This window comes from Halobacteriovorax sp. RT-2-3, from assembly GCF_047085075.1.
Lineage (GTDB): Bacteria > Bdellovibrionota > Bacteriovoracia > Bacteriovoracales > Bacteriovoracaceae > Halobacteriovorax_A.
Window position 1 is genome coordinate 665,994 of the sequence record NZ_JBKIYF010000003.1, and the last position, 57,671, is coordinate 723,664.

A 57,671-nucleotide genomic window follows, 5' to 3' on the forward strand; every position below is an offset into this window, starting at 1 on the left:
CTTCCATGCCATAAAACCAAATACAATTGTGAAGTTAATTGCAGGAACAAGTAGGTCAGATAAGTGACCACCGTGGTATTCACCACCAGCTGCAAATACGATATTACTAAAAACTAGAGCTAATAATAATTTCATTTATTATCCTTATAATTTTAATGACTACTGTACAATTTTATCAACTAGAAGTGATGAAAGTTCATCAGCATCTTTCATGATTGCAACTTTCTTCTCTTCTAACTCTTGAGAGTATTTTGCCTTTTCAGAATTAGCTTCAGCTTCAAGCTTATTAGCAAGTTCTTTAACTTTAACAGCTTCACGCTTAGTAACTTCTTCTTTTCTATTTTGAATTAAATTAAAAGCTTCAGATTGTGCGCCTTCAATTTTAGACTTGTATTCTTTCTCTAATTCAGTTGCAAGACGAGTTTTTTCATCAGCACCTGATTCCATTTTAGTAGTTTTTGCTTCACGGTTTTCAAGAACTTCTTGAAGTTTAGACCAGATTAAGTTTCTTGTTACAAAATAAAGAACTGTAACGATGGCCAATTGAATGAAAAATGTAGAGTTGATACCTAGAGAGTTTAATACTGTATTGATAGTATCCATTAGTGACTACCCCAAATTGTGTAATAAGATTGGTTAAAAGTTCACTAATAATTAAACTTTATCTGGCCTATCGTCAAGCTAAACAGCTTTTTTCTGAATGTTTGTTAACATTTAATTAAGTTGTAAATAATCAAATTTATTTAATTATTTCTCGTCATGCATCTTCGTTGTACCATGGAAAATAACGCCGTCTTCCACAATAAGCGAAGGTGTAGTGATAGTCCCCTCGAAGCGAGCAGGCTTGATAATTTCGACGCGAGAAGTCGCTTTGATGTCGCCCTTAACGATTCCACTAATCATAATTACGTCAGCAATAATGTCTGCATTAATTACAGCGGCCTCGGAAATAATTACCGTGTCATTTGAAAAAATAGTTCCGTTCACAATTCCCGCAATACGCCCTACACCGTTCAGTGTAATATTTCCTTCGAGCTTACAACCATCTTCGATAATCGCTGCCATTGTTCCTTGTGTCATAAATCTACCCTTTCCGTGGCTGGTTCTATAGGACCATATTTGATTTGAAAAATGGTTCTATAGGACCGGCCATAAAGACTGGTCCCATAGGACCAATAAAAACATTATCTATTTAAAAGTAAGTATTCAAAAATATCATTAAATTCGGCTTCATTAGAGAATTTCAGTACAACTTCTCCACCACCGTTTTTATTTGTTTTAATCCCGAAATGATAACCAGTTTTTTGTTCTAACTTTTCTCTATATTGAGACATTTTTCCATTAAAAAAGTCGAAGTTATCATCTTCTTTGCCAACTTTTGTTGGTCTCTTAGCTGCTTTAATTAATTTTTCAGTTTCACGAACAGATAGATTATCAAGAGCTGCTTTATTTGCAATACGAATACAATCTTCTCTCTCTTTGATACTAGCAAGAATTTTTGCATGACCAAATGAAAGCTGATCCTTTTGGATTAATTCTACTACATCACGTGGAAGCTTAAGAATACGAAGGAAGTTAGCAATTGTAGATCTTTCCTTACCAACTTTTTTTGCAACTTCTTCTTGAGTTAAGTTGAAGTCTTCCATTAGTGCAAAGTAAGCAAGAGCTTCTTCTACACAGTTAAGATCTGATCTTTGTACGTTTTCAATGATCGACATAACCATTTTTTCACGATCAGTTGCTCTCTTTATTACGACAGGAACTTGAGTAAGACCTGCTAGTTTAGAAGCACGAAGTCTTCTTTCACCTGCAACAAGTTCATATCCATTATCGGCCTTAACAACGATTAGTGGTTGAATAACACCATTTTCTTTAATTGAGTTTGAAAGCTCGTGAAGCTCTTCTTCTTTAAAGATTTTTCTTGGTTGGTTTGGGTTTGCATGAATTACAGTAATATCAAGCATTGAAGGATTCGTTTCTACTTGTACAGCAGGAGTTGTATTAAGTGCTGGTTTAGCTGCTGCCGGATTATCTGCTGCAACTTTTTGTAGATCAGAAAAAGCTGCTTGAGCTTTTGATACTTGAGAAGAATTTTGTGTTCCTCCAAGTAAAGATCCCATTCCTTTTCCTAATGCCATTTTCTTAGCCATTCTCTCTTCCCCTTACCTATTGAATGTTACCAGCTAAAGTATTATCGATTTCATTAACCGATGGAACTTGTGGTAGCTCATTTTGAATTTCTACTGATTGTGCACGATCTTTAATAATAAGTTCCTTAGCTAGTGATAAGTAAGCTTCAGAACCTTTTGATTCAATATCGTAAAGGATAATTGGTTTACCAAAAGATGGACACTCGGCGAGTTTTACATTTCTAGGTATTACCGATTGAAATACTTTTTCGCCAAAGTGCCTTCTAATCTCTTCTGCAACTTGCTTGTGAAGAGACGCTCTTCCATCAAACATAGTAAGGACGATTCCGTCCATTTCTAATGTAGGATTTAAATTCGCTTTAATTAATTTTACAGTGTTTACTAGTTGGGCCAGACCTTCCATTGCAAGGTATTCAGTTTGCATCGGTACGATAAAGCTATGAGCAGCATTTAATGCGTTCACAGTTAAAAGACCAAGAGAAGGTGGACAATCAATTAGAATATAATCGTAAGCGTCCATAACAGGCATGAATGCAGTCTTTAATTTCGACTCTCTTGCAAATTCACTTACTAGTTCAATCTCTGCTCCCGATAAATTGTTATCAGAAGGACAGATATGTAGATTAGGTAATTCTGTTTCGTAAATACATTCACGAATATCTGTTTTACCAATCATTGCATGATAGATATTGCTTCCATTATGCTGCGCTGAATCAAGTCCTAAACTCACACTACCATTACCCTGAGGGTCTAAGTCAATTACCAGAGTTTTTTTCTCGGCTACTGCAAGGCAGGCAGCAAGGTTAATTGTAGTTGTTGTTTTACCAACACCACCCTTCTGATTCATGAGTGCAATAATTTTAGCCATTTATGTCTCCCAAAAGATATAGTTGTTACTATATTTTTAAAGAAATGAAGACAAAGTGACAAGTTGTTTATTTTTATTTTTTCTAAAACTAGTGATTTCTGTTCCACGTAGAACATTCTTATTACGAAGAGCAATCATCATACGCCCCTCAGTATTAGGAATATCGATCAATGTTTCTTCTACTATCTCCCACTTGTTACCAAGCCAGTCCAGGTCTTCTAATTCGTAGAAGTTTGGACCCTTGTAAAAGATCACATTTACAGTCTTATCTGTAATAATAAGAGGAAGAAGGTTTTGTATTGTTGAAACAGCTTTGAATGTTATCGTACAGTCACGATCAAAATACACATGCTCAAATCTTTGGTGGTATGTCTTTACATTATCAAGACCAATTGCTGCTGCAATTTGATTAACAACTTTGGACTTCTTACCTCTTGCTTCAAAACCAATATATTTCTTATCAGGATTCAAGCTTGCTAATGGTAATAAAGGAAATCCTCCACCGAAACCAATATCTACATGTATCTTAGTTTGATCATAGATCTTTTTTAAAGAAGGAATGTCTTCAATAGGTTTAACACTGTCTACATATTGCTTATCGAAGAACTCTTCTGCTGTATTAATTCTTGTAAGGTTAATTCCAGCAAACGGCCCATTGATTTGCTCAAGGTAGCGTTCACAAAATACTGTATCTTTCATCATAATATATTTCCTGCTACATATGCTAAGGTAGCTGGCCTAATTCCTACTATTCTTTGTAACTGCCCAAAACTTTCAGGCTTTATTTCTGTAATACGTTGTCTGCACTCAAATGAGATATTCTCACTAGCTACTAGCTTTTGCCAATCCACAGGCTTCTTACTAAGTCTGTTGATTTTAGCATTTTCAACTAGAGCACGATCAATATAGCCTTCGTACTTTAGTGAGATAGCTACTGTACGAATAACATTTAAATCAAACTGAAGATTATTCTCAGCTAACTCTGCCACTAAGACATCCACTGGATTCAAGTGTGCTCTCTTAGACAATTCGGCCAAGGTAATATTTGAACTTAGTGGTCCATAGCCCTTCGACTCAAAGTATTCCTTATTCTTTGGATTAGCTTTATATGTATAATTCTTAGCGATATGCCAGATAATATTAAAGCCCTGCTCATAGCTGTCTTGATAGCGATCGATATCTGCATACAAACCTAATTCTTGGCGATATTTCTTCATACGTAGAATAGTATTATCCTCACGTACATAAAGACGGTTTTCGTTACGTGCAGTAAATAATCGATAAGGCTCATCTCTCTTATTCGAGACAAGATCTTCTACCATTACACCAATATATGAATCATCGCGATCCAATATAAACTTATCTGCGCCAATAGCAGATCGAGCTGCATTTATACCAGCTATTAAACCTTGTCCTGCAGCTTCTTCATAACCCGAAGTACCGTTTACCTGACCAGCAAAATATAATCCAGGCATTTCCTTCGATTGCAATGTTCTGTCCAAGCATGTTGTATCGACAACATCGTATTCGACAGCGTAACCGTATACTGCAATCTCTGCCTTTTCTAATCCTTCAATAGTACGGATAAAGTCTAGCTGTATCTCACGTGGGAGTGATGTAGAGATACCATTTGGATAAAATGTATCTAGCTCCAGTGATTCTGGTTCAACAAATACGTGGTGCACGTCCTTATCTTCATAGCGATAAGCTTTATCTTCAATAGATGGACAATATCTAGGCCCAACACCCTTAATCTGTCCGTTAAATATAGGGCTTCTCTCTTTATTGTCACGAATAATCCCAAGAGTCTTTTCATTGGTCTTAGTAAGGTGACATGAAACCTGATCCACAAATCGTTCAGTTAATCCGTGATTAAAATGGAAGTTTACTGCTGTAGGATCACTTTCCTGCTCCACCATTTTAGAAAAATCGATGGTATCTCTCTTTAAACGAGCAGGAGTTCCTGTTTTAAATCTAGTTTTAAGTGCTGTTACACCTACAAAGATATTCTCGAGAGAATCAGCTTTAAGACAATCTACACGACCACCGTCAGATTGTTCCTCTCCAGTGTGCATCTTACCTGCTAAAAAAGTACCAGTAGTAACTACAATCTTCTTTGAGAGATACTCGCCTTCAGTTGTCTTAATGAGAAAAGATTCCTGATCTTTACTTACTCTTTCCACCATTTCACGAATAACAGTAATATTATCGTTGGCAGCTACTTCCGCCTCTGCATTTCTAGCATATACTTCTTTATCAATCTGTACACGAGTTGACTGTACAGCATAACCTTTAGATTCATTAAGAGTTCGATATTGAATAGCGCTTCTGTCAGCAAGCTTCCCCATGATGCCACCTAAGGCATCTATCTCTCTTACAACCTGACCCTTGCCCACTCCACCAACTGCTGGATTACATGGAGCTGATGCTATACTTACACCAGGCATAGTAACGATTGCTACCTTTAGGTCAAACTGAGCGGCGGCCCAAGCAGCCTCTAGTCCTGCATGTCCCCCACCAATAATTGTTACATCAAACATATGTTTCTCATTTTGTTCCACGTGGAACTTTCTGCGATTAATGTTCCATGTGGAACAATTGTGCGCAATTCTAATAATAATGTTCTACGTGGAACATTTAAGCTAATTTTTCAGAAAAATCAATGGTTTATATATTATTTACCTATGCAGAAGTTGGTAAAGATATGTGTAAGTGTATCGTCAGGGCTAATGATTCCGATTAGTTCTGCAGTTTTCTTTTCTAGGATAGAAACTTCGGATGAAATGATAGCTATATCATCTAAGTATTTGATATTATTAGCAAAATCAGTAAATTTCCCATAAATATCATTGATTACGACACGATGTCTTTCAATAGAAATCGGGTCACTTTTACGTAATTTCATATACTTAGATAAAATATCCTGAGTAATTAAGTCAGTTATATGAACTGGTTCTATAGGACCAGTTTTTATTTGTGGTTCTATAGGACCATTTTCTAGACTTGCCCCCATAGGACCAAGTTTTGATTCTTGTGGTTCTATAGAACCACTTTCTGAATCTGGTCCGATAGGACCACTTATTTCAACAAGACTTCCCTCACCTTTTGAAGTGTCTGCACTATAGTATTTAATAGCTTTTGGAAGATTCTCTTGTAATTCTTTTAAGTTAATCTCACCATTAAATTCATCAAAATGAGTAAAGATTAAAGCATCAAAAAGTGTCTCTTTAATATCGTGGTATTGGTATTTTTCAACTTCATTAATATTGATCAGAAGAATTTTATAGAATGCACCTTCTATTAAATTGCGACTTCTTTTGATCCCTTCTTCTTCAATTACATCTGTCGTATTACGTAGACCTGCTGTATCAACGAGTTTAAAGGTTTCATTACCTAGACTAATATATTCTGAAATATAATCACGAGTTGTTCCTGCTATGTCTGAAACTATTGAGCGTGATTCATTTAAGAATAAATTAAAGAGAGAACTCTTACCTGCATTAGGTTCACCACAAAGAACAATATCTGGAGACATTAAGCTCTTAGCATTAACACTTGCACTTTTATAAAGTGAAGTTATATGGCCACTGATATCTGCAACAGCATCATCAAGTAATTTCTGAGACTGCTCCTCCCCTACATCTTCTGCAAAATCAATATTGATTTCAACAGCAGCTTTTAGTTTTAAAAACTTGTCGTAGAGATCAGTGTATTTTTGATAAAGGCTACCATTTAATAGTTTAAGTCCTTCATCAAGCATTAGAGAAGAAGAAGCATTTAAAAGTGCATCAAGTCCTTCGACCTGTGCAAGGGAAAGCTTCTTATTCTTTAGTGCTCGATAAGTGAATTCACCATTCTTTGCTAAACGAAACATACCGGAGTTAATGAATGCATTCATTATACGCTTTAAATTAAGCGTATTACCGTGTGCCGCAATCTCTAATATATTTTCACCATTGTAACTATGCGGGCCCTCAAAATACGTAATAACGACTTCATCTAGGAAGTTTCCATCCTGGTCGTATAACTTTGTAAAAGTGGCCTTGCGAATTTCGAGATTTGATAAATCTTTTTTGAAAAATGGTCCTATAGAACCAATGTCGGAAAAACCAGATAAACGGATAACCCCTATGGCCGTATTCTCATTTAGGCCAGTCGAGCAAGCGACAATAGGAAGGTCATCCGTTTCGTATATCATGGTTTATTAAGCTTCTGCTGTTTTATAAACGTAAAGTTGTTGTGCAATTCCCAGGATGTTTGAAACTGTAAAATACAGATTTAAACCTGCTGGAAGATCTTTCATAATAAAAATGAAAACGATCGGCATAATATACATAATCTTCTGTTGATTAGGATCAGCAGATGTCGAAGGATTTAGCTTAGTTTGCACTAGCATTGTAATCCCCATAATTGCTGGAAGAATATAGTATGGATCTTTTGCACTAAGGTCAGTTAACCAAAAGTAAAATGGAGAACCAACTAGCTCAACAGAGTTTGAAATAGCTTGGTAGAAAGCAATAAAGATTGGAATTTGAAGAACCATTGGAAGACATCCACCTAAAGGTGAAGCACCTGATCTTTTAAATAATTCCATTGTTTCTTTTTGTTGCTTCATTGGATCGTCAGCATACTTTTCTTTTAGCTTTGCAATCTCTGGTTGAAGAACTTGCATCTTCTTCATTGATCTAAAAGACTTAGCTTGTAATGGATAAGTTGCAAGACGAATTACAATTGTTAAAAGAATAATTGCAACACCGTAGTTACCTACATATGTGTAGAGAACTTGCATTGCTTTTAGAATTGGAACTGCAAAAATTCCAAAGATACCAAAGTCGATTGATAGATCTAATTGATTATCAAATCCTAATAGGTAATCATAATTTTTAAGAGCATAAAGAATATAACCATTATAGTTTTTCTTACCATTAACAGCTTGAAAGAAGATCTCTCCGCCTTCAGTGGCCATATAATTGATTGTTTGCTTATCATTAAAAACGTTGAAGAAAACGTGATGATTGAAATCAAGAGCAACCCATTTTAAGTTCCCCTCACCTTTCTCATCTGATTCTAAGTTATAACGATCAGTATCCATACCTTGAACAACATACTGACGATAAGTTCTGTTATCAGATTGCTTTTCAGTAGCTGCCATATTGTATGAAAGTCTAAAATCCTGAGCACCATTTAATTCATAAGTTAAACGGCCATCATTTTCTAATTTTAAACGAATCGAAATTTGCTTATTAAGATCATTACCTACTACTTCGTTTTCAACTGTTTGTTCATCGAATACAAAGTTAAAGTTTTGTAGATTATTATTAGTATCGATTAACTTGAAATTAAAAAAGTTATCCTTGTCTGAAAGCTCTTTTAAAGTCATTGAAGTTTTATTACCAGCTGCTTCACTAAAAGAAAGATCACTATTAACTGTATAGAAAAATGATCCTGCTTTAAGAGTAACAGACGTCAGGTTTGTTGCTTTATTCGAGTGTGTTGCAATTGGCTTCGTTTCAGATGAATTAGAAGATGCGTTTTGTGTTTGTACTTGTTCTTGTTTTACTGGTTGTTGTACAGGTTGGTTTGAACTGAAAAGTGCTTGCCATGTGAAAACAATAACACCAGTAAGAACAAACGCTAAAACAGTGCGTTTTTGATCATTATTCATTCTTTAATACTCCTAAAGTGTATTTTCTTAAGTCCTTAAGTATGGAGATTTTTAACACGCTATAAAGGAGTTGTTAATCTTTTATTGAATTTTTGCAAAGGCGTTCACAAGGGAATTTCGAAGATCTTCTTTTGGATTTTGTGAACTTTTAAAAAGTCGATTAGAAACCACAATCATAAAATCCTTACCGTTGTTACGGTACGAACTTGTACGAAAGAATTCTCTAATAATTCTCTTACAAAGATTACGCTTATTAGCTTTACCGACTTTTTTAGTTACAGAAAAACCTACTCTTGAAACTTCAGAGTTAAGACGTGATGGCTTGTAATAAATACGAAGCCAACGATCAGTGATTACTTGAGAATTTTTTCTTAAATAAGAAAAATCTTCAGTTGATAGCAGTCTTGAACTTTTATCAAAAGTGCTATCAACTGATGTCATTATTTCTTACCGTGAGAAACTGTAAGTTGCTTACGTCCCTTAGCTCTACGAGCTTTGATAACGTTGCGACCACCAGCTGTTTCCATTCTTTTAAGGAAACCGTGTACTCTCATTCTTTTCTTTCTTTTTGGCTGCCAAGTTCTTTTAGACATCTTCAACCTACCTAACTATAACTGTTTAACTAAAAATTAATATTGTAAGGGCTAGTATTATACCATTTCGCATCACTGGTCAATGGCCCTGTACATAGTGCAGGCCAAAATATTTGATTTATTTGGCCATGCGTAAAAAACCCATTTTTTTATTGGCCTAGGATTTTGGGCCATGATACAAATTCTCCCCACAACACGTAATTAAAGAAAAATTGACGAGTAAACCACTCAAGGGAATGGATCATGCAGGGAAATTTTCCTTTTAATGAATTTTTGAAGAATTCTAACCCAACAACAAATAAAATCAATAACATAGAAGATCTTGCCAATAAGAATATTATCGAAGATCCCTTCAATATTAAGCAAAATTTAAATCAACCTTATAATAGCTCTAGCCTATCGGACGATTTCTTTAGCGCTGATGAGCTGGATATGATGAATAATGAGATTCATAACTCATTAAAATCATTAGTAAATCCACAAAAATATGCTTCTTTTTTCCAAGGAGACTTTTTTCGTCTTAAGAATATTGACGGTGAAAGAGCGATATTTTCGACAACGACTAACTTTATTAAGTCATTTATCGAGAAAAATTTAAACCAAATCAGCCAAAGTATTGTAAATACGTTAGGTAAATCGTATCAAATCGAGATTATTGCTAATAATAACAATAACTTATCTCAACCTAGCCTATCTCAACACTTAAATAATGGTCCTATAGAACCAAGTCATACGAAACCTAGGTCAGCAAATGAAATCTCATTTTCGCTCGATCTAGAGCCTGTACAAGAAGACCTACTTTCACAAGTTGAGTCTAAGTATATTGATCACGTAAGTGATGACTACAATAACATCGTCATTGATAAGTCTAAAACGTTTAAAAATTATGTTATTGGACCATCAAATAATATGGCCTACGCTGCTTCAGTAGCGATTGCTAAAAGTCCTGGTAAAGCTGGTAAATATCCGTCGCTTTATATTCATTCTAATTCAGGACTTGGTAAGACTCACCTCTTACATGCGATGGCCAACGGTATTCACAATCAATACCCTCACTATGTTATCTGCTTAATTACAGCACGTGATTTCATGAAGGAAATGATTGAATCAATTCGCAATAAACAGCTTCCAGAGTTTCGTCAAAAATATTCTGATAAAGTTGATGTTCTAATGATTGATGATGTTCATGAACTTAAAGGTAAAGAAGGAACGCAAAGAGAATTCTTCCATATCTTTAATGAGCTATATCAAAAAGGAAAACAGCTAATCTTCACTTCTGATAAAACTCCACAAGAGATCAATGGACTTGAAGAAAGAATTAAGACTCGCCTTCAATGGGGTCTTGTCGTTGATATTCAAAAACCAGATATTGAAACTCGTGTTGCAATCATTAATGCTAAGGCTGATGATCTCGACCTATTCCTTTCTGAAGACATTGTGAACCTGATTGCATGTAATGTTAAAAACTCGATTAGAGAGCTTGAGGGTGCTCTAATTAAGCTTTCAGCCTACTCTGATATCATGAAGGTTGATATCGAATTAGAAATGGTTAAAGAGGTTCTAGGACTCAGAGATTACGAAGACGAAAAGAAAATTACAATTGAAGGAATTGCTAAGCAGACTTCACAATACTTTAAAATTCCAGTTGCTGATCTTAAGTCTAAATCACGTGTAAAAGATATCGCTAATGCACGCTTTGTTGCCATGTACTTATGTCGTAAACTTGCAAGCTTAACACATGAAGAAATTGGACAGTTCTTTGGTGGACGTGATCACAGCTCTGTTGTTCACGCTGAACAAAAGATTTCAAAACAATTGTCTCAAGATCCAATGCTTTCTAAGACAATTATGACGATTGAAAATTCGTTATAATCCCCTACTAAATTACTGACTAGTCAACTGACTAACCAATACATAGGCCGTGTTATTCACGGCCTTTCTTATATATTTTCACATCCTCAATATTGGCCGGCCATTTGGCCAGTCGGCCGTGGATTATTGAGTGGCCAATCCCCTAGACTATCCACTAAAAATTTGTGGAATGTTAATAATCTGACTAGTCATTAGGCCGACAAATTCACACCAGTATTTGACTAGTCACTTTTGGTCCTACGAAATGTTAGTTATTCACGGCCAACGACGGCCAATCCACGGCCAAGAAAATTAATTGTGAATTAATAAATACTGTAATAATAGATACTTATACATTATTTCTAAACTTATTCACGGCCGTTAATAATATTATCGACACAAATTAAGGCCGTGGATAAAAAAGTTATCAACATGTTTGTAAATTGTGAGTAAATGACTGGCCAATTTAACAAAATTTAAAGAAATTTTCTTGGCCAAAAAATTATCCACAATAGGCCGTGAGCAAAAAACTAATAACACCACATATTTGTTACGTTTTAAGTAATATACGAATAAATGCAAGGCACAAAAAAAAGTAGTCAACGATTGCTAACAATGGCCAAATTGAGAAAAGACGCTGTTAAAAGGGGAGTTGCCACTTATGAACTTATCCACAGGATTATATATAATATATATATAAATATATATAATAAGAAGAACACTTAAATGCTCTAGACAGCCTTGCTAACTAGTGTTTTCCATTATACAACAATACAAATAATTTTCTGATAGGAATAAAGATGAAGCTTAGGGTTGATACAGATAACTTAAGAGATGCATTAAATAAAATTTTAACTGTAATTGATAAGAAGAATTCAAGACCAATATTAACATATACGTTACTAACTGTTAGCAATGATAAAATATATCTTTCAGCAACAGATCTTGAGGTATCAGCAAAGTATTCAATTAATGCATCAACTGAAGGAACAGCTTCATTTTGTATAAACGCTAAGAATCTATTTGATATATTAAAAGAACTTCCTAACACAGATATCAACATCGAGTTAGAAGATGGTGAAAATCTACTAAAAATAAATTGTGAAGAAATTCATTATTCACTTTTAATTTACGAAGCAGATGAATTTCCAAAGCTTCACTTTGGAAGCGAAAATACTTTCACACTAAATTCAGATGATCTTTTAAATCTAATTACTAAAACTTCATATGCAATCTCAAATGATGAAACAAGACTTCACTTTAACGGAATCTATTTCCAAGAAGTAGAAGGGAAGCTAAGAGCTGTTTCAACTGATGGACATCGTTTATCTCTAATCGAAAATGATATTGCTGAACAAAATAATGAAGCTCTAATTAATGGAATTATTATTCCTAAGAAGGGTGTAGCAGAACTTAGAAAAATCGCTGAAACATATCCAGGTGCAAATCTGTTTATTTCTGTTGATGACTCATATTTATATGTAACAGCTAATGAGCAATACCAATTAGGTATTCGTTTAATTGCTAGAGAGTATCCTAAGTATCAAGCTGTAATTCCAGCTAAGACTACTTACTCACTAACAGCTGATAAAGAAGTAATTCAAAACGCTATTAGACGTATTAAAATTATGTCTAATGAGAAATCAAATGCAGTAAAGCTTAAGCTAACTGAAAACCATATGACGATCTCTGCAAACCATCCTTCACTTGGTGATGCTAAAGAGACGATTCCAGTTGATTACGAAGGTAAGGAAATTGAAATCGGTTTTAACGCTCGTTTCTTATTAGATTCAATTGCAATTTTAAATACTGAAAATGTAACTTTCGAATTTAACAATGAATTTTCAGCGGTAATCGTTAGATCAAATGATATCCAAAATTATCTTGGAATTATCATGCCACTTAGAATCTAGTACTGAGACGCTTTGAAACTTGTAAAACTTCAGGTAACAAATTTTCGAAATCTAGAACCAGATATAATTTCTTTCAATGGAAATATTAATTGTATCCTAGGTGAAAACGGAAATGGAAAAACAAATATATTAGAAGCTCTACACGTTCTAGTGACGAGAAAATCTTTTCGTAAAAATACAACTTTTCCACAGCTATTAAGTATTGATGGGGATAACCCTGAGATATTATTTTCATCTCTATTTCTCGATGATGGCGATAACGTAACTTTCAGTGGAAAGATGAATCCTCAAGGATCTACCTGGGCACTTAATGGGAAGAATACGAAAAAGAAACTCGATGCAAAGTTAGTTTTTATCAATCCATTTGATTCTTATTCATTTTCAAATATTCCAAGTTTTAGAAGAAAGTGGTTTGATGATCATTTATCAATGCTTAGTCGCGATTATAAGAAAGTATTAAATCAGTACAATTCCGCGCTTAAGTTTAGAAATATTCTTTTATCTAAGAAACCATCACAATTTCGTGAGCAGTTAAATGTAATTGATCGCCAGATGGCAGATTATGCTTATGAGCTAGTTGCCATGAGAAATCAATTCGTAACTGAACTAATTCCGTTTTGTGAAAATACATATCGTGACATCTTTTCAGAAGATCATTCACTTAAAATTGAAGTTGATTCTCGTTTTCATGGATTTTCACCAGAGATGATCTTTGATTATATGCAACAAAGGCTAGAAAAGGACCTAATTGTAGGTCATACGACTTATCAAGTTCACAAAGATGACTACGTGCTTCTTTTTGATGGGATGAATGCTTACGAATTTTGTTCTTTAGGCCAACAAAAAATGTCTTATTTGAGCCTCTTATTTGCCTATATAGAGCTATTTAGGTATAACTTTAACACCTATCCAATTGTACTTATCGACGACGTCTCAGGGGAATTAGACAAGGCGAGATGGGGTAGGCTGGTTAAATTTTTGGAACAACGAGAGTTCCAAGTTTTAATCACGACGGCAAATGAAAAATTTAAGGAAGAATTAGAAAAAATTAATGGCGCAAATAAGATCTATATTTCGAACGGTTCCGTTAACTAGTCTTCCAAAAAATTATATTTTTAAAACAACACACTGACACAAGAAATTGGAAGAGAGGTTCCTTTTGGAAAATCAAGAAAATCAAGCAGGAAGTATTGGTAAGGTCGGACAGGAATATGGTGCAAGCCAGATTAGTGTTCTTGAAGGACTAGAGGCCGTAAGAAAAAGACCAGGGATGTATATTGGTGATACTGCCAATCGTGGTCTACATCACTGTGTATATGAAATTGTAGATAACGCAGTCGATGAAGCACTTGCAGGTTATTGTAGCGAAATTAAAGTTATTATTCACGTTGATAACTCTGTAACAGTTATCGATGATGGGCGAGGGATCCCAGTTGATATTCACCCGAAAGAAGGTGTATCGGCAGCGGAACTTGTATATACAAAACTTCACGCAGGTGGAAAGTTTAACGAAGAAGGTGGAGCTTATAAAGTTTCAGGTGGTCTACACGGTGTAGGTGCTTCTGTTGTAAACGCACTATCTAAGTGGGTTAAAGTTGAAATTAAAAAGCATGGAAAGATTCACCAAGTTGAATTTAACCATGGTGTAACTAAAGAGCCACTTAAAGTTGTTGGTGAATTAGAAGACAAAACTCAAACAGGTACTTCTGTTACTTTCAAACCAGATAATGAAATTTTTGAAGTTCACGAATTTAATTACGATACATTAACAAATCGTTTTAGAGAGATGGCCTTCCTTAACAAAGGTCTTAAGATCGTTGTTAAAGATGAGAGAACAGATAAGAATGAAACTTTCCACTATGAGGGTGGTCTTATTCAGTTCGTAGAATATCTAAACAGAGCTAAAACAGTAGTACACAAAGATCCAATCTATATTGCAGAATCAAGAGAAGATTACGAAGTAGAAATCTCAATGCAATGGACTGATTCATACTCAGAAGTTCTTTCTGGTTATGCCAACGCAATTACAACTCCAGGTGGGGGGACTCACATTTCTGGTTTTAAAACTGCACTAACTCGTGTTCTAAATGCATATGCAAAAGATAATAACCTGCTTAAAGGAATTAAAACGAATTTAACAGGTGATGATATGAGAGAAGGTTTAACAGCGATTATTTCTGTTAAGCTTCCTGAGCTTCAATTCGAAGGTCAAACAAAAGATAAGCTAGGTAACTCTGAAGTAGAAGGTATCGTTAACTCTCTAGTAGGGGATGCACTTAAGAGATATTTAGAAGAAAATCCACAAACTGCAAAAACAATTATTAGAAAGTCTGTTGATGCAGCTGCAGCTCGTGAAGCCGCAAGACGTGCTCGTGAATTAACTAGAAGAAAGTCAGTTCTAGATATGGGTGGTCTTCCAGGTAAAATGGCAGACTGTCAGGAAAAAGATCCAGCTCTTTCTGAAATCTACATCGTTGAGGGTGACTCTGCCGGTGGTTCTGCAAAGCAGGGACGTGATCGTAAGTATCAAGCAGTTCTTCCTCTTAAAGGGAAGATCCTTAACGTTGAAAAAGCTCGTTATGACAAAATGCTTGGTAACGCCGAAATTAAGATGATCGTTCAAGCGATGGGTACAGGTATTGGTAAAGGTAACTTTGATATTTCAAAACTTCGTTACCACAAACTAGTTATCATGACAGATGCCGACGTCGATGGTTCTCACATTAGAACACTTATTTTAACTCTTCTTTATCGTCAGTTCCCTGAGCTGATTGAGCAAGGTTATGTTTATATCGCTCAACCACCTTTATATAAATACAAGAAAGGTAAGAAAGAGATTTATCTAAAAGACGAAAAAGCACTTGAGACATTCCTTGTTGCAAACGCAATTGAAGGAACTTCAATTAACTTCAATGGTGAAATGATTGAAGAAGAGACAGCTAAAGGTCTTATTAATAAATTCACTCAATACGACAAAACTCTTAAGTCTTACGATATTCACTTCGATACGTTCTTACTAAGACACTTAATTGAAGAAATTGGTATCACTGCAGCTGATCTTAAAGATCGCTCAAAACTTGATGGTATTGTTGCAAAACTAGATGAACACTTTAAAACTCAAGAGTCTGAAACATTAAGAAATTACTCATTCTCAATTGAAGAAGACAAAGAGCATGCATCAAATCTTATTCGTATCAATGTTAAAACAACAGCACGTACGAAGAAATTTAAACTTAGCTCATACTTCCTAGAGTCTTCAGAATACGCAGATCTTATGAACCTTTACGATGGTATCAATAAATTTAAAATTGGTAAGTTCATTGTTAAAGGTGAAAAAGGTGATGCAAAAGAATTCGAATCACTAAGAGGTTTTGCTTCTTATATTATCGATGATGCTAAACAAGGCGCGTACATCCAACGTTATAAGGGTCTTGGAGAAATGAACCCTGAACAACTTTGGGAAACAACAATGAATCCAGAAAATAGAACTCTTCTTCAAGTAAAGATTGAAGATACTATTGAAGCAGATTCAGTATTCTCTGTTCTAATGGGTGACCAAGTAGAACCAAGAAGACAATTTGTTGAAGAAAACGCACTTAATGTAAGAAATCTGGACGTATAGGACTAATTTATGACTGATGAAACAAATATCACAAATGAAAATGATAATGGTGATGGTGGAAACCATAACCACGGGAATATTCAACAAATTGGTATTCGCGATGAAATGAAAAACTGTTACCTCGATTACGCAATGTCGGTAATCGTAGGTCGTGCACTTCCAGATGTACGTGATGGGATGAAACCTGTTCACCGTCGTTGTCTGTATGCAATGCACTCTCTAGGTAACTACCATAATAAACCATTCCTAAAGTCTGCCCGTGTTGTTGGTGACGTTATTGGTAAGTATCACCCACACGGTGACTCTGCGGTTTATAATACAATCGTTCGTATGGCCCAAGATTTCTCAATGAGATATCCAATGGTTCAAGGTCAAGGTAACTTCGGTTCAATTGACGGTGATAACGCTGCGGCCATGAGGTATACAGAGATCAGAATGCAAAAGCTTTCTGAAGAGATGCTAAAAGACTTAGATAAAGAAACAGTTGATTGGCAACCTAACTACGACGACTCACTTAAAGAGCCAACAGTTCTTCCAACAAAAATCCCTAACTTATTAGTTAACGGTTCAGCTGGTATTGCTGTAGGTATGGCAACAAATATTCCTCCACATAACTTAACAGAAGTTATGACGGCGCTTACTGAGCTTGTAGATAATCGTGAAATGTCGATTGAAGACATTATGAAGATTATCCCAGGTCCAGACTTTCCAACTGCTGGAACAATTCACGGAACTGAAGGTATTCGCTCTGCTTATAAAACAGGTAAGGGTGTTATCCAGATGCGTGCAAAGATGGATGTGGAAATTCACGGTAAGAAACAAGATCGTGAAAGAATTGTTATTACTGAACTTCCATATCAAGTTAACAAAGCTAAGCTAATTGAAAAGATTGCTGAACTTGTAAACTCTAAATCACTTGTTGGTATTTCAGACCTTCGTGATGAATCATCTCGTGAAGGGATTCGTGTTGTAATCGACCTTAAAAAAGGTGAGATCGCAACTGTAATCATGAATAAGCTTTATAAGCAAACTGCACTACAATCATCATTTGGTATTATTTTCTTATCAATTGTTAACTCATCACCAAAAGTTCTAAACATCAAAGAACAATTAGAGTGTTTCATTGATCACAGAAGAGAAATTATTATTCGTCGTACAGTATACGAACTTAAGAAAGCACGTGAGCGCGCGCATATCTTAGAAGGTTTGAAAGTAGCTGTTGAAAATATTGATGAAGTAGTTGAGATGATCAAGAAATCTGACGGGCCAACTGATGCTCGTGAGAAATTAATGAGTACATTCTCATTAAGCGAGATTCAAGCTCAAGCAATTCTAGACATGAGACTACAACGTCTAACAGGTCTAGAAAGAGATAAGATTATTGCTGACTACGAAGCAATTATGAAAGAGATTGATCGCTTAGAAGGAATCCTTGGTTCTGAAGATAAAATCAAAGCAATCATTAAAGAAGAATTCACTGAAGTTATTGAAAAATACGGTGATGAGAGAAGAACAGAAATCGTTGCAAAAGCAGACGAAATTCAAATTGAAGATCTTGTAGCAAGTGAAGAGATGATTGTTACAATCACTCACAAAGGTTACGTAAAGCGTATGCCACTTGACACTTACAAAGCGCAAAAGCGTGGTGGTAAAGGTGTTAAGGGTGCTGCAAACGATGATGACTTCTTCACAAATATCTTTACGGCAAATACTCACGATAAGCTTCTATTCTTTACAAGCCGTGGGCAAGTATTCTCAAAGAAAGTTTACGAAATTCCTGAAGGAACTAGAACTTCTAAGGGACGTAATATTGCAAACCTTATCCAAATCCCAAGTGGTGATCGTGTAACAGAAATTATCTGTGTTCCACACGATATGGATCTTAATGAGAAGTACTTAATCTTTGCAACTAACAAAGGTCTAGTTAAGAAGACAGCTCTTGAAGAATATTCAAACGTTAAGCAATCGGGACTAATTGCAATTAAACTGCAAGATGGTGACCATATTGTTAACGTAAGAATTAATGATGGATCAAAAGATATCCTTCTATGTTCTTCAGCTGGTAAGATCATCCGTTTCGATACTAATGATGCAAGGCCAATGGGACGTGTATCTCAAGGTGTTAAGGGTATCAACATCAATACTGATGAAGAAAAAATTATCGGTATGGAATTAATTGATGACCAAATGGAAATCCTATCTGTAACTGAGCATGGGTACGGTAAACGTACTGAATCTTCACAATACCGTAAGCAAACTCGTGGTGGGAAAGGTATTCTTGCAATGAGACTTACAGATAAGAATGGTGAGATTGTTCAAATTAAACCTGTTACTGACAAAGATGATCTAATGATCATTACTGACCGCGGGCAAGTTGTTCGTACGAAAGTAAGTGGTGTTTCTCTAATGGGACGCGCGACTCAAGGTGTACGTCTAATTAAGCCTAAAGAAGGTGAGAAGGTTGTTTCAATTGCAAAAATTATTGAAGCAGATGATGAAGATGGATCAACTTCTGAAGAATAAATTCATAAGGGCCAGTTTTTTACTGGCCCTCATTTTACTTACGTCTTGTGATTTCACGCCAAGAATTCACAAAGATATCCTAATTGCGCAAAATCATATCTCTAATCAAGAGTACGCTCAGGCAGTGAAGCAGTATCATAAGATTTTAGAGATGGCGCCAAATGATGAAATTAAAATCAAAATCAATTATCAGATTGCTGAACTCTACGCAGTCTCTCTTGGACAATATAATCGTGGAATTGCCTTTTACGAAAAAATTCCTAAACTTACGACAGATCCTGTTTGGCTTGTAAAAACACAAGAACGAATTGGCGAGATCGCTTTTCTTTATATTAATGATTATGCGAAGGCTGCTGAAGTTTATAACAAGCTTTCGGCCTTTAGACCTAAACTTTCAAATCACGATCTATATGAATTTCGTCTTGCTCGTTCTTATATCAAACTTAAGGAATATGATAAGGCGACTGAGCACTTAGTTTCTATGCATAATAATGGAAACCATAAGTACTTCGTTGATAGCTTCTTTCAATCTGGAATCATGTATTTTGAATCGCAAGATTGGAACCGCGCTGTTCAATACTTTCGTGAATACATCAAGCGTGAAGATCGCCGCGACCTAAAAGTTCGCGCCATCTTTCTTATGGCCAATTGCTATGAGACATTGGAGCGTCTTCAAACAGCCTACGATCTCTACTATTCAATCTTAGGTGAGTATCCAAATAACAAGGTTATTCAAGATCGACTAAACTCTGTATATGAGCGTCGTGTTGCGAGGAAGCGTTAGATGGCCCTTTATGACCCAAAATGGATAAAGCCAATGGCACTTGCCATGTCACTACCTTCAACGGCATTAGTTGTGGCCTGGGGACTTTGGGAGCTCGTTAAAAAAGGTGTCATCACTCAAGGTTGGGCCGTAGGAATTTTTCTAGCGGTAATTGGAAATATTTTAATTTCGATGGTTGTCTATGCTCTTCGTAAGAAGTAGATAATTCTCATGATTAAAGATCTATCTAATAAAATTAGTTTCCCTCGCTTTTTTATGTTGTCACTTCCTATGGCTGCAGTGTGTCTATATTTATTGACTCCAGGCATGGAATGGACAGCGTTCGCTATTTGTTATGTAGCAACTGTCTTATATTTAGTGATGTTCTGGATGGCCGTAGATGAGCTGATAAAGCCACATCGCATCGATGGTTATAAGGCCAATGGAAAGTATCTAGCGTTTTTATTTATAGGTAAGCTTGTTATTTTAATCGGGGCCCTATTATTTGGTGTACAAATTCTTCAAAGTAAGATAATTATACCGGTAATAAATTATTTCTTAAATATATTTGTGCTGGGCGCCAGCATCAAAAAGGACTAATAATGAAAAAAATAGCCCTTCTTTTAACTACTTTATTAGCGACAAATACATACGCAGCAGGTGGATTTCTGTGGCTTGGTGAACTTTCTCATGTTTTTCACCTAGGTTACGTTGATCACATCTTCACTAAGTCTTTTGTTGCAATCATCATTTTACTTGTAGCTCTTCTTTACAGAATGCGCGTTTCTAAAATGACTCTTGAAGAGACAGTAGTTCCAGATAGAGGAATTTCACTAAGAAACATCGTTGAGATGTACGGATCATTTATCATGACTCAATGTCGTGCCGTAATTGGTGAAGAAGATGCACCAAAATATTTCAAGTTCATTTCGTTCCTATTTATTACAATTTTCCTAGCGAACGTAATTGGTCTTGTTCCAGGTTTCTTACCACCAACTGAATACATCAACACAACTCTTGCTCTTGGTGTACTTTCATTTGTTTACTACAACATCAAAGGTTGTAAAGAACTTGGTACAATGAACTACCTTGCACACTTTGCAGGTCCACTTTGGTACATGGCAATCTTAATTTTCCCAATTGAGATTCTTTCAAACTTTATTCGTCCTCTATCTCTAGCACTACGTCTTAGAGGTAACATGATGGGTGACCACCACGTATTAACAACTTTCCTTAACCTTGAAATTCTTGGTGTGAACGTTGGTATGTTTGGTGCTGCAATTCCATTCTACTTACTTGGACTTCTAGTTTGTTTTATTCAAGCTTACGTATTTACAATGTTATCAATGGTTTATATTAGTCTTGCAACTGCTCACCACGATCATGATGAGCACCACGCACACTAATAAAAACTTAAACTTAATAATTTAACAGTTACTTGATCAAAGTAACGAACGTTTTAGGAGACTATTATGGAAAACACTCAAGCAATTAAGTACATCGCGTATTTCTTAGCAATGGCTATCGCTGCATACGGTGGTACTGCTGCACAATCAAAAGCTGCTTCTGTAGCTCTAGAAGGTATCGCAAGAAACCCATCTGCTGCTGACAAGATTCAAACTCCAATGATTCTAGGTCTTGCACTTATGGAATCACTTGTAATTTTCGTACTTATCTCAGTATTCCTTGCTGGTTAATTCGAAAATCTAAAATTGATTTTAAAAGGAAGGCAGTCGTAAGACTGCCTTTTTTGTTTTATGATAGTTGAATGTATACATTAGAAAATAATCAACTTCGAATTCAAGTCGCCTCTATGGGGGCAGAGTTAAAAAGTCTTTATTCAAAAACAAAACTAAAAGAATATCTATGGCAAGGCGATCCTAAGTGGTGGGGGAGATCTGCGCCTCATTTATTTCCTCGTATTGGTTACGAGACGAATGAGTATATAGAAAAACATAATATTGTTAAGCATGGTTATGCTCGTGATACAGAATTTGTCTTAATTGAACAAAGCTCTAATTCTCTTTTATTTAAGATGAAAGATGAATTAATTGTGAAGTATGAGCTTATCGATAATATTCTAGAAGTTTGTTATGAGGTTTTGGTAGATTTTCCATTTATGCTTGGGGGGCACCCTGCTTTTAATATAGATTCTTTTCCTGTCGATTTACGCTTCTCAAATAAGTGTGATTATTACAAGTTACTTGATGGTGTCATTGATAAATCTAATTTATATAAAACCGATTCGGAAGTATTAATCATTGATGAGAATACATTTACGGATGATGCTCTTGTGTTTAATAATTCGCTTAAGAAAAGTCAGGTTTGTTTAGAGCGTGATCTTGTTCTAACCTATGATAGTGAATTACTTGGTGTTTGGGCACCTGAGGGGGCGCCTTTTGTGTGTCTTGAACCGTGGTGGATAAGTCCTACTAGTATAAGAAATTTCAATTATTCCATTAGATTGTTATATTAAAATATTTTTTACTCATTCTATTAAATGTAATTAAATTAAAAAATGTGAAAAGCACGATAAACATCGACGTAATGACGATTTTTCCAGTAATTCTATGTAGAGCGATTGCGATTATGATACAGGCTGTATTAATTGCAAATAGAATTAATGCAGCTTGAATATGGCTTAACCCTTTTTTCAGTAATATGTGATGTAGATGATTTTGATCTGGTGTAAAAGGACTTTTCTTGTTTAGAATTCGGATAAACATTACTCTTAATGTATCTAGTAGTGGAATGAAAACTACGGCAACTGCGATCGATGGTGCAGATCTAAATTCGAGTATTAAATTAGTACTTTTATGATTTAAATTTATGAACCTTATTAAAAGATAAGAAATTGTAAGGCCAATAAGAAGTGAGCCAGTGTCGCCCATAAAGATCTTAGCTGGTGTTTTATTAAATTTTAAAAATGCTAATAATGAGCCGATTAGTGAAAGAGTAATACCTAATTCTACTTCAAAACCATTGATTCCAAACCAGGTGGCCAGAAATAAACACGCCGATAGAGAAATAAGTCCTGCGAGCCAATTAATACCATCTATTAAATTGAAAGCGTTAATAAGCCCAACAAATGTTAAAGTTGTGATTATATTTGATTCAATTTCATTTAATGCACCCATTCCAAGGACATTGTAGAAGTTATCAATCTTTACGCCCGAATAGAAAAATATGATTTGTGCACAAATAATTTGTACTAGTAATTTCTTTCTTGCAGACAATACAAATATGTCATCTTTTAAGCCGAGGAAGAAAATAATAAACTGTGTGGCTAATAAATATTGAATTGTCCCAAATTCACTATTTGGAGTTAGTAGAAGAGAAGAGAAGCAAATACCCATGAAAAGGGCAATTCCACCTAGCGATGGAATAGGTGTTTCATGACAAGTTCTATGATTTTTCTCTGCATATAGTCGCGTGAATTCTGCAAACTTAATAAGAATTGGGATTGTTATATATGTAATAACAAAAGAACTTACAATAATTAATATGCTAGTAATAATCATTGTTTGATTCTAGCAATCTTTTAAAAATGAAACAATATCTAGCATGCTAATATTTAGACGTTATTTCTATAAAAATTGATTGCTCTGTCTAGACCATGATTCAAATCAATTTTGTGATGCCATCCCATAGAGTGTAAGAGAGAAACATCTAAAAGTTTTCTCATTGTTCCATCTGGCTTACTTGGATCAAAAGATATTTCTCCTTTGTATCCCATTTTATCAGCAATAATTTTTGCCAATTCACCAATCTCTATGTCTTGACCTGTACCAATATTAATAAGCGAGGGTAATTGCTCATCTTTTTGCATTAGGTAAATACATGCATTGGCCATGTCATCAACATGAAGAAATTCACGTTTTGGTTTACCAGTTCCCCATACTTTAAATTCAGAATCATTATCCTTAATTGCTTGTTCCATTCTTGCAATTAAGCCAGGGATGACATGTGAATTTTCAATGTGAAAGTTATCATTTTCACCATAAAGATTTGTTGGCATAACTGAAGAATAATTCAAACCATATTGATCTTTAAAAGCTTCTGCAGTTTTGAGGCCTGCAATTTTTGCAATTGCATATGGCTCATTTGTTGGCTCAAGCGGACCAGTTAATAAGTATTCTTCCTTGATTGGCTGAGGACAATTTTTTGGATAGATACATGAACTACCTAGAAATAAAAGTCTATCAACTTTAGTTTTAAAAGCAGCATTAAAAACATTCTGCTGAATAGTTAAATTATCAAAAATAAAGTCTGCTCTATATGTATTATTAGCGTGTATGCCACCTACTTTTGCAGCAGCTAAAAAGACATATTTAGGTTTATTTGTCTGAAAATAGTCTAGTGTATTTGATTGTAGTAAAAGATCTAGTTCTTCTCTTACTGGTTTTAAAATATTTGTAAAAGCCTGTTTTTCTAGCTCTCGTACAATTGCAGAGCCTACAAGTCCACGAGAGCCGAGTACTAAAATTGCGTCATTCTTATTCATGGTAATTTAAGACCTTGTGTCCACCTTCTTTAAGGTATTTATCTTTTTCAAAAATTTGTAGATCTGAACTCATCATATCATTAATTAATGATTCAAGATTATGCTTAGGCTTCCAATTTAATTTAGTTTGCGCTTTTGTAGGATCTCCTAAAAGTAGATCAACTTCAGTAGGTCTAAAATATCTCTCGTCAATTCCAATAACTTCTTGTCCAATTTTAACTTGGTAATCAGGATTATTGCACTTTATAACTTTAGCTACTTCAGTTACACCTGAACCTGAAAATTCCAACTCAATTCCAACGTATTTAAAAGCTTTGATAATAAATTCTCTAATAGATGTAGTTACACCTGTAGCAATAACAAAATCTTCTGGTTGCTCTTGTTGTAGCATAAGCCACATTGCTTCCACATAATCTTTAGCGTGTCCCCAGTCTCTTTGAGAGTCTAAGTTACCCATATAAACTTTATCCTGAAGGCCAAGAGCGATTCTAGAAACTGCACGTGTAATTTTACGTGTAACAAATGTTTCACCTCGTAAAGGAGATTCATGGTTGAACAGGATTCCATTACATGCATATAGACCATAAGCCTCTCTATAATTAACCGTAATCCAGTATGCGTACATTTTCGCACATGCATAAGGTGAGCGTGGGTAGAATGGAGTCGTTTCTTTTTGAGGAGTTTCCTGAACTAATCCATAAAGCTCACTTGTTGAAGCTTGGTAGATTCTTGTTCTATTTTCCATACCAAGTATTCTAATTGCTTCTAGAAGTCTAAGAGTTCCGATACCATCGACATTAGCAGTGTACTCGGGAGTATCAAACGAAACACGAACGTGACTCATTGCTCCTAGGTTGTATATTTCATCGGGTTGTACTTCTTGAATAATTCTAATGAGGTTAGAGGTATCTGATAAGTCACCATAATGTAATTTGAATTTTAAATTTTTCTCATGAGGATCTTGATAAAGGTGGTCAATTCTATCAGTATTGAATAAAGATGAACGACGTTTAATTCCATGTACCTCATAGCCTTTTTCTAAAAGTAGTTCAGCTAAATAAGCTCCGTCTTGTCCTGTAATACCAGTTATCAGTGCGATTTTCATTCTATTCCTTTTTTAGTATTATCTGATTTTATATCTAATTATTTAACTTTTAAACTATAAAACAATGAAATGAAATATTAACTTCAAGGTTTCATAATAGCTCAAGTTAAGTTAATGTATAGCAAAAGAATATATAGGATTCATAATGAGTAAAAATGTAATTATTACTGGTGTAACTGGTCAAGATGGATCTTACCTAGCGGATCTTTACGTTATGAGAAATTATAATGTATATGGTTTAACGACAAGCTCTAATCCAAAGTTTACTGGCAATATTGAGCATCTTGAAGGGAAAATTAAATTACTCACAAGTAATTATACTATTGAGTCGCTGGTAGGAATTTTTGAAGAAGTTAAACCAGATTTAGTATTAAATATGGCTGCTCAGCCCTTGGTTCAAATGTCATGGTCTTTAATTAGTGAAACATTAGCAGCTACAGCAGTTATTCCAAGTAATATCTTAGAAGCTATAGTTAAAGTCGATCCTAAAATTAAGTTTTTTCAAGCTTCTAGTAGTGAAATTTATGGTGATTCTAATGGTAAAGTTTTTACTGAGGACTCGCCTTTAGCACCACGTAATCCTTATGGTTGTGCTAAAGCTTATGCATATAACATGGTAAAAGCATTCCGATCTGAAATGGGGATCTTTGCTACCAATGGTGTTCTTTTTAATCATGAATCAAGCAGAAGAAAAGATATTTTTTTAAGTAAGAAAATTATTAAAAATGTAATTGCTATTTATAAAGGTGAAAGTTCTGTTTTAGAATTAGGTAACTTGTTTGTTGAGAGAGATTGGGGACATGCAAAAGATTATATGAGTGCTGTAGTTGCATTAATGGATATGGAAGACTCAGGAGATTATTTAATATGTTCAGGTAAAAGTAAAAGAGTTATAGATATGGCAAACTTTGTACTAGGATATTTTAACTTAGATCCTGAAGACTATATAAAAGTTAGAGAAGAATTTATTAGAAAGAATGAGCCTGTAAGCTGCAAAGGAAGTCCAAAGAAAATAGAAAGAGATACAGGTTGGATTGCAACAACTACTTTTGAAGAGATGTTAGTTGAAATGATAGAATGTGAGTTAAAAAATGAATAAAAATGTTTATATTATTGGTGAAGTTGGATTGAACCATAACGGATCAGTTGAGAATGCAAAACAATTAATAAGAATAGCGAAGGATAGTGGTTGTGATGCAGTTAAATTCCAAAAGAGAACGTTGAGTAAAGTCTACTCGAGTGAAATTCTAGAAAATTTAAAAAACTTTGAACAAGGCTTCCAGTACTTAATACCTATACTTGAAGATTATGAATTATCAGAAACTGAAATGTCTAGACTTAATGATTTTGCAAAATCAATTGATATTGACTTTATATGTACTCCATTTGATACAGAAAGTGCTGACTTTATAAATAGTCTTGGTGTTGAATGTTTTAAAATAGCTTCAGCGGATTTAACTAACCTTTATCTAATTGATCATTTGAGTAAATTCAATAAAAAACTTATTATTTCGACAGGCATGTCTACATATGAACAAATAGATAAAACAGTAGATTATTTAAAATCAAAGAACATTGAATTTAGTTTACTTCACTGTGTTTCATCGTATCCTGTAAATTATACAGATGCCAATATGAGTAGAATTAAAGAATTGAAAAAAAGATATGGTGTAGATATAGGCTATTCTGGCCATGATGAGGGAATTTCGTTGTCTTTAGCTGCTGTCGCTCTAGGAGCTAGTATTATCGAAAAACATATAACTTTAGATAAAAACTTAAGAGGTCCAGATCATAAATTTTCGCTTCTACCTAATGAGTTGAAAGAGCTTTGTACAGAAATAAGAAAAGTAGAAGCCTCATTAGAAGTAAGAGATGAAGCTATATCTCAAGGTGAACGTCTAAATAGTATGGTTTTCAGAAAATCATTATTTGCTAAAACTGATATTAAGGCAGGAACAATAATTACTAGTGAAATGCTGATAGCTAAGGGACCAGATAACGGCTTATCTGTTCAATCATATTTTGATCTTTTAGGAATGAAGTCTAAAAGGGATATGAATGAAGGTGATATATTTTATGAATCAGATTTAATTGATGAGGAGAATTCAGAAATTGTAACATCAGTTAACTGGGCAAAACAAGGTTATGTAGTACGTTATCATGATTTTGAAACTGTCTTAGATTATGATCCTGCTTGTTTAGAATTTCATTTTACATATAAAGATACAACTCTAGATATTCCGTTTGATAAGTTTGAAAAATATAGTGATAAGTTAAAAAATATTATACTAAGAATACATTGTTGTGAATATATTGGTGAAGAGCTTTTTGATATTTGTAATCAGGATAGCGAGAGAAGACTGAAGGCACAAAATACATTGCAAAGAGTAATTGATATAACTAGTCAAATCTCTAAATATTTTTCAAAAGATAAACCATTAATTGTTTTTAATTGTGGTGCTATGTCTTTGAATGATAAGCCAAATACATTAAAAATAGCTGAAGATCTTATATATAAGCATTTTTCTGATTTAGATTTAAAGAATACGGGTCTAATTGCTCAGAATATGCCTCCATATCCGTGGTATTATGGTGGTCAATGGAGAGGACATTACTTTTTAGAACCAGATGAGTTGATTAAGTTCTGTAAAGAGACTGGTGAACGTCTATGTTTAGATACTTCTCATGGATATATGGCCGCTACCTATTTAGGAATTGATTTCAACGAGTATGTAGAAAAGCTATTGCCTTATGTGGAACATCTTCATATTTCAGATGCCACTGGAGTTGAGGGCGAAGGTACTCAAATCGGAACTGGCGACATCGACTTTAAAAGCTTATTTAGTATAATAAAAAACTTTAAAGGAACATGGATACCCGAAATTTGGCAAGGACATGTTAATAATAATTATGAAGCTAAAAAGGCTTTAAAAATTATAAGAGATCTTGTTGAGTAGCTATGAATACTTTTTTAGCAATTCTTCTATTATAATGAAATCATATTCTTCGTCGATTTCATATGAAGTGTATTCAGGCATAATATAAACATCGATATTACCAGATATTCTAACTTTTGAAGTTAGAATATCTTTAACTTTACTTATGTAAATTGCTCCGTTTTCCTGCAGAGTTCCTGTCATCTCTTGCCTTCTAGGGCGTTCGGAAACATTATAGTTTAAAGGATTTCCGTTTTTATCCCAGTAGAAAGACTTGTGTTCACAACAACTAAGTAAAGAATCTTTTTTAGATTTGATCAGTTGTTCATAAGCAATATCAATATCTTTCGATGTTGTTAGAGGTGATGTAGCTTGAATCAAAAAGAAATAGTCTTCATTAGAAATAGTTTTATTATCTTCTAAATACTCGAGCATTACAGATTCAGTTGATGATGTATCTTGATTTGTTTTTTCTGACCTTTGATAAAACTCCACTTTAGAAAGATTAAAAGATTTAATAATCTCTTTATATTCAAAGGAGTCAATAGCTAAAATTATTCGATCTACTACTTGGCTATCTTGACAAGCTTTAATAGTCCAATAACATAAAGGCTTTCCATTAATTTCTTTAATGTTTTTATTTTTTATTCCCTTGCTTCCACTTCGCAATGGGATAAATGCGATATTCATATAAATCCTAGAAATAAAGTATTATTGTAATATAATACTTTATACATGAGGATAATTAAATAAAAACAATATCATTTCAAAATATTATAATAACGATATTATCTAAAGTATTGTCTTTTTCTATGTTTTTAATTCTTGGTAAAGAGTTGACTGAACTTGATTTTGGACAATTAGTTTATGTGAATCTTGTTATATCTTATATACCAATGATTCAACTCGGTTTAATGAATGGTGCATCTGTCTTAATTCCGAAGTATTCAGTTTCATCAAACGATAAATTACTAGAATATTTTAATGATTTTAATATTTCATCTTTATTATTACACTCTGTTTCATTTATATTTTTACTCATTCCTGTATTTGAATTAGATACAAGTTTTACTTTTGTTATCTTAGCTGATTTATTTTTTAAAAAATTGATAGAAAATTTCAATTTGTATTTAAGAAGTTTGTTGAAATTACAAAAATCTATCTATATTAAAGTATTTGATGAACTATTGCGGATTGTAATCGTTTTATCTTTTTTTATGTATAGCAAAAGTCTTAGAAGTATTTTTGAGGGTCATCTACTTGCTTCGATAATTACTTTTTTACTAACATTGTTTTTAGTACCAGAATATAGATTTAGATTTTTTTCTAAACATTACAGAATTAACCTTAGAGAAGTTTTTAATATTGGATTTTTAATATATATTTCGTGGTTATTTGATTTATTGTTCAGAAGCTTGGATAAGTTATTTATTAAAGGGTTTATGTCTATTGAAGATTTAGCTATATATGGTTTTTGTTCAAGTTTATCAATAAATATATGGGTATTATCTCTTTCCTATTTTTCCCCTTATGCTCAGTTACTCTATCGCCTGGTAGTAGAAGAAAGGTATTTAAAAGCAGATCTTTTAATAAAAAAAGTTAATCAATTTCATTTTAAATTATTAACTCTAGCTTTTGTATGTGCATCATTAGCTTACCCTCTCATTACTAAGTATTTTGTCAAAAAGTATGATGAAGCTTATCTGACATTTATTAGCTTACTTGCAGCTTTTGGAATGTTGTCAAGGTGTAATATGTACATATATTATATGAATTGCAACAGAATGCAGAAGAAAATTATCAAACATCAGTTGATTATTATATGTATTAATATAATTTTAAATTTGATCAGCGCTTATTATTTTAGAGATATCTTTTATTTCTCAATTGCAACACTGGTGTCTGTACTTATTTATTATAAAACTTTGAAGGTTGAGTATAACAATGAAATTAGAAGAAGAATTGAAGCAAAATAATCAGATTTATAAAGATTTAGTAGAAACTGGAGTTTTTGATGAATCATCGGAATTTCAACTCTATTCTGATTCTGTAAGAGATGCAAAAATTAACGTTTTCAAAGAAAGAAAAACAGGGGTTATTTTTTTAGAAAATATAGATCAGGGTTCAATAGAAAAGTATAATGAACGAAAAGGCGTTGATTATTGGAGTTCTGAAAGTAGAGAAGATGCACTTTTAAAAACTAGACAAGATGATTTACGACGATTTGAAATGATTGTAAAAAAAGAAAATCCTGAAAAATGGCTTGATATTGGTACTGGTCTTGGTGGAGTTTTAGAATTAGCTAAGAATTTAGATATTAATACTTTCGGTGTAGAACCTCAAAATGAAATTAGGCAATTATTAAATGAATTGAATATGAATATTTACGATTCTTTAGATAATTTTGATAAAAAAGTGGATCTCATTACTTTGTTTCATGTCTTAGAGCATATTCCTGCACAAATCGATTTTTTAAAACTTGCTAAAAGTAAAATGACTATAGATGGTGTTATTTATATTGAAGTTCCACATGCAAAAGATGCATTATTGGAAGTTTATAATAATGAAGCATTTAAAAAGTTTACTTTATGGAGTGAACATTTAATTCTACATACTAAAGAAAGCTTAAAATCAATCGTAGAGTATGCTGGCTTTCGTGTTGAAGAAGAAATTTACTTCCAAAGATATAGTTTGGCAAATCATCTTAACTGGTTAAATAATTCATTACCAAATGGGCAAAATGTTTATACACAAATTGAAGAAGATAGAGAGTTAGTTCAAGCTTATAATAACAATTTAATACATAATAAATGTACAGATACTTTAATTTTCAAGTGTGTGATAAATGATTAAAAAGATTTTAAAAACCCTAATACCACCAATTATTTTAGTTATAAAACGATGGTTAGTATCACATATAACATTTTTAAAATTTAGTGAATTAGTTCGAAGTAATAATAAACTAAAGGATATACATACAAATCAGCGCGTATTTATACTAGGTAGTGGTAATTCTATTAAAAAGGAAAACTTAAGAAAGTTAAATGGCGAAAATGTTATATCTTTAAATAATTTTTACGTTCATGAAGATTTCAAAGAGATAATGGCTGATAATTGTAAAAAATATCATCTTGTAGCACCTATTCATCCTCCGCAGACTAAAGAAGAGTGGGTAAATTGGTTGAGTGAAATGGAATCTCATATTCCTAAAAATGTAACTCTCATATTTGGCTTAGACAGTAATAAAGTAAATACGAAATTAATTATTGATGAGTACGGGCTATTTAAAAATCATAAGATAATGTGGTTTTGTGCTTCTAGAGAGTTTGATTATGAATCATTTAATATCGCAGGAATGGATATGACAAGATCTATATATGCAGCTGAGACAGCAAGTATTTATGGCATTATTGCAGCTAATTATATGGGTTTTAAAGATACTTTTTTACTTGGTGTTGATCATGACTATATTTTATATAAAAATGAATGTGAAATGAGAATTTATAAAACAGCCCAGCATCAATCAAATGGTCTAGAGCGTATGTTTAATGGGGATTTTCACATTATTGAATACTTGAGGCAATATAAAATCTTTAAAAAATATAAAGTGTTAGGTCTAAATTCTAAAACCAATATTATAAACGCTTCACAAGGGGGCTTATTGAATATATTCCCTCGCGTTACTTTCAATAGTCTATTCAATGATTAAAAGATTAGTTAAAAATACATTTATTGTTTTTTTATACCGTGAGATAAAAAATATCTTTATCACATTTAGAAATGAAGAACTTAAATTAGGGTATATGATTACACTAAATAAGGCCAAATTTTCGTCACATAATTATATTGGTGATTTTTCTTCAGTTACAAACTCAGTTATTGGTAGAATGACATATACTTCAAATAATGTTTCTATTAATAATGCTACTGTAGGTCAGTTTTGTAGTATTGGCCCAGGTGTGAAAATAGGCTTGGGTATACATCCTACTGCTGAGTTTGTTTCAACGCATCCTTGTTTTTATTCTTTAAATAAGCAATGTGGTAAAACCTTTGTCGATAAGCAATCTTTTGCAGAATCAAGTAGAATAATCATAAAAAATGATGTTTGGATAGGGGCTAATGCGATAATTGTCGATAACGTTACTATTGGAAACGGAGCTATTATTGCAGCTGGTGCTGTTGTTGTTAAAGATGTTGGTGATTATGAAGTTGTAGGAGGAGTTCCTGCAAAATTTTTAAAGTATAGATTTGAACAAAAAGTTATAGATAGGTTGAATCAAGAAAAATGGTGGGACTATAGCTTCGAAAAATTCAATGAGAAGCATTGTTTATTTAAAGATATCAATGTATTTTTAAAAAATATTAAATAGCTTATTATTTTATTACTTGTATTTTTTAAGTCTAATATAATTAACTATTTTATTTGGTAAAATTTTCTTAATATTAATTCTTAAAAATGCATCTAATAATAAATATATATAGTAGATATTATATTTTATTTTAGGTGTATAGTTATTGATAGTTTTCCATCTGTTGCAAATTGCAGTATATCTACGAATATCAGATACACCTCCAGGTGTTGCAATTGCAAAAATAGTATCTATTTCTTTTAGTGTGGCATCATTTATGATGCTTTTGTAAAGTAGATCATAATCAGCACTAATTTTATAATACAAATTGTATAAATTACTTTTATGATATGTTGTTTTTATTAAGCATCCTTGATGTGAAAAGGGCATTTTTTTCCATGCGTTTTTACTATTACATGGTTCGAAAACTTTGAACTTATCATTTATCACGAGTTTAACTTTACCATATATAATGTCATCTTCACATTTAGATATAACTTTATTTAAGGTCTGAGTAGTCTCTTCTGTGTAAAAAATGTCACCAGCATTTAAGAAATATATATACTTTCCTTTTGCTTTTTTTACACCTTTATTCATTGCGTCGTAGATGCCACTATCTTTTTCTGAAATAATTGTATTTGCTAAACCAGATTGCTCGACTAGTTTAAGAGTTTTATCTTTGGAAAGGCCATCTACAATAATTAATTCAAAATTCTTATCTTTTTGTTTTTTTATAGAATCCAGAGTTGGAACAATTTCATCTTCAGCATTAAATGTAACTGTAATTATCGTTAGTGGAATATTTGAATCTTTCATAAGTAGTCTTTAAGTTTTTCTATTTCGTTATTTAGATTAATACGTTTAACATCAGTATCTAAATAATGATCTGTTTTCATAATTACTTTACAACCAAAGTGTAGTGCTTCAAAAATTGGTAGACAAAAAGATTCAAATTCTGAAAGTACAAGTAAACTTTTGGCATTTTGATAGCATTGATATACTTGCTCTCGAGATGCTCTTTTATAACTTGTGACACAAACATTTGAATTAGATATATTAGGAGTAAATTTACCTAAAATACATATATCAACTTTTTTTTCAATATTTTGAAATATTTGGTTAATTAAATGTGAGTTTTTATGTTGTTCAGGACCAGTGACTAAAATGAGGTCATATTTTCTTTTATCTCTCTCAATTGATTTATAAGAAGGGAGTTTAGGAATTATTCTCTTGATAAATATTTCTTTATTTATATACTTTTTGAGAGATCTCTTCATCCAATTTGATTGAACGATTAATTTATTAGTATTTTGAATGAAATAATAAAAAATAAGTCTTTCAAGTATAAGTCTGAACTTTAGTTTAAAAGCTGTTGGCAAAGGTATTGACTTTAATAAATAAGCATTGTGCAAAAAAACAGTAGTTGTGTTTTTGTGCGATAAAAGAGGAGGAAGATTTCCAAAACAAACGATCTCGTGATCAGGGTTATTTTTGGCTATTTTTGCAAGTGTAAATTCTGCTAAAAAACGAGAAATAATACTTGGTTTTACTTTTATAATATTAATATTATTAAAAGAGGTTTGAAAAGGACATCTTTTATCAATAAAAAGATGAGTAACTTTGCCAAAGACTTCGTCTTCAATTACTGTATTCAGTAATACTAGTCCACCACCTGAGTTAATATTTGGAGCATATAAAATCATAGTAAGAATCGTAAGATATCTATCTTTGGTTGTCACTTTTATTCATGAAAATCTCAATTTTTACATATGTTTACAAACCAGAATCATTCTTAATTAATGAACTTGCTGAAGAATTAGCTAAAAAATATTGCATTGAAGTTTTAACAGGTTTGCCTAATTACTCGATCGCTACATTTTATGATGGCTATAGTTTGGCTGGTCCATATAGAGAGATTATAAATGGAGTATCAATTGTTAGATATCCAATTATACCTAGAAAGTCTGGTTTACTCCGACTTCTTTTCAATTATATAACCTCATTTTTGGGTGCATTGTTCTCAATCTTTAGATTGAAAAAAACGGATATTGTTCTAGTGTTTGCAACTTCTCCTATATTTACTGCTATCCCAGCTATTGTTTTTAAAAAGTTAAGAGGCGGAAAAGTGGTGATTTGGCTACAGGATCTCTGGCCAGAAAGCTTTTTTGCGATCACAAATAAGAATCCTAATGGAGTAATTGGTTCAATCTTAGGAATCATTGTAAAATGGATTTATAAAAATGCTGACTTAATGCTTGTTCAATCAAATGAGTTTCGTTCAAATCTGAACAAGTATGGTTATAAAGGTAGAGTCGAGTGGATTCCTAATTGGGCTAAAGAAGAAAAAGCTGAACAATCTCCCGAGTGGTTGAATGAAATTCCTGATAATAAATTTGTCATTACATTCGCTGGCAATATTGGAGTAGCTCAAAAACTAGAAACTTTAATTGAAGCAGTTCTCAAGGTTTCAGATGAGAGAATCCATTTGGCCGTTGTTGGTGATGGAAGAGAGAAAGAGAGACTAGAGTCTCTTTATGGCAATAATAATCTTGTTAAGTTTTATGGAAGAAGGCCTGCTGGCGATATGCCATACCTATTTGCAAAATCAAGTGTGTTAGCAGTTATTTTAAAAGATGAACCTGCTTTCTCTCTTGTTGTACCATCAAAAGTGCAGTCATATTTAATGGCCGGAAAACCTATACTTGCCTCACTTAATGGAGCGGGAGCTAAATTAATAAATGAATTAGCCGTAGGTGAAGTCTCTAATGCAGAAGATGTTGATGCATTAGCCCATAAAATTGTAACACTAGTAAATTTAACAGAACATGAACGTGAAACTATTGGTAAAAATTCAACAAATGCGTACCATAGCTATTTTAATGAAGAGAAGGTAATCGCTAGAATTGATAAACTTCTTAATGAACTTGTAAATAGTTGAATTAGCGATGTATAGTTTGTAATATTTGTTTATGAAAATTTTAATTATCGGTGCCAATGGAATGTTGGGCCAATCCCTATTTCGTTACTTTTCAAAGAAGTTTGAAGTTCTTGGAATTTCTAGAGGTCAAGCTTGGCATCAAGACATTAAATCAGGATATGATGTTGAAAATACACAGTTGATAGAAAATCTCTTCCAAGACTTTAATCCAGATCTAGTTTTAAACTGTGTAGGGATCATAAAGCAGTTAAAAGAATCTAAAGATAATGAAGTCTCAATTTTTACAAATGCTTTGTGGCCGCATCGCTTAGCTTCAATATGTTCTCAATATAACTCTAAAATGATTCACTTCAGCACTGATTGTGTGTTTACTGGTAGTGAGGGAAATTATACTGAAGATTCAGTTGCTGATAGTAGAGATTTATATGGATTGTCTAAATATTTAGGTGAAGTTGCCTATGATCATACTCTTACAATCAGAACATCAATAATAGGCCATGAAATAAAATCAAATGTCTCATTGATAGATTGGTTTTTATCTCAGGAAAATGAGTGTAAAGGTTTCAGAAAAGCTATCTATTCTGGATTTCCAACAAATTCCTTAGCTCGAATTATTGAAACAGTAATTTTACCCAAATTTATGAAAGGTGATGTATCAGGAATGTACCATGTATCTTCAAATCCGATTAATAAATATGACCTTCTAAGAATTGTAGCTGAAGTTTATGACAAAGATATTAATATAATTCCTTATGATGACTTCGAAATAGATAGAAGTTTGAACTCTGAAAGGTTTCAAGAAGAGTTTAACTACAAGCCGGAGCCTTGGGATTTTTTAATAAAAGAAATGCACACTCTTTATAATGAGATGGAAAAATAATGAAAAAATTAAAAGTAATGACAATTGTTGGTACTAGGCCAGAAATTATAAAATTAAGTAGAGTGATTCCACTATGTGATGAACATTTTGATCATATATTAGTTCATACTGGACAGAATTATGATTATGAACTTAATGAAGTTTTTTTTAATGATCTAAGAATTAGAAAACCAGACTATTTCCTTGAATCTGCTAAAGAAAGTGCGACAAAAACAATTGCAGAAGTACTAATTAAGACTGATGAATTATTAGAAGAAGTTAAGCCTGATGCGGTTCTCTTATATGGAGATACAAATAGTTGTTTATCTGTAATTTCGATTAAGAAGAAGCAGATTCCTATCTTTCATATGGAAGCAGGAAATAGATGTTTTGATCAGCGTGTTCCAGAGGAATTAAATCGAAAAATAGTTGATCACCTATCAGATGTTAATATGGTTCATTCAGAACATTCGAGACGATATCTAATTGATGAAGGAGTAAGGCCCGAGTTAATTATTAAAACCGGTAGCCCTATGAAAGAAGTTTTGAATTTCTTTGGTAATGATATTGATAATTCAAATATTCTTAATGATTTATCATTAGATAAAGGTGATTACTTCTTAGTTAGTATTCACAGAGAAGAAAATGTTGATTATGAAGTAAATTTTAACTCTCTTTTAGATTCATTGAATGGTATTGCTGAGCATTTTGGAAAACGAATAATTGTCTCAACACATCCAAGAACAAGAAAGAAATTAGAAAAATTATCTAACTCTGACTTCAATGAGTTGATCGAATTCATGAAACCTCTAGGTTACTTAGATTACAATCTCCTTCAGAAAAATGCTAAGTGCGTGATCTCGGATAGTGGAACTATTACAGAAGAATCATGTTTAATGGATTTTCCTGCAATTACAATAAGACAAGCTCATGAAAGACCAGAAGGAATGGATGCTGGAACTCTTATCATGTCTGACTTGGATCGTGACTCTGTAATTAACTCAATTAATATAACAATTAATAACCCCGATCGATATTATAGTGATATCGAAGATTATCGAAATGAATTTGTTAGCTACCAAGTAGTTAAAATAATTCAAAGCTATACGGGTTATGTGAATAGAAATGTTTGGAAAAAATAAGAGGATTATATGTTTGATAATAAAAAATTATTAATAACGGGCGGTACAGGTTCTTTTGGGAATGCTGTTTTAGATAGATTTCTTGATTCTGGGTTAAGTGAAATTCGTATTTTTTCTCGTGATGAAAAGAAACAAGATGACATGAGAAAGAAATATAATAACCCAAAAATCAAATTCTATATAGGTGATGTGAGAGATTACAACAGTGTCCTTACAGCTATGCATGGGGTGGATTATGTTTTTCATGCTGCTGCTTTAAAGCAGGTACCATCATGTGAGTTTTATCCTCTTCAAGCTGTTAAAACAAATATTTTTGGAACTGAAAATGTTCTAGATGCAGCTATTAATTGTGGTGTAAAGAAAGTTATATGCTTAAGTACAGACAAAGCCGTTTATCCAATTAACGCAATGGGGATGAGTAAGGCCTTAATGGAAAAAGTTTTTGTTGCTAAGGCCCGTAGTATTGCAGATACACATGAGACAGTTATTTGTGGAACACGTTATGGAAACGTTATGGCTTCACGTGGTTCTGTAATTCCACTTTTTATTGAACAAATTGAAAATGGTAAACCAATTACAATTACTGATCCAAATATGACTAGATTCATGATGTCTCTTGAAGATGCGGTTGAATTAGTGATTTTCGCTTTTGAAAATGGTGAGAACGGAGATATTTTTGTACAGAAGTCTCCAGCTTCAACTATTGAAAATTTAGCAAATGCCATTAAAAAATTTAAAAATTCACCTGATACAGAAGTTAAAATTATCGGTACTCGTCATGGTGAAAAATTATATGAGACTCTTCTTACAAGAGAAGAAATGGTTAAGGCGCGTGACCTTGGTGGATACTATCAAATTATAAGTGATAACCGTGATCTTAACTACGATCGTTTCTTCGAGGATGGTGAAGAAGTTATAACACAAGCTGGTGAATATAATTCACATAATACTCATAGATTGAGTGAAGATGAAATGCTTCATTTGTTACAGACGTTAAAAGAAATTAATTAGTCTCTAATGAAATTTGAAAAATCTAATATAATCCCACATTTGCAATGTATTTTGCTGATAGCAATTTGTTTGTTTAGAAGTGTGAAGGTATCAGGCTTTCCAATATTTCCACTTTTTGTGATTACGTTTTCTTTAATTGCTTTTCAACAATCAAATAATATAAAAAAGTTATTAGGTAGAAATAAAGAATTGATTTTTTTTCTACTAGTTAACTTAATTTTACTTGTCATTTTTACCACTGAGGCTACTTATGTTGGACATGCTGTTGTATTACCACTGTTCTTGGTAGCATTACGTGAATTCTTTCGAGAGTTTTCATTATGTTCACTATTTCGAAAGTACCTATACTATTCAACAAGAATTGTAGCCTTGATTATATTTATACCACTCATGTTTTATCTTGCGCAAAATTTTGATGTCATTATTAATTATATTAATGATTATAATGACCTTTCTACTTGGGTAAGTAGAAGTAAAATAATAATAAATGCAAAACCATTTTTTATACATTCACCGTCAGCTACAATTGAAGTTGTATTTTTTATTATAGCAGGTTCTATAGTTGAAATAATTTACAATAACAATAAGAAAACATCTTTGATCTCATTCATATTGTTGTTAATTTTAAGAGCTAGGAGTTTATTTGTTTCTATGTTCTCTATTATAATTTTAAGATATCTTTTTAGATATAAGTCTAAGAAAATGAATTTTTTAATATTAACTTCACTACTTAGTTTTCCTGTTGTTATATCTTTACTTCCAAATAAAATATTAAGTGGACGTCATCTTGGAAGAGAAGTCTTTTTAAATGAGTTAAGTTTCTTTCCAAGTGGAATAGGGTTTTCTGCAAGAGCATTAGAGTTGTACTCATCAAATGCAATCAATAATAATAGAGGCTACCCTGTGATGAGAGTATTTGATAATATTCACTATGAGCTAATAACAGATTATGGAATACTTTTATATGCTATTTTTTTAGTCGTCCTAATATTAAAGTTTTTGAATGATAAGATTTCTGTGTACAATCCCTCTCTTGTTTTTTTCTTTGTAACTTTATCTTGTAGCTTTGGTAGTAATTTCTATCCTATCTATATTTTTATTTTATTATTTTTAAATAATAATGTGAAAGATAAAGCAACTACCTCTTAACTTTCATTCTAAGTAAGAATGGTATTAAGCCTATGAAGTTAAAGATATATGACATAGCAAAATAAATAGTGAATATGTCGGAGCCATTGTCTATACCAATACCTCTTAAAAGTTCTGAAAAAGCAAAGTTTCCTGTTCCTAGCCCTTGTATTGAAATTGGAAGGAGTGAAATAAATATCCCTGTAGGGATAACTGTTGAAGCTTCTAATACATTTTTAATTGGTAACTCTAAAGAGTAAAATATAATTAGTAAAAATGTTATTATGTTTAACGATTGTATGATTAAGCTGAGCATTACTAGCTTTGTTGATTTCACGGGGTTTTGAAATAATCTTAAATAGTAGTTTTTGAAATTAAAAGCTCTATTAAAGATGAACTGATTTTTAATATTTAATACATCAATTATATAACGATAAATTATTTGTAATAAATTTAATATTTTGAATCTGAAAAGAAATGCAGTAAAAAATAACATCGTAATTGAAGAAAGTATTATAAGCAATTGATCGCTATCAAAACTTAGTGAGAATAGCATATATGATATAAGAGTAAGAATTACTAAGGATACTAATGTTAAAATCTTAGTAAATATACTCATGTAAATAATGTCGTCTTTTGAGTGATATTTTTTCTCTTTTATTAATTCATTTATTTTATAAACTTCACTTGCAATGCTTACGGGTAATATACAACTTACAAAGGAAGCAGACCAAGTGATTTGATTAATATCCCATGCTGAAAGGTTATTTTTATTTTCTAAGCCAAGTAGGATCTTTGCTCGTATTGCACCAATGTATTGTTGAATAAAAGTTAAAACTAGAAATAAAGCAATTAGAGTTTTATTTGAAATTCCAGATCTAATTAAGTCTATGTTTATATTTCCACTGTTATAAACTAGATACAAAAAAGTGATAAGAATAATTAACTTAATAATAATAAAATTCTTTTTAATAAGTTTTAGTAGTCTACTCATGTCTGCTTCTAAAATGAAAAATAAAATTATCAAGTTGTAAATAATTCAAAATATAACTAAAATCCGCCATTTTCTTTATCGGATTAAAAAACTTAGATCTATTTTCTTTGTTCACATTAAGTATATGAACAAACTGCTTACCATTTTTTCTAGCTAGTCGATCCGAGTTCAAGAACACCGAACCCATCGCTCCTTCAAGTTGTAAAAACTCACCTTTTTGATTCTTGATCAAATCAGGAAGTGCTATTTTAAAATCTTTTACCGCATTGAAATTTATGAGTACTAAATTTGTATTAAAAAAAGCGTCATCGTCTTCCTCGCGAAGTCCGAGCTTTTCAAAATATTCTAATTGTCCAGCTTGTTCAGCTTGGGCTTTTTCAATAATTGTAAGGTAGGTTTTATCGCCCTCTGTCTTAAGAGCGATTTGACCACCTTTCATATCTCTTTCTGTTTTAGTCGTTGTAACCATAACAACTGGTATATTTTCTGTGAGCATCCAATTAACGATGGCACGATCTGGAGTTGAGCTTAAATCTTCACCATTTCCAATACAGGCAATGATATTTTCACCTTCAGGCCTTGGTCCTTTAAAAACTTCATAACCAAAGACACCGTGTCCAGCAGGGGCAAGTCGTTCTAATGAAAGTTCACCATTCTTAATAGTTGGAAGCTTTTGTTGAATGACTGAGTCTAGACGTGAGAATTTATCATTTAGAAGATGTTCATACTTCTTCCACATTTCATCCAGGATTGGTTTTACATCATTGTTAACAAGGTCCTGTAGGACCACTTTCTTAAATGAGCTTGTTTTCTTTGATGCTTGAATAATTTGAGCTTCTGCTAAGCTAATTGCACCGAATTCCTCTGTCTCAATATAGAGGTCAGTAGATTTTGAACCAGGTGTTGAACGGCCATACTTTTTTAAGTAGTCCGAACGATCAAGGCTTGAGCCAAGCCCACCATGCATCTTTCTTAGCCATAGGGTACAGTCAACGACTTCCTTTGTAGAATAGCGTTGTTTGATATCTTCATATGAATGAAAAGGAAGTTCATCTCGAAGAAGCTTTCTTGGTGCTATCGCAGTAGGGTAGACTCCTGTGTCATTTTCTGGGGTAGCAATTATAAGCTGTTCAGCTTTCTCGTTTAATTGAGAAAGCAAACCTTCGAAATACTCAAGTTCAATTGGATTTTTGATAAATTCTTTTAAATTCATAGGACCAAATAATAACAGAAGCTAGTTAAGAAATGAAATAAATATAGTTAATATACCTTTACTAATTTTGTGCATAAGAATTAACATCAATATATGAACTATCTTATATTTAGCAGTATTATCTTTACGACATTAGGTATTTTCTTTTCACCATCAGTACTGGGAATTGGGGATATCTTATTATTAATCCCCCTTGTTTTTTCAATTTTTTGGGCAAGAAGGAATAAAGTAAAATTACCTTTGCCTAATATTTTCTTATTAGTGACATTTGCAATTGCTGTAATAATCGCTTTCATTGTTATTGATGATAAGATTGTAGCACTTAAGTCGATTAAAAAAGCACGCTACTTCTTGATAGGGGGTTTGAGTTACCTTCCATTTATGTACTTTTTTAAGGAAGGTAAAGGCTTGCTTGAAAAGGCTAGGAAATATTATTTACCATTTGTATTAGTCTGTTTCACGTTGTCAATTGGATATGGAATATATCAAGCTATAATTCAACACGGCTTTGTGATCTCCAAATTATTAAGTATAAGATTAGCGGCGGCTGTCGATATTACTAAATTTGCATATATAAGTTCATTTTTAACTAGCCTACTGACTTCTCTTTTATTACTAGGAAACTTGGATAAGCGTAATAGATTTTGTGGTATTTTAGTTGCTTGTCTAGGTGTATTTGGCGTGTTGGCAGCAAAAACGCGAGGTGCACTACTATCACTTCTTATAAGTTTAAGCTCAACGATATATTTCAAAAGCAAGAAGCTGGCCCTAGTTCTATTCTGCTCTTTCTTTGTCTTAATCGGAATTATGTTCGCTCTTCAAGGTTCAAAGTATGAAAAGTCATTTCGTATGGTGACTCTAATGAATAAGTCTACACAGCATCGAATTGCACTATATGAAGCAGGACTTGCAGTATTTAAAGAGCGACCACTAACAGGCTTTGGCTATGGACAATCAATTAATGAAATTGGAAGAGTTGCAAAAGAAAATAAGATAGAAAATCTTTTCTATGTATTAAGAACACATCATACCTTTTTAGATATAGCTGCAGATATTGGAGTATTTGGCTTACTTGCGTTCTCTGGTTGGTTCTTTTCATGGGCATTTATAACTTTAACAAGTACATCAGTTTTTACAAAGTCCACACTAGCTCTTGTTGTAAATGCTTTTATTTGTGCTCAGTTCGATGTTTTTAATCAGACGAACTTATTTGCTTTTATACTATTAGTTTTTAACTTAAGTATTGTGACTCATAATTTAGAAAAAGAAAAAGCGAGTAAAAATGCATAACATAATCATCGATTTAGAAAGACTTAAGGATTTCCACTCAGGCCTTGGGCAATTCTCGCATCATTTATATAAGAATATTTCGGCCATGACTAAAGCGAGCTATCTTATTGATCGCTCTAGCGCTGATTTGTTTTCAAAGGATGACACTCTTTTTTATACAAATCCTTTACAAAAACTTGGGTTGTTTCTGCCTAAAGCTAAGGTGTGGCATTCGACTCATCAGGATTCATCATATTTTCCTTATAGTAAGAAGCAGAAGACGATCTTAACGGTTCATGATTTAAATTATATTCATCAAAGAGCTCACCGAAAAAATAAGGTAGAGTCTTACATGAAGTATATTGAAAAAAAATTGAAGTATACGGACATTCTGACTTTTATTTCTGAAAGTACAAAGAAAGATTTTGAAAAGTATTTTGATATATCGAATATTGAAAATCATATAATTTACAATGGGCTTACACTCGATTTAAGTTCTGAGCCGAAGAAGCCTGATTTCAATTTTGAAGGTGATTTTTTATTCACCATTTCTAAGCTTCTCCCAAAGAAGAATATTCACGCTATCTATCCACTAATCGAAGCTAATCCAGATTTAAAGCTTATTATCGCAGGTGATAATTCAACTGGGTACGCTAGTGAACTAGTTGAAAGAGCAAAAGAGCTAGGTATCTCTGATCGTGTATTTCTAATCGGAAAGGTTTCAGAAGGTGAAAAATCTTGGTTATATGAGAATTGCAAGGCCTTTTTTATGACAAGCCTTCTTGAGGGATTTGGCCTTCCTGTTCTTGAAGCTCAGTATTTTAATAAACCAGTTTTTATAAGTAATAAGACTTCTCTTCCAGAAATTGGTGGTGATGCAGCTATTGCTTTTGAATCATTCGATGCTGATTCGATGCAGAATTTATACAAGTCTACAATGGAGACGTTTGACGCTAGTACTTGGGAAGCCAAGTGTAGAGAGAACTTGAATAGATTTTCTTGGGAATTAAGCGCACAAAAGTATATCGAATTATATAAGTAAGAAAAAATATTCAGTTTAATGCATAATTTTTATTCCTTGGAGTGCATATACAAACTTCATATTTACGTTTTATGCACACAAGTGAATATTTTGTGGATAATGCTTAGATATATGCACTTAAGTACATATTAGATTGAAGGCCGTGATTTATATTCACTAGAGTGAATACTTGAGTGCTTCGATATGCATTGTAAGGAATAGTCGCACAAAATTTGATTCATGTTATAATTATAAGAAATCAATATCTGTTTTACGGATGAAACAGGGAGAAACTTAATGAGTTATGACAACTTAGACCTCGAGTTTTTTGAGTATGCCAAGACGGCCATCAAACAAAACGATTACTATGACATTGACCTTAAGGCCTTAAGAAAATCACTCGGTTTGAAACAAACTGATCTTATTGGTATTGATCAGCCGGATGTTTCAAAAATTGAAAGTCGTCTTGATTTAAAATTATCGACTTTAAATAAGTATGCCAAGGCGTGTGGGCTTGAGATGGAGATCGTATTTAAGGCTAAAAACTCTGGAAAATTGGTGCAATAAACGATATCTTGAATCCTCATAAATTATGGAGAAATCAGTGAATCAACTGCCTTGGAACAAGTCGTTAATTATCATTCCTACTTATAATGAAATCATGAATATCGAGCGCATGATCGATACTATCTTTGAAAAATACCCAAAGGTATCTCTACTTATTATTGAAGATGGCTCACCAGATGGAACGGCCGATATCGTGAAGAAGAAAATGGAAACAAATTCAAATCTTCACATCATTGAAAGAAAAGGAAAGCTTGGTCTAGGAACTGCATATATCACAGGGTTTAAGTGGGCCCTTGAAAGAGAGTACGATTTTGTCTTTGAAATGGACTGTGATTTTTCTCATGATCCAGACTCAGTAAAAGATCTTTTAGCTGCTGCTCAAGAAAATGATCTTGTCATCGGTTCACGCTATATTGATGGAATTAGAATTATCAATTGGCCGTTTAGAAGACTATTACTATCATACTGTGCTTCAATTTATACGAGATTCATGACAGGTATTCCTGTTCAAGATACGACTGGTGGATTTAAGTGTTTTACACGAAAAGCTCTATCATCTCTGAATCTAGATGGAATAATTTCTAATGGATATATCTTTCAACTAGAGCTTAATTATAAGGTTTGGGCAAAAGGTCTTTCAGTAAAAGAAGTTCCAATCATTTTCTATGAACGTCGTGATGGACAATCAAAGATGGGTGGCGGAATTATTTTTGAAGCTTTCTTTAACGTTATTAATTTAAGACTTAGAAAGATTTTTGGTATTTTATAAATAAATGAAACACTTCTATTATATAAAAAATGCTTTTAAATTTCTGATTCCAAAATGCTGGTATCAAAGCAAAGCACGTAAAATCTTAAGTGCTTATGAGCAAACGCCAGATCAATATATTGAAGATCGAGTCAGCTATTATAATAAGTTAAAAGAACCATTTAAGTTAGAGCTCGAAAATGAAAATACAAATAGAAGACATATTCCTCACGCATTAAAAATTAAAGATTTTAAAAAAGTAGATGGTACAACATACTACTTTGATATTCTTGAGATCATTAGAAATTTCTCTGGCAATTATATGTTTCGATACGAAGCAGGTGATGTCATTGAAGCACCAACAATTCCAACTATCGTAAAGAGTAGGCCTGTTGTCGACAATGAGAACTCTGTTGTTTTAAAACTTAATAAAGTGAGACATTTTAATTTCATACAAGACAAAATCTCATTTGAAGAGAAGCTTGATAAAGTTGTATGGCGTGGAACTAATACAATGCCACATCGAGATATTGTCATTAAGCAGTTCTACGATCATCCACTATGTGATATCGGACAAACAGCACCTAAAAAAGATGTTGCTTGGCTTAAAGATTTTCTAAGTATTGAAGATCAACTTCATTATAAATTCATACTATGTATGGAAGGTAATGATGTTGCTACAAATTTAAAGTGGGCCATGTCTTCTAACTCTCTTTGCATTATGTCGAAACCTAAATATGAAACTTGGTTCATGGAAGGTAGATTAGTGGCCGGCAAGCACTATGTAGAAGTGAAAGATGACTACTCTGATCTACCAGAGAAAATCGAATATTATTTAGCACATCCAGAAGAAGCAAAGCTCATCACTAAAAATGCAAATGAGTGGGTAGAGCAGTTTAAGGATGAGGATAGAGAATTTCTAATCTCACTTTTAGTTGCAAAAAAATACTTTTCATTACAGTAAATTCAGTAAGATACTCCATTAATAGTAATTATTTTATAGTTGTCCTGTCATAATTACAGCTACTTACAGTATCAGTTATTCCAATTTGAAATAAATCATTCCACTTTCGAAAAAATCGAGAAATTTCACTTATGAAATTTTATTTATGTCCCATCAAATACTTAACAATAAGTTTTATTAATAGTTTTTACAGTGTTCATAAATTCTATTGGATTCTGTTGTATGAAGAACTACTAAACAACATTGGGATTAATAGAGAGAGGAGAGCAGAATGGACAAGGTTTTTTTAGAAAGACCTTCGGTTAACGAAGTTTTGCGGGACAAGATCAGAAAATACAAAAAAGAGCACTCCCGCTTAAGTAGCAATCAAATTGCTAGAAGGCTTGGACTTCCACCTTCAACATTTCATCGACTAGAAATGGGTGATGTTAAAAACCCTGGACTCGATATTTGTGTCACAGTCCTTAACGGCTTGTGCTCAAAGAAAGAGACAGCTGAGTTTGTACGTGAGTACTTCCCGGAAGTGCATGAAAGTTTGTATGGGCATTTTCAGGAAACGGCGAGCTTAAAAGAACAACTGCCAACGACTGATAAGTATTTTCAGGAAATTGCAACTTACAAGATGATGTTGAGAGCTAATTCTAAAGCAGGATTAAGTGAAAACTTTATTCTTCAAGAGTATGGAAGAGAAGGGCATAAAGTGTTTATGAAGCTAGCTGCAGATGGTGTATTTATAAACAAAGATGGACGTTTTTATCTAAATCTAGAGGATACAACCTATAGTCTTTATACATCTGCGAAAATACAGTCGAATATATATAAAGAAATGGCTGATGAAGCGCTCGTTACAAATAGAAATAAGCAATGCACTAATTGTTTATGGGTAGAGTCTATAAATAAAGAGAAGGTTGTTCCTCTTTTAAATGAATTAACAGCTGAGTATAACTACAACATGAAAAAAATTATGATGGATCCGAATAATGTCGGCGAAGATCTAATTGCTTACTCTGCATTAGTTAAACTACTTTAGGAGCTCGTATGAGAAAAATTATATTATTTGTATTACTATTTAACCTAAATGCATTGGGACAAAACTTTACAGCACGTGGTGGCGGGACTAGTACGACGGACTGGGATCTTAGAACAGGATCTGGATCAACTACTGGTGATTGGCGTGTTACTGATATTATTGAATTAAATAACAATGCAATTGATTTAAACACACTTAAGCTTTCAGATGTTGGTGAATTCGACTTTGATTCTATAAATGATAGATGGATATTAAAAACTAAGGGCCGAATTTTGAGTGTTAGAAACATTGAATTAATTGATAAGTTTCAAGAAAAGCAAATTGAAGTACTAGATTACTCTATAAATCTTAAAAAAAGTATGAGGAATATGGGAACTAAAATGCTTGAAAAAAGAATTCAACGTGGTGTTAAGTTTAAAGATTATAAATTTAATGATTTCAATTATTAATTTTTAGAGCGGGATTATCCCGCTCTTTTTTTATTTATTTACATAGATCAATATTGATAAATTGGCTTTGAATTTTAGGAAACTTGTATTTTTGATTTATTACTTCACCTGTAAATGGATTTTTTAATAAGTGTTCTTCAAGATTATCAATACTTCCTTTGAATCTTAATACATTAAAATCTTTGTATATTTGCCCTAAACCACTTTTAAGTGGGAAGTGAATTTTTGACTTAGGTAAATATGAAACAATTAAGTCTTCCGTAAGTGATGACTTTTCATCAAACTCTAGAATTGCATTCTGAAAGTTTAATTTATAAGTTTTATCTTCTGATACGAAATCTATATTTTTATAACATTTTAAATTTGTACTAAATTCGAAATTCTTTTGATTGAAATATATATTTTCTTGTACATTATCAGCATCATTAATTGGATAAGATGCAGCTAGGTAACCAAATATAAATGCGTCTTCTGATTCTAATGAGAGACTTATATGATCTATTTTAGATAAGATATCAATCTCTTTCTTTTCACCCTCAAGACTAATCCCTTCATACAACGCAATCTCTTCATGCTTCTTAGTTAAAAAACCAATGATATTTCCATCTTGAGAAATTAGTGAACCGTCTTTTACACCATCACAGTTTTTGATATTTAAGAGTCGTGATTCATTATCAAATGAATTGGCATAGGCGAGTGAAGCGTAAGTGATTTCACAGCTTTGTTTTGTGAGAGCTCCATACTTATCAAAAGCTAGAACTTCTACAAAGTTGTTATCTGAGTTTGGAATAGATATAGATGCCGAGTTTTTAATTTCTTTGGCCGTCGTAAGTTTAAGAACCTTGTCATTGAATTCGTTTGAAAGCTCTTCTTCTACTGATTCAACTTTTACGATTTCGCCATCAGTTGTTTGTATGTGAAAAGTCTCATTTGTGTCGGCACAGTTTTGAGAGATCAATACTTCTGTTTCTGACTTTATAATTCCCGGGCAAGTTACTGATTTATCGAGTGTTTTAACCGCTACAATGCCTTCTGGACAATCCTGTCCTTCACAGAAATTGTTAAGCTTTGCATTTAAAATGACCTTATCTGAATCATTAACAACTGGCCCAACTGGAGATTGAGTTGGAGTGTTGGACTTGATAATTTTTTGCGTATCCTTCGAACACGAGGTCATAGAGAAGGCAAAAATTAAGATAAGTGGTGCGATTAACTTGTTCATAAAACCAATTTATCTAATATTTGAGAATTAGTGTTTGTTAGTGAAATTTATTTATAGGGTGTAAAGAAGTAGAACACGTAGTAAGTGCCTGATTTTATGAGTATTTGTGTGTCGTTCGGGCCTATCGGTCCATTAGTGTCAAAAGTACCAACGTGCTGAATTTATGAGTGCGACTTATGGCCAGATATGTTATGAAAAGGCATGGAAAATCAGGCTTCTAGAGATATTGCTTATATGCAAATGGCGCTTAATCTTGCGAAATTGGGTGAAGGAACAACTTCTCCAAATCCAATGGTAGGTGCTGTCATTGTTAAAGACGGAATTGTACTTGGAAAGGGTTGGCATAAAAAGGCTGGGCTTCCACATGCAGAGCCTGAAGCAATTGCTGATGTAGCCGAAGAACAAAAGGGCGAACTTAAGGGTGCCACAATTTATGTAACTCTTGAGCCTTGTTGCCATACAAATAAAAGAACACCTCCATGTGCACACGAACTTTTAAAACACGGTTTTGCTCGTGTTGTTGTTGCTTGTCTTGATCCAAATCCTCAGGTTGCAGGAAATGGAATCAAGATATTGGAAGCTGCGGGGATTGAATGTGAAGTAGGCGTTCTTGAACAAGAGTCGATGGAGCTTAATCGCGTTTTCTTTAAATCAATGAAAAGTAATCTTCCTTTTGTTCATCTTAAGCTAGCACAAACTCTAGATGGAAAGCTTTCAACAATGACCGGGGACTCGAAATGGATTACTGATGAGTCTGCACGAAAGATGGTTCATTCTTTTAGAAAAAGATACGACGGGGTTATGGTTGGACGTAAAACTCTTAATAACGATGATCCAAGTTTAAATATTCGTTTTGGTTTAGATGATAGTGGAAAGATTCCTTATCGAATTGTGATGGGGTCAATTTCTAAAATGGATCCTCTTTCAAAAGTATTCAATGATCAATACACAAAGAAGACTATCATTGTAACAACTGGAGCAGATTACCAATCAGCACCAGATGATGTTGTTAAATTCTTTACTGAAAAACAGATTCGAATTGTTTTTGCGAAATGTGAAAGAAATGAAATTGTTATTGAAGATGCACTGGCACAACTAAAAGCAATTGGTGTTCATTCGATTCTTGTTGAAGGTGGTGGGATGCTCGCTTCGACTATTTTGAAGAAGCAACTTGCAGATAAGATGACAATTTTTGTAGCGCCTAAAATTTTAGGAAATGGCATAGGTTATTACGATGAACAACTTGATTCGATGGCCGATGCTTTAAATTTTAAAAACGTTGAAGTTAAAAATATAGGATCTCAAGCAATGTTTGAGATTGATACGAGGTCATAGTGTTTACTGGACTAGTTAAAGAAATTGGAAAAGTTGTAAGTGTACGCTCAAATGCTGAGGGGAAACTTATAGAAGTTAGCTGTAAAGAGCTTCTTCCAGAAATTGAAATTGATGATTCAGTTGCAATTAATGGCGCCTGCCAAACTGCTGTTAAAATTACTGATTCTACATTTGTTGTGCAAACAGTACATACTAGTTTGGAGAAAACGACACTTGGAAATTTAAGATCTGGTGATGAAGTAAATCTTGAGCTTGCGCTTCGTGCAAGTGATCGACTAGGAGGACACATTGTTCAAGGTCACGTTAATGACGTTGGTCAAATTGTTCAAATTCAAAGTCGCGGTAACAACTATCTGGTGACAATTAAAGTTAACTCAAAGCAAATGAAATATATTGTGAAAGAAGGTTCAGTAACAATTGATGGAATTTCACTGACTGTAGCGGATGTATTTAAGGCCGACTCGTCATTTCAACTATCAATCATTCCACATACTTGGCAGAACACAGTTCTAAGAAACCGCAGTGTTCAGAGTTTGGTGAATATTGAAGTGGATATCCTGGGAAAATATATAGAAAACTTGCTTTTTAACGGTGCTAGACGTAGTAATGGAGCAAGCACACAAAATTTGGAGTCATTTCTAAATGATTAAATTTGATAAAATTGAAGAGGCCATTGAAGATATTCGTCTTGGGAAGATGGTAATTGTAATTGATGATGAAGACCGTGAAAATGAAGGAGACTTTGTTATGGCGGCTGACCGAATTACTCCTGAGGCAATTAACTTTATGGCGACAGTTGGTCGCGGATTAATTTGTGCTCCTATTACAAAAGAGCGTGCAGATGAATTAGATCTTCCACTAATGGTGAAAGAAAACGACTCTGTTCACCACACAGCATTCACTGTTTCAATTGATGCTGCAAATGGTGGTACTGGTATTTCATGCCAAGATCGTGCATTAACGATTTCACTACTTGCTAATAAAAATTCGACGGCCGATAGTTTTATGAGACCAGGTCACATCTTTCCACTTATTGCAAAAACTGGTGGTGTTTTAGAAAGAGATGGTCACACTGAAGCTGCTGTAGATATGGCCAGAATTGCTGGTTGTTACCCTGCTGGTGTGATTTGTGAAATCATGAGCGCTGATGGGACAATGGCAAAAGCTCCTGAGCTTTCTAAGATTGCTGAGGAACATGGTTTAAAATTTGTAACAATTAAAGACTTAATTAAATATAGAAAAGAAGCACTTGGTGAAAGTGCTGATAATTTGGGAGAAACACATGCCTAGAAATCTAGAAGGTAACTTAAATGCATCTGGAAAGAAATTTGCTGTAGTAGCAGGACGTTTTAACGAACTAATTACAAGCAAACTATTAGGTGGTGCAATTGATTGCATTAAAAGACATGATGGAAATATTGATGAAATGGATATTGCTTGGGTACCAGGTGCCTTTGAAATTCCTTTAATTGCTCAAAAACTTGCTGCTTCGAAAAAATACGATGCTGTAATCACACTTGGTGCAGTTATTCGTGGATCAACTCCACACTTTGATTTTGTTTCTAATGAAGTAGCTAAAGGTATTTCAAAAGTATCACTTGAAACAGGTGTTCCAGTAACATTTGGTGTTTTAACTGTTGATACAATTGAGCAAGCAATTGAAAGAGCAGGAACTAAAGCTGGAAATAAAGGTTGGGAAGCTGCAATGTCTGCAATTGAGATGGCGACACTTCTTAAATCAATCGACTAATCAAATTTGAAAATATAGTAAAAGAAAAGGCCACTCGACAGTGGCCTTTTTTATTGGAAAAAAACGAAAAAGATACAAACTCTATCGGTGTGTGGTGATGAGCTTATGGGCCTAAGTTATAGACTATCATCACCAATGTCAGGTTAATAAATATAAATAAAAATCTAATTAAAAGATCGAGTGATAAAGAAAAATTGAAGCTGCACTTGCTGCATTTAAGTGTGCAACGTAATTTGTTATCGGAATAAATAGCTTCTTATCACAAGCGTCAATTACTTCACGATCCATACCATTGCCCTCATTTCCAATAATTAAAGCAACTTTTTGTGGATACTTATAGTCAGTAATCGATAAGGCACCTTCTTCATTGGCAGTAGCACAAACTGCATAGCCAAGTTTTTGAAGTAAAGAAATGTCATCAATTAAGTTAAGTGACTTACATATATTAGCTTCAAATGCATTTCCCATTGAAACTCTGATACAACGTCTTAGATAAGGAGATGCACTTTTTGCATCATAGATAATGTTATCAAAACCAAAGGCCATTGCTGCCCTCGTCATCGTTCCTACATTTTCTGGAGAAGTTACTCCATTAAAGATAAGTATTCGATCACCAAGTTCATTAATTTTTTTAAGTCCATTTGTTTTAACTTTAGCAAGAATTCCATGATGAAGTTTAAAGCCTGTAATCTCCTCTAAATCATTCTTGTCTTTTATTAGAACGTGCTTGCAGTTGTCATCAATCAAATCTTTATTTGAATCATAAAATTCTTGAGTTGCTATAATCTTTTCAACTTCATGATTTGATCGTAGTGCTTTACACACAACTTTTTCTGTTTCAGCGATACAATAATCTTCTTTAATTAGATTCTTATCTTTTAAATTATAGAATTCTTCAAAACCATTTATCACTTCAGAATTTCCTTTAAAAATTTACCCGTATGAGAAGCTTTAATCTTTGCAATCTCTTCTGGTGTTCCTGTTCCAACAATTGTTCCACCTCGATGACCACCTTCAGGTCCTAGATCAATTATTTGATCAGCTACTTTTAGTACATCTAAGTTATGTTCAATGATAAGAACAGAATTATCACTTTCTACAAGTTCATTGATTGCTTTCATTAATACTTTAATATCTTCAAAGTGAAGACCAGTAGTAGGCTCATCAAGAACATAAAGCGTGTGGCCTTTCGTCGACTTTGCTAATTCTCTAGCTAACTTTAGCCTTTGTGCTTCTCCACCTGAAAGTGTGGTTGCTGGTTGACCTAATGTCATATAACCAAGACCTACATCATTCATCGTCTTTAGAATTTTTCCAAGCCTACGATGATTTTTGAAAAATTCATATCCTTCTTCAATCGTCATCTCTAGAATATCGGCGATAGACTTACCTTTATAAAGAACTGAAAGAGTTTCATTATTATAGCGACGTCCATTACACTCATTACAAGTTACGTAAACATCAGGAAGAAAGTGCATTTCAATTTTCTGTGTTCCATTTCCTTCACATTCTTCACAACGGCCACCTTTAACATTAAAACTAAAACGTCCTTGCTTATAACCGCGGATTTGTGACTCGTTTGTTGCTGCAAATAGCTTTCTTACATCATCAAAGAGACCTGAATATGTAGCCGGATTTGAGTGAGGAGTACGCCCAATAGGTGATTGATCTAATTCAATTACAGATTTAATTTTATCGAGTCCTGTAATTGATTTGTAGTTTGCTTTCTCATAAATTGAGCGATTGATTCGAGTTAGTTTACTCTTAACTGCTGGAATTAAAACTTCGTGCACAAGAGTTGATTTACCTGAACCAGAAACTCCACTGATACAAACAAGTCCACCTAGAGGGAAGTCGACATCAACCTTTTTGAGGTTATTGTGTTCAGCTCCGCGAAGTTTAATAAACTCGTTAAGTTTGCGACGCTCTTTTGGAACTTCAATTTTTACTTTATGATTTAAATAGTCTGCAGTCAGAGATTTCTTCTTTAAGAAGTTCTTAGTTGTTGCATGTGCAACAATTTCTCCACCGTGAACACCTGCACCTGGTCCCATATCAATAATATAATCACTAGCTTTCATTGTATCTTCATCATGTTCAACGACAAGAACAGTATTACCGAGATCACGTAGCTCTTTAAGTGTATGAATAAGTCTTACGTTGTCTCTTTGGTGAAGACCAATGCTTGGCTCATCTAGAACATAGAGAACGCCAGAAAGAGCTGAACCAATTTGAGTAGCTAGGCGAATACGTTGTGATTCTCCACCACTTAGTGTTCCTGCCGAGCGATTAAGTGTTAAATAGTCCAGGCCAACATCATTAAGAAATTTTAAGCGTGATGTGATTTCAACGAGAAGCTTAGCACCAATCTTTTCTTTAATGCCTTCTAGTTTTAAATTATCGAAATATTGATAAGTTTCACTTAAAGGTACTTCACATAATTCAATAATATTCTTTTCCCCAACTTTAGTACTTAGAGCAATAGTGTTAAGGCGGCGACCTTTACACTCTGAACATTTTTGAACACGCATGCTTTTTTCAAGCTCTGAGCGTACTCGCTCAGAAGTAGACTCTTGATACTTCTTATCTAGCCAGTTGATAAGACCAGGGAATGGTTTGGAAAATTCAAAAACTGAATTTTCTGACTTAAATTTATATGTATAAACCTTATCAGTACCTTCAGTAAGAATTTTAAAAATCTTCTTTGGCATTTTTGACAGAGGAAGCTTTAAATCAAAACCTTCTTCTTTAAGCATGCACTCTACCATTTTATGAAGAAAATTATTCTTCTTCGTAAGAAGAGGGATCGCCCCCTTTAAAACCGGGAGTGAGTCATCAAAGATAATTTCACTTAGAACAAATTCTTTTGATTCACCTAGGCCATTACATTTTCCACAAGCTCCAACAGGTGAGTTGAAAGAGAATAGCCTTGGCTCTAGATCAGGAAATACTTCTCCGGTTACATGAGACATATTGATTTCAGAGTATGTGTGGTATTCATCATCTATCATGACGTGAATAATTCCATTTCCTAGCTTTAGTCCTAACTCAACTGAATCAGTTAAGCGTTTTTCTATATCTGCTTTAACTAAGATTCGATCAATAACGACGAGTATCTCGTCAGTTGCTTTAAGCGATTTGATTTCACTACTATCAAGTAACATGATTTCATCATTTACAATAAATCGTGAAAATCCCATTGAAAGATACTTGGCCATTTGCTGCTCAAGTGCTTTTTTGGTTTCATCTGTTATTTCAACTGTAATATGTAATTTTGTCTTTTCAGGTAACTCCATTAGGTCTCTCGTAATTTGACCCGGAGTATAGCTAATAACTTTTTCACCATTGTTTGGATCGTAAAGATCACCAACTCTCGCAAAGAGTACTCTCATATAATCGTAAACTTCAGTAATTGTTCCAACAGTTGATCTTGGGTTTTTACTTGTAGTCTTTTGGTCAATGGCGATAGCCGGTGAGAGACCAGTTATTGATTCAACATCCGGAGCTTGTTGTTGACCTAAAAATTGTCTGGCATACGAAGAGAGTGATTCAATATAGCGTCTTTGTCCCTCAGCATAGATTGTATCAAAGGCCAGTGAACTCTTTCCTGAACCAGAAGGACCTGTAATGACAGTTAATTGATTTTTAGGAATATTGATAGTGACGTCTTTCAAATTGTGAACACGTGCTTTTACTACTTTAATTTCATTATTCATTTTTTAATAACCTTTAATGCTAACTTTAAAACATAATAGCAGCCCATATAATTGGCGCTATCCTTTCCAAAGAGATCAAATGCCGTACCGTGATCAACACTTAGGCGAAGGTAGGGCATTCCCAGAGTGATATTTGCTCCCTTAGATTTAAACATCGTTTTAAATGGCGCTAATCCCTGGTCATGGTACATGTAGACGTAAAGCTTATCGCTTGCAAAACTATCATTTAGAAAGAGTCCATCAGCAGGAAGTGGGCCAATAATTCTCTCTCTCAGATCAAGATCTTTAATAGCTTTAACAATTTCTTTTTCTTCTGTTCCTAGTATCCCACCTTCACCAGCATGGGGATTAATACCAGAAATAATGACATCGTTTAAATGTCCGAAATATTTTTTGTAATTATCAACACAGATTTTAATTTTACTGTGAATAAGCTCATGATTTATTTTTGTTGCGACTTCTCTAAGCGGTATATGATCGGTAATTAATAAAACATTTGCATCATATGACTTAAAGAACATCACGAGATTTTCGTTTTGATATCTTTTACGAAAGTATTCTGTGTGTCCTGAAACAGATTTGCCATCAAAGAAAAGTTCATTCTTAGTTGTAGGCATTGTTACGAGAATGTCATTTGGTCCACATCGGTCACAAGCCTGTTCTAGTGCGTTGTGAGAATAGGGTTTTTGAACAAGTGTATATTTTAATTCGGATGGTAGATCGTTTTTGAATTCATCACCAACATAGAGGTGAAATTCTTCCTGCTGACTTGATGAAAGAAGGCTCCAAGCTTTTAAAAAAACTTCAAGTCCTATTCCTCTTTCATGGCCAGCAGTAACATAGATCATTTTCTTTTATAATGTTTTTACGTAGTGATTAGCTTTTTCACGCTCAAACCACATTTGTGTAACTTCTTTCGCTTTTGATTCATATAGAAGCGCTCTAATTCTATTCTTTGCATTTTGAAATAGAGAAGATTCAACAACGTCACGTGTTTTTACATAGAAAATATGTGTTTCACCCATCATATTGATTGGTTGAGTGAATTGCCCTTCTTGTGTCTTATTAAGAAGCTTTTGTAAGTCTGCAGTTAAACCATCTGCTGTGATATCTCCAAGTGTTGAAGTCTCAATAGATCCATACTTGCTAGGTAGTGGCCCACCTTTTTGGAAAGATTCCATTGTCTTCTTAAAACTTGCATAGTCTTTCTTTGTTACGATTGATTCATCAATAGAGAAGTCAACTAATGTGTATCGGTATGAAACAGTTTTATTGTTTACATTTTCTTTAAAGAATTCATTTTTAATTTCTTGTTCACTTACTGAAATTAATGGAATGATAACAACTGAATTAAAGTGATTGAATTCAATCGCTTCTTTGTTGAGTTCAAAGAACTCTTCAAAATTCGTATTAGACTTTTTTAGAAATGCGATTAGATCGTTACGACTAAGTCCTAGTCTTTGCTCTTTTCTT

The 57,671-nt window shown here is 33.4% G+C and carries 56 protein-coding genes and 1 pseudogene (2 of these 57 cut by a window edge); 33 read left to right on the forward strand and 24 right to left on the reverse strand.

All coding sequences use genetic code 11. The features are described 5' to 3' along the window. The 11 genes from ACMAYX_RS13800 to rpmH form a co-directional block, all read right to left on the reverse strand. A protein-coding gene (locus tag ACMAYX_RS13800) for an ATP synthase F0 subunit B (protein WP_103218613.1) crosses the window boundary here: on the reverse strand, window positions 1–135 show its beginning. Its footprint begins 393 nt before the window's first position; 135 of the gene's 528 nt are visible here — the first part of the coding sequence; the start codon lies at window positions 133–135; its stop codon lies off the left edge, out of view. A gap of 24 nt (window positions 136–159) precedes the next feature. After that, window positions 160–603 carry a hypothetical protein gene (locus ACMAYX_RS13805; protein WP_103218612.1) on the reverse strand — a complete coding sequence of 148 codons (444 nt, stop codon included), beginning with the start codon at window positions 601–603 and terminating at the stop codon, window positions 160–162. A 144-nt stretch (window positions 604–747) separates the two neighbouring features. Beyond that, window positions 748–1,080, reverse strand: a complete 333-nt coding sequence (locus ACMAYX_RS13810; protein ID WP_103218611.1) for a bactofilin family protein — start codon at window positions 1,078–1,080, stop codon at window positions 748–750. 104 nt (window positions 1,081–1,184) lie between these two features. Then, window positions 1,185–2,150 carry a ParB/RepB/Spo0J family partition protein gene (locus ACMAYX_RS13815; protein ID WP_103218610.1) on the reverse strand — a complete coding sequence of 322 codons (966 nt, stop codon included), beginning with the start codon at window positions 2,148–2,150 and terminating at the stop codon, window positions 1,185–1,187. Between the two features lie 16 nt (window positions 2,151–2,166). Then, window positions 2,167–3,018, reverse strand: a complete 852-nt coding sequence (locus tag ACMAYX_RS13820; RefSeq protein WP_103218609.1) for a ParA family protein — start codon at window positions 3,016–3,018, stop codon at window positions 2,167–2,169. A gap of 36 nt (window positions 3,019–3,054) precedes the next feature. Beyond that, entirely contained in the window at window positions 3,055–3,720 is a 666-nt protein-coding gene (locus ACMAYX_RS13825; protein ID WP_412472060.1) for a 16S rRNA (guanine(527)-N(7))-methyltransferase RsmG, read from the reverse strand. Beyond that, on the reverse strand, window positions 3,717–5,558 hold the full coding sequence (mnmG, locus tag ACMAYX_RS13830) for a tRNA uridine-5-carboxymethylaminomethyl(34) synthesis enzyme MnmG (protein ID WP_412472061.1): 1,842 nt from the start codon (window positions 5,556–5,558) through the stop codon (window positions 3,717–3,719). The genes ACMAYX_RS13825 and mnmG overlap by 4 nt, the downstream gene beginning before the upstream one ends. A 134-nt stretch (window positions 5,559–5,692) precedes the next feature. Further along, entirely contained in the window at window positions 5,693–7,216 is a 1,524-nt protein-coding gene (locus ACMAYX_RS13835) for a tRNA modification GTPase (protein WP_412472062.1), read from the reverse strand. 6 nt (window positions 7,217–7,222) lie between these two features. Further along, the gene (gene yidC / locus ACMAYX_RS13840) at window positions 7,223–8,683 is read right to left on the reverse strand and encodes a membrane protein insertase YidC (RefSeq protein ID WP_103218605.1); all 1,461 of its coding nucleotides are present in this window, start codon (window positions 8,681–8,683) and stop codon (window positions 7,223–7,225) included. Between the two features lie 81 nt (window positions 8,684–8,764). Then, window positions 8,765–9,124 carry a ribonuclease P protein component gene (gene rnpA, locus ACMAYX_RS13845; protein ID WP_103218604.1) on the reverse strand — a complete coding sequence of 120 codons (360 nt, stop codon included), beginning with the start codon at window positions 9,122–9,124 and terminating at the stop codon, window positions 8,765–8,767. Next, window positions 9,124–9,276, reverse strand: a complete 153-nt coding sequence (rpmH, locus tag ACMAYX_RS13850; RefSeq protein WP_103218603.1) for a 50S ribosomal protein L34 — start codon at window positions 9,274–9,276, stop codon at window positions 9,124–9,126. The genes rnpA and rpmH overlap by 1 nt, the downstream gene beginning before the upstream one ends. Window positions 9,277–9,549: 273 nt before the next feature. On the opposite strand from rpmH, the gene dnaA reads away from it, so the two are divergent. The 11 genes from dnaA to ACMAYX_RS13905 all read left to right on the forward strand — a co-directional run bounded on the left by dnaA (window position 9,550) and on the right by ACMAYX_RS13905 (window position 22,424). Then, complete coding sequence (gene dnaA / locus ACMAYX_RS13855) at window positions 9,550–11,148, forward strand: chromosomal replication initiator protein DnaA (protein WP_412472063.1); 1,599 nt, start codon at window positions 9,550–9,552, stop codon at window positions 11,146–11,148. Window positions 11,149–11,927: 779 nt separating this feature from the next. Beyond that, window positions 11,928–13,040, forward strand: a complete 1,113-nt coding sequence (dnaN, locus tag ACMAYX_RS13860; protein WP_103218601.1) for a DNA polymerase III subunit beta — start codon at window positions 11,928–11,930, stop codon at window positions 13,038–13,040. A 12-nt stretch (window positions 13,041–13,052) separates the two neighbouring features. After that, the gene (recF, locus tag ACMAYX_RS13865) at window positions 13,053–14,135 is read left to right on the forward strand and encodes a DNA replication/repair protein RecF (protein ID WP_103218600.1); all 1,083 of its coding nucleotides are present in this window, start codon (window positions 13,053–13,055) and stop codon (window positions 14,133–14,135) included. 64 nt (window positions 14,136–14,199) lie between these two features. Continuing rightward, on the forward strand, window positions 14,200–16,662 hold the full coding sequence (gene gyrB / locus ACMAYX_RS13870) for a DNA topoisomerase (ATP-hydrolyzing) subunit B (RefSeq protein ID WP_412472064.1): 2,463 nt from the start codon (window positions 14,200–14,202) through the stop codon (window positions 16,660–16,662). A 9-nt stretch (window positions 16,663–16,671) separates the two neighbouring features. Then, window positions 16,672–19,185, forward strand: coding sequence for a DNA gyrase subunit A (gene gyrA, locus ACMAYX_RS13875; protein ID WP_233189727.1), 2,514 nt, complete (start codon window positions 16,672–16,674; stop codon window positions 19,183–19,185). Then, window positions 19,133–19,969, forward strand: coding sequence for a tetratricopeptide repeat protein (locus ACMAYX_RS13880; RefSeq protein ID WP_412463500.1), 837 nt, complete (start codon window positions 19,133–19,135; stop codon window positions 19,967–19,969). Before gyrA ends, ACMAYX_RS13880 begins: the two co-directional genes overlap by 53 nt. Further along, window positions 19,970–20,170 carry a hypothetical protein gene (locus ACMAYX_RS13885; RefSeq protein ID WP_412470498.1) on the forward strand — a complete coding sequence of 67 codons (201 nt, stop codon included), beginning with the start codon at window positions 19,970–19,972 and terminating at the stop codon, window positions 20,168–20,170. 9 nt (window positions 20,171–20,179) lie between these two features. Further along, window positions 20,180–20,548: a hypothetical protein gene (locus ACMAYX_RS13890; protein ID WP_412472065.1), complete on the forward strand. Its 369-nt coding sequence runs from the start codon at window positions 20,180–20,182 to the stop codon at window positions 20,546–20,548. Window positions 20,549–20,550: 2 nt separating this feature from the next. After that, a complete protein-coding gene (gene atpB / locus ACMAYX_RS13895; RefSeq protein WP_103218594.1) occupies window positions 20,551–21,354 on the forward strand; it encodes a F0F1 ATP synthase subunit A in 804 nt (267 codons plus the stop codon). 66 nt (window positions 21,355–21,420) lie between these two features. Beyond that, window positions 21,421–21,645: an ATP synthase F0 subunit C gene (locus tag ACMAYX_RS13900; RefSeq protein WP_103218593.1), complete on the forward strand. Its 225-nt coding sequence runs from the start codon at window positions 21,421–21,423 to the stop codon at window positions 21,643–21,645. Window positions 21,646–21,716: 71 nt separating this feature from the next. Then, window positions 21,717–22,424: a hypothetical protein gene (locus tag ACMAYX_RS13905; protein WP_412472066.1), complete on the forward strand. Its 708-nt coding sequence runs from the start codon at window positions 21,717–21,719 to the stop codon at window positions 22,422–22,424. Here ACMAYX_RS13905 and ACMAYX_RS13910 read toward each other — a convergent pair. The 3 genes from ACMAYX_RS13910 to gmd are packed head-to-tail and all read right to left on the reverse strand — an operon-like array spanning window position 22,408 to window position 25,557. Further along, on the reverse strand, window positions 22,408–23,469 hold the full coding sequence (locus tag ACMAYX_RS13910) for an MraY family glycosyltransferase (RefSeq protein WP_412472067.1): 1,062 nt from the start codon (window positions 23,467–23,469) through the stop codon (window positions 22,408–22,410). The genes ACMAYX_RS13905 and ACMAYX_RS13910 overlap by 17 nt on opposite strands. 53 nt (window positions 23,470–23,522) lie before the next feature. Then, on the reverse strand, window positions 23,523–24,452 hold the full coding sequence (locus ACMAYX_RS13915; protein ID WP_412472068.1) for a GDP-L-fucose synthase family protein: 930 nt from the start codon (window positions 24,450–24,452) through the stop codon (window positions 23,523–23,525). Next, window positions 24,445–25,557, reverse strand: a complete 1,113-nt coding sequence (gmd, locus tag ACMAYX_RS13920; RefSeq protein WP_412472069.1) for a GDP-mannose 4,6-dehydratase — start codon at window positions 25,555–25,557, stop codon at window positions 24,445–24,447. The genes ACMAYX_RS13915 and gmd overlap by 8 nt, the downstream gene beginning before the upstream one ends. A gap of 145 nt (window positions 25,558–25,702) precedes the next feature. On the opposite strand from gmd, the gene ACMAYX_RS13925 reads away from it, so the two are divergent. Together ACMAYX_RS13925 and ACMAYX_RS13930 are read left to right on the forward strand one after the other, a co-directional pair. Further along, the gene (locus ACMAYX_RS13925) at window positions 25,703–26,656 is read left to right on the forward strand and encodes a GDP-mannose 4,6-dehydratase (RefSeq protein WP_412472070.1); all 954 of its coding nucleotides are present in this window, start codon (window positions 25,703–25,705) and stop codon (window positions 26,654–26,656) included. After that, window positions 26,649–28,514, forward strand: a complete 1,866-nt coding sequence (locus ACMAYX_RS13930) for an N-acetylneuraminate synthase family protein (RefSeq protein ID WP_412472071.1) — start codon at window positions 26,649–26,651, stop codon at window positions 28,512–28,514. Before ACMAYX_RS13925 ends, ACMAYX_RS13930 begins: the two co-directional genes overlap by 8 nt. On the opposite strand, the gene ACMAYX_RS13935 is transcribed toward ACMAYX_RS13930, so the two are convergent. Next, the gene (locus ACMAYX_RS13935) at window positions 28,515–29,183 is read right to left on the reverse strand and encodes a cytidylyltransferase domain-containing protein (RefSeq protein WP_412472072.1); all 669 of its coding nucleotides are present in this window, start codon (window positions 29,181–29,183) and stop codon (window positions 28,515–28,517) included. A gap of 122 nt (window positions 29,184–29,305) precedes the next feature. Between ACMAYX_RS13935 and ACMAYX_RS13940 the strand changes: the two genes are divergently transcribed. The 4 genes from ACMAYX_RS13940 to ACMAYX_RS13955 are packed head-to-tail and all read left to right on the forward strand — an operon-like array spanning window position 29,306 to window position 32,863. After that, on the forward strand, window positions 29,306–30,469 hold the full coding sequence (locus ACMAYX_RS13940; RefSeq protein ID WP_412472073.1) for a hypothetical protein: 1,164 nt from the start codon (window positions 29,306–29,308) through the stop codon (window positions 30,467–30,469). Then, on the forward strand, window positions 30,438–31,346 hold the full coding sequence (locus ACMAYX_RS13945) for a class I SAM-dependent methyltransferase (protein WP_412472074.1): 909 nt from the start codon (window positions 30,438–30,440) through the stop codon (window positions 31,344–31,346). The genes ACMAYX_RS13940 and ACMAYX_RS13945 overlap by 32 nt, the downstream gene beginning before the upstream one ends. After that, the gene (locus tag ACMAYX_RS13950) at window positions 31,339–32,202 is read left to right on the forward strand and encodes a hypothetical protein (RefSeq protein WP_412472075.1); all 864 of its coding nucleotides are present in this window, start codon (window positions 31,339–31,341) and stop codon (window positions 32,200–32,202) included. Before ACMAYX_RS13945 ends, ACMAYX_RS13950 begins: the two co-directional genes overlap by 8 nt. Continuing rightward, on the forward strand, window positions 32,195–32,863 hold the full coding sequence (locus ACMAYX_RS13955) for a CatB-related O-acetyltransferase (RefSeq protein ID WP_412472076.1): 669 nt from the start codon (window positions 32,195–32,197) through the stop codon (window positions 32,861–32,863). The genes ACMAYX_RS13950 and ACMAYX_RS13955 overlap by 8 nt, the downstream gene beginning before the upstream one ends. 12 nt (window positions 32,864–32,875) lie before the next feature. Here the strand turns inward: ACMAYX_RS13955 and ACMAYX_RS13960 are convergent, their stop codons facing one another. Beyond that, window positions 32,876–33,658, reverse strand: a complete 783-nt coding sequence (locus ACMAYX_RS13960; RefSeq protein ID WP_412472077.1) for a glycosyltransferase — start codon at window positions 33,656–33,658, stop codon at window positions 32,876–32,878. Next, entirely contained in the window at window positions 33,655–34,545 is an 891-nt protein-coding gene (locus ACMAYX_RS13965; protein ID WP_412472078.1) for a hypothetical protein, read from the reverse strand. Before ACMAYX_RS13965 ends, ACMAYX_RS13960 begins: the two co-directional genes overlap by 4 nt. A gap of 44 nt (window positions 34,546–34,589) precedes the next feature. Between ACMAYX_RS13965 and ACMAYX_RS13970 the strand changes: the two genes are divergently transcribed. From ACMAYX_RS13970 to ACMAYX_RS13990, 5 genes are read left to right on the forward strand one after another with little or no spacing between them, the layout of a single operon-like run. Beyond that, complete coding sequence (locus tag ACMAYX_RS13970) at window positions 34,590–35,780, forward strand: glycosyltransferase family 4 protein (RefSeq protein WP_412472079.1); 1,191 nt, start codon at window positions 34,590–34,592, stop codon at window positions 35,778–35,780. A gap of 31 nt (window positions 35,781–35,811) precedes the next feature. Beyond that, entirely contained in the window at window positions 35,812–36,660 is an 849-nt protein-coding gene (locus ACMAYX_RS13975) for a dTDP-4-dehydrorhamnose reductase family protein (RefSeq protein WP_412472080.1), read from the forward strand. Beyond that, entirely contained in the window at window positions 36,660–37,781 is a 1,122-nt protein-coding gene (gene wecB / locus ACMAYX_RS13980) for a non-hydrolyzing UDP-N-acetylglucosamine 2-epimerase (protein ID WP_412472081.1), read from the forward strand. The genes ACMAYX_RS13975 and wecB overlap by 1 nt, the downstream gene beginning before the upstream one ends. Window positions 37,782–37,790: 9 nt before the next feature. Beyond that, window positions 37,791–38,792, forward strand: coding sequence for a polysaccharide biosynthesis protein (locus tag ACMAYX_RS13985; protein WP_412472082.1), 1,002 nt, complete (start codon window positions 37,791–37,793; stop codon window positions 38,790–38,792). 6 nt (window positions 38,793–38,798) lie between these two features. After that, a complete protein-coding gene (locus ACMAYX_RS13990) occupies window positions 38,799–39,941 on the forward strand; it encodes a hypothetical protein (RefSeq protein WP_412472083.1) in 1,143 nt (380 codons plus the stop codon). On the opposite strand, the gene ACMAYX_RS13995 is transcribed toward ACMAYX_RS13990, so the two are convergent. Both ACMAYX_RS13995 and ACMAYX_RS14000 read right to left on the reverse strand, forming a co-directional pair. Further along, entirely contained in the window at window positions 39,931–40,914 is a 984-nt protein-coding gene (locus tag ACMAYX_RS13995; RefSeq protein ID WP_412472084.1) for a lysylphosphatidylglycerol synthase domain-containing protein, read from the reverse strand. The two genes, ACMAYX_RS13990 and ACMAYX_RS13995, sit on opposite strands and share 11 nt — an antisense overlap. Next, window positions 40,907–42,127 carry a UTP--glucose-1-phosphate uridylyltransferase gene (locus ACMAYX_RS14000; RefSeq protein WP_412472085.1) on the reverse strand — a complete coding sequence of 407 codons (1,221 nt, stop codon included), beginning with the start codon at window positions 42,125–42,127 and terminating at the stop codon, window positions 40,907–40,909. Before ACMAYX_RS14000 ends, ACMAYX_RS13995 begins: the two co-directional genes overlap by 8 nt. A gap of 93 nt (window positions 42,128–42,220) precedes the next feature. Between ACMAYX_RS14000 and ACMAYX_RS14005 the strand changes: the two genes are divergently transcribed. The 7 genes from ACMAYX_RS14005 (at window position 42,221) to ACMAYX_RS14035 (ending at window position 48,175) form a co-directional block, all read left to right on the forward strand. Beyond that, window positions 42,221–43,417 carry an O-antigen ligase family protein gene (locus ACMAYX_RS14005; protein ID WP_412472086.1) on the forward strand — a complete coding sequence of 399 codons (1,197 nt, stop codon included), beginning with the start codon at window positions 42,221–42,223 and terminating at the stop codon, window positions 43,415–43,417. Continuing rightward, on the forward strand, window positions 43,410–44,438 hold the full coding sequence (locus ACMAYX_RS14010) for a glycosyltransferase family 4 protein (protein ID WP_412472087.1): 1,029 nt from the start codon (window positions 43,410–43,412) through the stop codon (window positions 44,436–44,438). The genes ACMAYX_RS14005 and ACMAYX_RS14010 overlap by 8 nt, the downstream gene beginning before the upstream one ends. Before the next feature lie 276 nt (window positions 44,439–44,714). Beyond that, a complete protein-coding gene (locus tag ACMAYX_RS14015) occupies window positions 44,715–44,984 on the forward strand; it encodes a helix-turn-helix domain-containing protein (protein ID WP_199177559.1) in 270 nt (89 codons plus the stop codon). Between the two features lie 46 nt (window positions 44,985–45,030). Further along, the gene (locus ACMAYX_RS14020; protein WP_412471064.1) at window positions 45,031–45,753 is read left to right on the forward strand and encodes a polyprenol monophosphomannose synthase; all 723 of its coding nucleotides are present in this window, start codon (window positions 45,031–45,033) and stop codon (window positions 45,751–45,753) included. Between the two features lie 4 nt (window positions 45,754–45,757). After that, window positions 45,758–46,696, forward strand: coding sequence for a glycosyl transferase family 90 (locus ACMAYX_RS14025; RefSeq protein ID WP_412463521.1), 939 nt, complete (start codon window positions 45,758–45,760; stop codon window positions 46,694–46,696). A 271-nt stretch (window positions 46,697–46,967) separates the two neighbouring features. Beyond that, complete coding sequence (locus ACMAYX_RS14030) at window positions 46,968–47,726, forward strand: hypothetical protein (RefSeq protein ID WP_392910837.1); 759 nt, start codon at window positions 46,968–46,970, stop codon at window positions 47,724–47,726. An 8-nt stretch (window positions 47,727–47,734) separates the two neighbouring features. Further along, window positions 47,735–48,175: a hypothetical protein gene (locus ACMAYX_RS14035; RefSeq protein ID WP_412471023.1), complete on the forward strand. Its 441-nt coding sequence runs from the start codon at window positions 47,735–47,737 to the stop codon at window positions 48,173–48,175. A gap of 34 nt (window positions 48,176–48,209) precedes the next feature. Here the strand turns inward: ACMAYX_RS14035 and ACMAYX_RS14040 are convergent, their stop codons facing one another. Beyond that, the gene (locus ACMAYX_RS14040) at window positions 48,210–49,397 is read right to left on the reverse strand and encodes a hypothetical protein (RefSeq protein ID WP_412472088.1); all 1,188 of its coding nucleotides are present in this window, start codon (window positions 49,395–49,397) and stop codon (window positions 48,210–48,212) included. Between the two features lie 201 nt (window positions 49,398–49,598). Between ACMAYX_RS14040 and ribD the strand changes: the two genes are divergently transcribed. The 4 genes and pseudogenes from ribD to ribE all read left to right on the forward strand — a co-directional run bounded on the left by ribD (window position 49,599) and on the right by ribE (window position 52,482). Continuing rightward, window positions 49,599–50,732 (forward strand): bifunctional diaminohydroxyphosphoribosylaminopyrimidine deaminase/5-amino-6-(5-phosphoribosylamino)uracil reductase RibD, encoded by a 1,134-nt coding sequence (ribD, locus tag ACMAYX_RS14045; protein ID WP_392993919.1) that lies wholly within the window; start codon window positions 49,599–49,601, stop codon window positions 50,730–50,732. After that, entirely contained in the window at window positions 50,732–51,382 is a 651-nt protein-coding gene (locus ACMAYX_RS14050; RefSeq protein WP_412472089.1) for a riboflavin synthase, read from the forward strand. Before ribD ends, ACMAYX_RS14050 begins: the two co-directional genes overlap by 1 nt. Beyond that, window positions 51,375–51,974, forward strand: a pseudogene (ribB, locus tag ACMAYX_RS14055) (3,4-dihydroxy-2-butanone-4-phosphate synthase); the annotation flags it as partial. The gene ACMAYX_RS14050 and the pseudogene ribB, both read left to right, overlap by 8 nt. Window positions 51,975–52,014: 40 nt before the next feature. Next, window positions 52,015–52,482, forward strand: coding sequence for a 6,7-dimethyl-8-ribityllumazine synthase (gene ribE, locus ACMAYX_RS14060; RefSeq protein WP_103218567.1), 468 nt, complete (start codon window positions 52,015–52,017; stop codon window positions 52,480–52,482). Window positions 52,483–52,650: 168 nt separating this feature from the next. On the opposite strand, the gene ACMAYX_RS14065 is transcribed toward ribE, so the two are convergent. The 4 genes in view from ACMAYX_RS14065 to ACMAYX_RS14080 are tightly spaced (at most 6 nt apart) and all read right to left on the reverse strand, a layout consistent with a single transcriptional unit that may run on beyond the window. Beyond that, on the reverse strand, window positions 52,651–53,394 hold the full coding sequence (locus ACMAYX_RS14065; protein ID WP_412471025.1) for a TrmH family RNA methyltransferase: 744 nt from the start codon (window positions 53,392–53,394) through the stop codon (window positions 52,651–52,653). Further along, window positions 53,391–56,198: an excinuclease ABC subunit UvrA gene (uvrA, locus tag ACMAYX_RS14070; protein WP_412471026.1), complete on the reverse strand. Its 2,808-nt coding sequence runs from the start codon at window positions 56,196–56,198 to the stop codon at window positions 53,391–53,393. Before uvrA ends, ACMAYX_RS14065 begins: the two co-directional genes overlap by 4 nt. Beyond that, window positions 56,195–57,046, reverse strand: a complete 852-nt coding sequence (locus tag ACMAYX_RS14075; protein ID WP_412472090.1) for a PdxA family protein — start codon at window positions 57,044–57,046, stop codon at window positions 56,195–56,197. The genes uvrA and ACMAYX_RS14075 overlap by 4 nt, the downstream gene beginning before the upstream one ends. A gap of 6 nt (window positions 57,047–57,052) precedes the next feature. Beyond that, window positions 57,053–57,671 carry the 3' portion of a hypothetical protein gene (locus tag ACMAYX_RS14080; protein ID WP_412470466.1) on the reverse strand. Its footprint extends 302 nt past the window's final position, so only the last 619 of its 921 coding nucleotides appear in the window; its start codon lies beyond the right edge, outside the window; it ends in the stop codon at window positions 57,053–57,055.

What these genes read in the sequence shown, in the direction of transcription:
- ACMAYX_RS13805 (WP_103218612.1), bottom strand. Translation starts at nt 603, where the DNA reads ATGGATACTATCAATACAGTATTAAACTCTCTAGGTATCAACTCTACA.
- ACMAYX_RS13810 (WP_103218611.1), bottom strand. Translation starts at nt 1,080, where the DNA reads ATGACACAAGGAACAATGGCAGCGATTATCGAAGATGGTTGTAAGCTC.
- ACMAYX_RS13815 (WP_103218610.1), bottom strand. Translation starts at nt 2,150, where the DNA reads ATGGCTAAGAAAATGGCATTAGGAAAAGGAATGGGATCTTTACTTGGA.
- ACMAYX_RS13820 (WP_103218609.1), bottom strand. Translation starts at nt 3,018, where the DNA reads ATGGCTAAAATTATTGCACTCATGAATCAGAAGGGTGGTGTTGGTAAA.
- ACMAYX_RS13825 (WP_412472060.1), bottom strand. Translation starts at nt 3,720, where the DNA reads ATGATGAAAGATACAGTATTTTGTGAACGCTACCTTGAGCAAATCAAT.
- mnmG (WP_412472061.1), bottom strand. Translation starts at nt 5,558, where the DNA reads ATGTTTGATGTAACAATTATTGGTGGGGGACATGCAGGACTAGAGGCT.
- ACMAYX_RS13835 (WP_412472062.1), bottom strand. Translation starts at nt 7,216, where the DNA reads ATGATATACGAAACGGATGACCTTCCTATTGTCGCTTGCTCGACTGGC.
- yidC (WP_103218605.1), bottom strand. Translation starts at nt 8,683, where the DNA reads ATGAATAATGATCAAAAACGCACTGTTTTAGCGTTTGTTCTTACTGGT.
- rnpA (WP_103218604.1), bottom strand. Translation starts at nt 9,124, where the DNA reads ATGACATCAGTTGATAGCACTTTTGATAAAAGTTCAAGACTGCTATCA.
- rpmH (WP_103218603.1), bottom strand. Translation starts at nt 9,276, where the DNA reads ATGTCTAAAAGAACTTGGCAGCCAAAAAGAAAGAAAAGAATGAGAGTA.
- dnaN (WP_103218601.1), top strand. Translation starts at nt 11,928, where the DNA reads ATGAAGCTTAGGGTTGATACAGATAACTTAAGAGATGCATTAAATAAA.
- gyrA (WP_233189727.1), top strand. Translation starts at nt 16,672, where the DNA reads ATGACTGATGAAACAAATATCACAAATGAAAATGATAATGGTGATGGT.
- ACMAYX_RS13885 (WP_412470498.1), top strand. Translation starts at nt 19,970, where the DNA reads ATGGCCCTTTATGACCCAAAATGGATAAAGCCAATGGCACTTGCCATG.
- ACMAYX_RS13890 (WP_412472065.1), top strand. Translation starts at nt 20,180, where the DNA reads ATGATTAAAGATCTATCTAATAAAATTAGTTTCCCTCGCTTTTTTATG.
- atpB (WP_103218594.1), top strand. Translation starts at nt 20,551, where the DNA reads ATGAAAAAAATAGCCCTTCTTTTAACTACTTTATTAGCGACAAATACA.
- ACMAYX_RS13900 (WP_103218593.1), top strand. Translation starts at nt 21,421, where the DNA reads ATGGAAAACACTCAAGCAATTAAGTACATCGCGTATTTCTTAGCAATG.
- ACMAYX_RS13905 (WP_412472066.1), top strand. Translation starts at nt 21,717, where the DNA reads ATGTATACATTAGAAAATAATCAACTTCGAATTCAAGTCGCCTCTATG.
- ACMAYX_RS13910 (WP_412472067.1), bottom strand. Translation starts at nt 23,469, where the DNA reads ATGATTATTACTAGCATATTAATTATTGTAAGTTCTTTTGTTATTACA.
- ACMAYX_RS13915 (WP_412472068.1), bottom strand. Translation starts at nt 24,452, where the DNA reads ATGAATAAGAATGACGCAATTTTAGTACTCGGCTCTCGTGGACTTGTA.
- gmd (WP_412472069.1), bottom strand. Translation starts at nt 25,557, where the DNA reads ATGAAAATCGCACTGATAACTGGTATTACAGGACAAGACGGAGCTTAT.
- ACMAYX_RS13925 (WP_412472070.1), top strand. Translation starts at nt 25,703, where the DNA reads ATGAGTAAAAATGTAATTATTACTGGTGTAACTGGTCAAGATGGATCT.
- ACMAYX_RS13930 (WP_412472071.1), top strand. Translation starts at nt 26,649, where the DNA reads ATGAATAAAAATGTTTATATTATTGGTGAAGTTGGATTGAACCATAAC.
- ACMAYX_RS13935 (WP_412472072.1), bottom strand. Translation starts at nt 29,183, where the DNA reads ATGAATATCGCATTTATCCCATTGCGAAGTGGAAGCAAGGGAATAAAA.
- ACMAYX_RS13940 (WP_412472073.1), top strand. Translation starts at nt 29,306, where the DNA reads ATGTTTTTAATTCTTGGTAAAGAGTTGACTGAACTTGATTTTGGACAA.
- ACMAYX_RS13945 (WP_412472074.1), top strand. Translation starts at nt 30,438, where the DNA reads ATGAAATTAGAAGAAGAATTGAAGCAAAATAATCAGATTTATAAAGAT.
- ACMAYX_RS13950 (WP_412472075.1), top strand. Translation starts at nt 31,339, where the DNA reads ATGATTAAAAAGATTTTAAAAACCCTAATACCACCAATTATTTTAGTT.
- ACMAYX_RS13955 (WP_412472076.1), top strand. Translation starts at nt 32,195, where the DNA reads ATGATTAAAAGATTAGTTAAAAATACATTTATTGTTTTTTTATACCGT.
- ACMAYX_RS13960 (WP_412472077.1), bottom strand. Translation starts at nt 33,658, where the DNA reads ATGAAAGATTCAAATATTCCACTAACGATAATTACAGTTACATTTAAT.
- ACMAYX_RS13965 (WP_412472078.1), bottom strand. Translation starts at nt 34,545, where the DNA reads ATGATTTTATATGCTCCAAATATTAACTCAGGTGGTGGACTAGTATTA.
- ACMAYX_RS13970 (WP_412472079.1), top strand. Translation starts at nt 34,590, where the DNA reads ATGAAAATCTCAATTTTTACATATGTTTACAAACCAGAATCATTCTTA.
- ACMAYX_RS13975 (WP_412472080.1), top strand. Translation starts at nt 35,812, where the DNA reads ATGAAAATTTTAATTATCGGTGCCAATGGAATGTTGGGCCAATCCCTA.
- wecB (WP_412472081.1), top strand. Translation starts at nt 36,660, where the DNA reads ATGAAAAAATTAAAAGTAATGACAATTGTTGGTACTAGGCCAGAAATT.
- ACMAYX_RS13985 (WP_412472082.1), top strand. Translation starts at nt 37,791, where the DNA reads ATGTTTGATAATAAAAAATTATTAATAACGGGCGGTACAGGTTCTTTT.
- ACMAYX_RS13990 (WP_412472083.1), top strand. Translation starts at nt 38,799, where the DNA reads ATGAAATTTGAAAAATCTAATATAATCCCACATTTGCAATGTATTTTG.
- ACMAYX_RS13995 (WP_412472084.1), bottom strand. Translation starts at nt 40,914, where the DNA reads ATGAGTAGACTACTAAAACTTATTAAAAAGAATTTTATTATTATTAAG.
- ACMAYX_RS14000 (WP_412472085.1), bottom strand. Translation starts at nt 42,127, where the DNA reads ATGAATTTAAAAGAATTTATCAAAAATCCAATTGAACTTGAGTATTTC.
- ACMAYX_RS14005 (WP_412472086.1), top strand. Translation starts at nt 42,221, where the DNA reads ATGAACTATCTTATATTTAGCAGTATTATCTTTACGACATTAGGTATT.
- ACMAYX_RS14010 (WP_412472087.1), top strand. Translation starts at nt 43,410, where the DNA reads ATGCATAACATAATCATCGATTTAGAAAGACTTAAGGATTTCCACTCA.
- ACMAYX_RS14015 (WP_199177559.1), top strand. Translation starts at nt 44,715, where the DNA reads ATGAGTTATGACAACTTAGACCTCGAGTTTTTTGAGTATGCCAAGACG.
- ACMAYX_RS14025 (WP_412463521.1), top strand. Translation starts at nt 45,758, where the DNA reads ATGAAACACTTCTATTATATAAAAAATGCTTTTAAATTTCTGATTCCA.
- ACMAYX_RS14030 (WP_392910837.1), top strand. Translation starts at nt 46,968, where the DNA reads ATGGACAAGGTTTTTTTAGAAAGACCTTCGGTTAACGAAGTTTTGCGG.
- ACMAYX_RS14035 (WP_412471023.1), top strand. Translation starts at nt 47,735, where the DNA reads ATGAGAAAAATTATATTATTTGTATTACTATTTAACCTAAATGCATTG.
- ACMAYX_RS14040 (WP_412472088.1), bottom strand. Translation starts at nt 49,397, where the DNA reads ATGAACAAGTTAATCGCACCACTTATCTTAATTTTTGCCTTCTCTATG.
- ribD (WP_392993919.1), top strand. Translation starts at nt 49,599, where the DNA reads ATGGAAAATCAGGCTTCTAGAGATATTGCTTATATGCAAATGGCGCTT.
- ribE (WP_103218567.1), top strand. Translation starts at nt 52,015, where the DNA reads ATGCCTAGAAATCTAGAAGGTAACTTAAATGCATCTGGAAAGAAATTT.
- uvrA (WP_412471026.1), bottom strand. Translation starts at nt 56,198, where the DNA reads ATGAATAATGAAATTAAAGTAGTAAAAGCACGTGTTCACAATTTGAAA.
- ACMAYX_RS14075 (WP_412472090.1), bottom strand. Translation starts at nt 57,046, where the DNA reads ATGATCTATGTTACTGCTGGCCATGAAAGAGGAATAGGACTTGAAGTT.